The organism is Pseudomonas sp. LARHCG127 (genome assembly GCF_052871455.1).
In genome coordinates this window covers 56,253-98,294 of the sequence record NZ_JBIXJT010000019.1, presented here as the reverse complement: position 1 = coordinate 98,294, position 42,042 = coordinate 56,253, and the positions used below count along the sequence as shown (strand labels likewise).

The 42,042-nt window shown below is 60.5% G+C and carries 42 protein-coding genes and 1 pseudogene; 23 read left to right on the top strand and 20 right to left on the bottom strand.

Annotated elements, in window-relative coordinates; genetic code table 11:
• Nucleotides 1-541 precede the first annotated feature (541 nt).
• Nucleotides 542-1,762, bottom strand: a complete 1,221-nt coding sequence (locus tag ACIPQ1_RS25775) for a CaiB/BaiF CoA transferase family protein (RefSeq protein ID WP_446535013.1) — start codon at nucleotides 1,760-1,762, stop codon at nucleotides 542-544.
• Between the two features lie 13 nt (nucleotides 1,763-1,775).
• The gene (locus ACIPQ1_RS25770) at nucleotides 1,776-2,957 is read right to left on the bottom strand and encodes an acyl-CoA dehydrogenase (RefSeq protein WP_014335919.1); all 1,182 of its coding nucleotides are present in this window, start codon (nucleotides 2,955-2,957) and stop codon (nucleotides 1,776-1,778) included.
• Nucleotides 2,958-3,113: 156 nt separating this feature from the next.
• On the opposite strand from ACIPQ1_RS25770, the gene ACIPQ1_RS25765 reads away from it, so the two are divergent.
• The 10 genes from ACIPQ1_RS25765 to ACIPQ1_RS25720 all read left to right on the top strand — a co-directional run bounded on the left by ACIPQ1_RS25765 (nucleotide 3,114) and on the right by ACIPQ1_RS25720 (nucleotide 12,951).
• On the top strand, nucleotides 3,114-4,010 hold the full coding sequence (locus ACIPQ1_RS25765; RefSeq protein ID WP_446535012.1) for a LysR family transcriptional regulator: 897 nt from the start codon (nucleotides 3,114-3,116) through the stop codon (nucleotides 4,008-4,010).
• A gap of 434 nt (nucleotides 4,011-4,444) precedes the next feature.
• The gene (locus ACIPQ1_RS25760) at nucleotides 4,445-5,566 is read left to right on the top strand and encodes a Re/Si-specific NAD(P)(+) transhydrogenase subunit alpha (RefSeq protein ID WP_250963847.1); all 1,122 of its coding nucleotides are present in this window, start codon (nucleotides 4,445-4,447) and stop codon (nucleotides 5,564-5,566) included.
• Nucleotides 5,567-5,581: 15 nt separating this feature from the next.
• Entirely contained in the window at nucleotides 5,582-5,905 is a 324-nt protein-coding gene (locus tag ACIPQ1_RS25755) for an NAD(P) transhydrogenase subunit alpha (protein ID WP_003187010.1), read from the top strand.
• Nucleotides 5,905-7,341 carry an NAD(P)(+) transhydrogenase (Re/Si-specific) subunit beta gene (locus tag ACIPQ1_RS25750; protein ID WP_186708190.1) on the top strand — a complete coding sequence of 479 codons (1,437 nt, stop codon included), beginning with the start codon at nucleotides 5,905-5,907 and terminating at the stop codon, nucleotides 7,339-7,341. The genes ACIPQ1_RS25755 and ACIPQ1_RS25750 overlap by 1 nt, the downstream gene beginning before the upstream one ends.
• A 201-nt stretch (nucleotides 7,342-7,542) precedes the next feature.
• Entirely contained in the window at nucleotides 7,543-9,036 is a 1,494-nt protein-coding gene (locus ACIPQ1_RS25745) for an acetyl-CoA hydrolase/transferase family protein (protein WP_250963850.1), read from the top strand.
• Between the two features lie 320 nt (nucleotides 9,037-9,356).
• Entirely contained in the window at nucleotides 9,357-9,572 is a 216-nt protein-coding gene (locus ACIPQ1_RS25740; protein ID WP_003187014.1) for a DUF1127 domain-containing protein, read from the top strand.
• Nucleotides 9,573-9,912: 340 nt separating this feature from the next.
• Nucleotides 9,913-10,230, top strand: a complete 318-nt coding sequence (locus tag ACIPQ1_RS25735; RefSeq protein WP_186708194.1) for a DUF2388 domain-containing protein — start codon at nucleotides 9,913-9,915, stop codon at nucleotides 10,228-10,230.
• A gap of 106 nt (nucleotides 10,231-10,336) precedes the next feature.
• Nucleotides 10,337-10,645 (top strand): DUF2388 domain-containing protein, encoded by a 309-nt coding sequence (locus ACIPQ1_RS25730; RefSeq protein ID WP_446535011.1) that lies wholly within the window; start codon nucleotides 10,337-10,339, stop codon nucleotides 10,643-10,645.
• Between the two features lie 27 nt (nucleotides 10,646-10,672).
• The gene (locus tag ACIPQ1_RS25725) at nucleotides 10,673-10,993 is read left to right on the top strand and encodes a DUF2388 domain-containing protein (protein ID WP_186708198.1); all 321 of its coding nucleotides are present in this window, start codon (nucleotides 10,673-10,675) and stop codon (nucleotides 10,991-10,993) included.
• A gap of 17 nt (nucleotides 10,994-11,010) precedes the next feature.
• A complete protein-coding gene (locus tag ACIPQ1_RS25720) occupies nucleotides 11,011-12,951 on the top strand; it encodes a DUF7844 domain-containing protein (protein WP_446535010.1) in 1,941 nt (646 codons plus the stop codon).
• Between the two features lie 225 nt (nucleotides 12,952-13,176).
• Here ACIPQ1_RS25720 and trpA read toward each other — a convergent pair whose 3' ends face one another.
• Together trpA and trpB are read right to left on the bottom strand one after the other, a co-directional pair.
• Nucleotides 13,177-13,989, bottom strand: a complete 813-nt coding sequence (gene trpA / locus ACIPQ1_RS25715; RefSeq protein WP_186708202.1) for a tryptophan synthase subunit alpha — start codon at nucleotides 13,987-13,989, stop codon at nucleotides 13,177-13,179.
• Nucleotides 13,989-15,221, bottom strand: a complete 1,233-nt coding sequence (gene trpB, locus ACIPQ1_RS25710) for a tryptophan synthase subunit beta (protein ID WP_446535009.1) — start codon at nucleotides 15,219-15,221, stop codon at nucleotides 13,989-13,991. Before trpB ends, trpA begins: the two co-directional genes overlap by 1 nt.
• 112 nt (nucleotides 15,222-15,333) lie before the next feature.
• Between trpB and ACIPQ1_RS25705 the strand changes: the two genes are divergently transcribed.
• The gene (locus tag ACIPQ1_RS25705) at nucleotides 15,334-16,251 is read left to right on the top strand and encodes a LysR family transcriptional regulator (RefSeq protein WP_250963855.1); all 918 of its coding nucleotides are present in this window, start codon (nucleotides 15,334-15,336) and stop codon (nucleotides 16,249-16,251) included.
• Here the strand turns inward: ACIPQ1_RS25705 and ACIPQ1_RS25700 are convergent.
• Nucleotides 16,224-16,550, bottom strand: coding sequence for a DUF883 family protein (locus ACIPQ1_RS25700; protein ID WP_053127069.1), 327 nt, complete (start codon nucleotides 16,548-16,550; stop codon nucleotides 16,224-16,226). The two genes, ACIPQ1_RS25705 and ACIPQ1_RS25700, sit on opposite strands and share 28 nt — an antisense overlap.
• 153 nt (nucleotides 16,551-16,703) lie before the next feature.
• Here ACIPQ1_RS25700 and ACIPQ1_RS25695 point away from each other — a divergent pair, with 153 nt between their 5' ends.
• Both ACIPQ1_RS25695 and ACIPQ1_RS25690 read left to right on the top strand, forming a co-directional pair.
• Entirely contained in the window at nucleotides 16,704-16,919 is a 216-nt protein-coding gene (locus ACIPQ1_RS25695) for a dodecin (RefSeq protein WP_003177209.1), read from the top strand.
• A 114-nt stretch (nucleotides 16,920-17,033) separates the two neighbouring features.
• Entirely contained in the window at nucleotides 17,034-17,261 is a 228-nt protein-coding gene (locus tag ACIPQ1_RS25690) for a DUF1161 domain-containing protein (RefSeq protein ID WP_250963857.1), read from the top strand.
• A gap of 54 nt (nucleotides 17,262-17,315) precedes the next feature.
• On the opposite strand, the gene ACIPQ1_RS25685 is transcribed toward ACIPQ1_RS25690, so the two are convergent.
• Nucleotides 17,316-18,317 carry an LLM class flavin-dependent oxidoreductase gene (locus ACIPQ1_RS25685; RefSeq protein ID WP_446535008.1) on the bottom strand — a complete coding sequence of 334 codons (1,002 nt, stop codon included), beginning with the start codon at nucleotides 18,315-18,317 and terminating at the stop codon, nucleotides 17,316-17,318.
• Between the two features lie 239 nt (nucleotides 18,318-18,556).
• Between ACIPQ1_RS25685 and ACIPQ1_RS25680 the strand changes: the two genes are divergently transcribed.
• Both ACIPQ1_RS25680 and ACIPQ1_RS25675 read left to right on the top strand, forming a co-directional pair.
• On the top strand, nucleotides 18,557-18,988 hold the full coding sequence (locus ACIPQ1_RS25680; protein WP_207967110.1) for an OsmC family protein: 432 nt from the start codon (nucleotides 18,557-18,559) through the stop codon (nucleotides 18,986-18,988).
• A 149-nt stretch (nucleotides 18,989-19,137) separates the two neighbouring features.
• Complete coding sequence (locus ACIPQ1_RS25675) at nucleotides 19,138-19,371, top strand: DUF1161 domain-containing protein (RefSeq protein WP_250963860.1); 234 nt, start codon at nucleotides 19,138-19,140, stop codon at nucleotides 19,369-19,371.
• Nucleotides 19,372-19,377: 6 nt separating this feature from the next.
• On the opposite strand, the gene ACIPQ1_RS25670 is transcribed toward ACIPQ1_RS25675, so the two are convergent.
• Both ACIPQ1_RS25670 and ACIPQ1_RS25665 read right to left on the bottom strand, forming a co-directional pair.
• Nucleotides 19,378-19,803: a PA0061/PA0062 family lipoprotein gene (locus ACIPQ1_RS25670; protein WP_411386115.1), complete on the bottom strand. Its 426-nt coding sequence runs from the start codon at nucleotides 19,801-19,803 to the stop codon at nucleotides 19,378-19,380.
• A gap of 40 nt (nucleotides 19,804-19,843) precedes the next feature.
• Nucleotides 19,844-20,257: a PA0061/PA0062 family lipoprotein gene (locus ACIPQ1_RS25665; RefSeq protein WP_186708216.1), complete on the bottom strand. Its 414-nt coding sequence runs from the start codon at nucleotides 20,255-20,257 to the stop codon at nucleotides 19,844-19,846.
• A 58-nt stretch (nucleotides 20,258-20,315) separates the two neighbouring features.
• Between ACIPQ1_RS25665 and ACIPQ1_RS25660 the strand changes: the two genes are divergently transcribed.
• A complete protein-coding gene (locus tag ACIPQ1_RS25660) occupies nucleotides 20,316-21,407 on the top strand; it encodes an aminopeptidase (protein WP_446535007.1) in 1,092 nt (363 codons plus the stop codon).
• A 278-nt stretch (nucleotides 21,408-21,685) separates the two neighbouring features.
• Here ACIPQ1_RS25660 and ACIPQ1_RS25655 read toward each other — a convergent pair whose 3' ends face one another.
• The 3 genes from ACIPQ1_RS25655 to ACIPQ1_RS25645 form a co-directional block, all read right to left on the bottom strand.
• Nucleotides 21,686-21,961: an HU family DNA-binding protein gene (locus tag ACIPQ1_RS25655; protein WP_003177201.1), complete on the bottom strand. Its 276-nt coding sequence runs from the start codon at nucleotides 21,959-21,961 to the stop codon at nucleotides 21,686-21,688.
• 192 nt (nucleotides 21,962-22,153) lie between these two features.
• Nucleotides 22,154-23,302 carry an NAD(P)/FAD-dependent oxidoreductase gene (locus ACIPQ1_RS25650; protein ID WP_446535006.1) on the bottom strand — a complete coding sequence of 383 codons (1,149 nt, stop codon included), beginning with the start codon at nucleotides 23,300-23,302 and terminating at the stop codon, nucleotides 22,154-22,156.
• Between the two features lie 25 nt (nucleotides 23,303-23,327).
• Entirely contained in the window at nucleotides 23,328-23,495 is a 168-nt protein-coding gene (locus ACIPQ1_RS25645; RefSeq protein WP_003177199.1) for a rubredoxin, read from the bottom strand.
• Between the two features lie 175 nt (nucleotides 23,496-23,670).
• Between ACIPQ1_RS25645 and ACIPQ1_RS25640 the strand changes: the two genes are divergently transcribed.
• Both ACIPQ1_RS25640 and ubiA read left to right on the top strand, forming a co-directional pair.
• Nucleotides 23,671-24,234 (top strand): chorismate--pyruvate lyase family protein, encoded by a 564-nt coding sequence (locus tag ACIPQ1_RS25640; RefSeq protein WP_446535005.1) that lies wholly within the window; start codon nucleotides 23,671-23,673, stop codon nucleotides 24,232-24,234.
• The gene (gene ubiA, locus ACIPQ1_RS25635) at nucleotides 24,234-25,124 is read left to right on the top strand and encodes a 4-hydroxybenzoate octaprenyltransferase (RefSeq protein WP_411386112.1); all 891 of its coding nucleotides are present in this window, start codon (nucleotides 24,234-24,236) and stop codon (nucleotides 25,122-25,124) included. Before ACIPQ1_RS25640 ends, ubiA begins: the two co-directional genes overlap by 1 nt.
• 190 nt (nucleotides 25,125-25,314) lie before the next feature.
• Here the strand turns inward: ubiA and ACIPQ1_RS25630 are convergent.
• Nucleotides 25,315-25,689, bottom strand: a pseudogene (locus tag ACIPQ1_RS25630) (COG4315 family predicted lipoprotein); the annotation flags it as partial.
• Nucleotides 25,690-25,841: 152 nt separating this feature from the next.
• On the opposite strand from ACIPQ1_RS25630, the gene phoB reads away from it, so the two are divergent.
• The 3 genes from phoB to ACIPQ1_RS25615 all read left to right on the top strand — a co-directional run bounded on the left by phoB (nucleotide 25,842) and on the right by ACIPQ1_RS25615 (nucleotide 29,352).
• The gene (gene phoB, locus ACIPQ1_RS25625) at nucleotides 25,842-26,531 is read left to right on the top strand and encodes a phosphate regulon transcriptional regulator PhoB (RefSeq protein ID WP_003177195.1); all 690 of its coding nucleotides are present in this window, start codon (nucleotides 25,842-25,844) and stop codon (nucleotides 26,529-26,531) included.
• A gap of 80 nt (nucleotides 26,532-26,611) precedes the next feature.
• The gene (phoR, locus tag ACIPQ1_RS25620) at nucleotides 26,612-27,898 is read left to right on the top strand and encodes a phosphate regulon sensor histidine kinase PhoR (protein WP_411387573.1); all 1,287 of its coding nucleotides are present in this window, start codon (nucleotides 26,612-26,614) and stop codon (nucleotides 27,896-27,898) included.
• A gap of 113 nt (nucleotides 27,899-28,011) precedes the next feature.
• Nucleotides 28,012-29,352, top strand: coding sequence for a hemolysin family protein (locus ACIPQ1_RS25615; protein ID WP_186708230.1), 1,341 nt, complete (start codon nucleotides 28,012-28,014; stop codon nucleotides 29,350-29,352).
• Nucleotides 29,353-29,505: 153 nt separating this feature from the next.
• Here the strand turns inward: ACIPQ1_RS25615 and ACIPQ1_RS25610 are convergent, their stop codons facing one another.
• From ACIPQ1_RS25610 to ACIPQ1_RS25575, 8 genes are all read right to left on the bottom strand, one after another.
• Nucleotides 29,506-30,402, bottom strand: a complete 897-nt coding sequence (locus ACIPQ1_RS25610; protein WP_250963867.1) for a peptidoglycan DD-metalloendopeptidase family protein — start codon at nucleotides 30,400-30,402, stop codon at nucleotides 29,506-29,508.
• Nucleotides 30,403-30,637: 235 nt separating this feature from the next.
• Entirely contained in the window at nucleotides 30,638-31,555 is a 918-nt protein-coding gene (locus ACIPQ1_RS25605; RefSeq protein WP_411386110.1) for a response regulator, read from the bottom strand.
• Nucleotides 31,556-31,723: 168 nt separating this feature from the next.
• Nucleotides 31,724-32,485 (bottom strand): phosphate signaling complex protein PhoU, encoded by a 762-nt coding sequence (gene phoU, locus ACIPQ1_RS25600; RefSeq protein ID WP_186708236.1) that lies wholly within the window; start codon nucleotides 32,483-32,485, stop codon nucleotides 31,724-31,726.
• 97 nt (nucleotides 32,486-32,582) lie between these two features.
• Nucleotides 32,583-33,416, bottom strand: coding sequence for a phosphate ABC transporter ATP-binding protein PstB (gene pstB / locus ACIPQ1_RS25595; RefSeq protein ID WP_053127038.1), 834 nt, complete (start codon nucleotides 33,414-33,416; stop codon nucleotides 32,583-32,585).
• Nucleotides 33,417-33,558: 142 nt separating this feature from the next.
• Nucleotides 33,559-35,229, bottom strand: a complete 1,671-nt coding sequence (gene pstA, locus ACIPQ1_RS25590) for a phosphate ABC transporter permease PstA (protein ID WP_411386109.1) — start codon at nucleotides 35,227-35,229, stop codon at nucleotides 33,559-33,561.
• Nucleotides 35,230-35,244: 15 nt separating this feature from the next.
• Complete coding sequence (locus ACIPQ1_RS25585; RefSeq protein WP_446535014.1) at nucleotides 35,245-37,278, bottom strand: ABC transporter permease subunit; 2,034 nt, start codon at nucleotides 37,276-37,278, stop codon at nucleotides 35,245-35,247.
• A 405-nt stretch (nucleotides 37,279-37,683) separates the two neighbouring features.
• Complete coding sequence (locus ACIPQ1_RS25580; protein ID WP_250963871.1) at nucleotides 37,684-38,682, bottom strand: phosphate ABC transporter substrate-binding protein PstS; 999 nt, start codon at nucleotides 38,680-38,682, stop codon at nucleotides 37,684-37,686.
• A 233-nt stretch (nucleotides 38,683-38,915) separates the two neighbouring features.
• Nucleotides 38,916-40,214: an MFS transporter gene (locus ACIPQ1_RS25575; RefSeq protein WP_411386108.1), complete on the bottom strand. Its 1,299-nt coding sequence runs from the start codon at nucleotides 40,212-40,214 to the stop codon at nucleotides 38,916-38,918.
• A 375-nt stretch (nucleotides 40,215-40,589) separates the two neighbouring features.
• Here ACIPQ1_RS25575 and ACIPQ1_RS25570 point away from each other — a divergent pair, with 375 nt between their 5' ends.
• Nucleotides 40,590-40,994, top strand: a complete 405-nt coding sequence (locus tag ACIPQ1_RS25570) for an acyl-CoA thioesterase (protein WP_003177184.1) — start codon at nucleotides 40,590-40,592, stop codon at nucleotides 40,992-40,994.
• Nucleotides 40,995-41,051: 57 nt separating this feature from the next.
• Nucleotides 41,052-41,951, top strand: coding sequence for a D-hexose-6-phosphate mutarotase (locus tag ACIPQ1_RS25565; RefSeq protein ID WP_446535004.1), 900 nt, complete (start codon nucleotides 41,052-41,054; stop codon nucleotides 41,949-41,951).
• The last annotated feature ends 91 nt before the right edge of the window (nucleotides 41,952-42,042 follow it).

Below are 42,042 nucleotides of genomic sequence, written 5' to 3'. Positions count from 1 at the left end.
GCTGATAATCTGTTGACTAGCAGTCTGACTCCACAAGCACCCACACGAATTGCTTGATTCAGTTGTTAAAGAGCGGTTGGCTGAGTCTTTCGTCTCAACCGAGGCGCGCATTCTACAGCGCCCCGTGCATCTGTCAAGCGGTTATTTTAAGAAGTTTTCAAAGTTTCGCTTCGGAAACATCAACAACTTCAACCACTTGCGCTTCCGATCTCTCGTTAGCGGGAGGCGAATTCTACAGCGTTACTCGCTGCTGTCAACACCTCTTTTTCACCGCTTTCGACCGATAAGATCGAACCGCCGATAGAGCCAAACATCACCGCTCTATCTGCTCCTTCCGGGCTTCGATGAACTGAAGCCCAACACTCTCGAAACCTACTTAACTCATTGAAACTCAAGGAGTTTTCCGTTTCGACTGCGCCGGAAGTGGGGCGAATTATAGACTTCCAGAATCTGCCGTCAACCCTTAATTTCGCTTTTCTATCAATAAGTTGCGCAGCACCGGAAATCGCCCTTTAAAAACCCTCTATATAGAAGAGAACGCTCAAAGAACCCCTGCCTCCCTGAACGCCGCCACCGCCGCTTCATCCAACCCCAACACTCGCTGCAACACCTCCCGCGTATGCTCCCCTAATAAAGGGGGCGCATTGCGATACTCCACCGGCGTCTCGGACAGTCGAATCGGGCTGGCCACCTGCGGCACGCTACCAGCCAATAGATGAGGCAATTCCATTGCCAATCCACGCGCTTGCACCTGAGGGTCGGCAAACACTTGGGCAAGGTCGTTGATTGGCCCGCACGGCACACCTGCCTGCTCCAACTGAACCACCCACTCAGCGGTGGTCTTGAACACCGTGGCCTGGCGGATCAACGGAATCAACACCGCACGGTTTGCCACCCGCAGCTTGTTCGTGGCAAAACGCGGATCATCAGCCCACTGCGGCTGCCCGGCCACCTCAGCGAACTTGCGGAACTGGCCGTCATTACCCACAGTAAGGATGAAGTCGCCGTCAGCCGTAGGAAAATCCTGATAAGGCACGATGTTCGGATGAGCATTGCCCAGCCGCTTCGGCGCATTGCCTGTAGTCAGGTAGTTCATCGCCTGGTTGGCCAGGCAAGCCACCTGGACATCCAGCAAGGCCATGTCGATGTGCTGCCCTCCGCCGACATGATCCCGATGAGCCAGCGCTGCCAAAATGGCAGCCGTCGAGTACAACCCCGTGAGGATATCCGTCAGCGCAACCCCCACCTTCACCGGCCCCGCGCCCTCATCCCCCTCTGGGCGGCCGGTCAAGCTCATCAAGCCCCCCAGCCCCTGGATCATGAAGTCATACCCGGCGCGCTTGGCGTAAGGGCCGGTCTGTCCGAACCCGGTGATCGAGCAGTAGATCAACTGCGGATTGATCGCCTTCAGCGAGTCATAGTCCAGGCCATACGCGGCCAGGCCGCCCACCTTGAAATTCTCGATCAGGATATCGGACTTGGCCGCCAGCTCCCGCACCAGCCGCTGACCCTCTGGCCGCGTAAAGTCGATGGTCACCGACTGCTTGTTGCGATTGGCCGACAGATAATAGGCAGCTTCGGTCGTGTTCTCGCCTCTGGCATCCTTCAGGAAGGGCGGCCCCCAGGCGCGCGTATCGTCACCATTGCCGGGACGCTCGACCTTGATGACGTCAGCCCCCAGGTCCGCCAGGATCTGCCCAGCCCAAGGCCCGGCCAAGACCCTCGATAAATCCAATACCCGCAGATGCGAAAGCGCGCCCATGACCGTTCTCCTATTAATAGAACGCCTGGATACCGGTTTGCGCACGCCCCAGGATCAGCGCATGAACGTCGTGCGTGCCTTCGTAGGTGTTCACGACTTCCAGGTTTACGAGATGACGAGCGATACCGAACTCATCGGAAATACCGTTGCCGCCCAGCATGTCCCGCGCCATCCGAGCAATATCCAACGACTTGCCGCAGGAGTTGCGCTTCATGATCGAGGTAATCTCGACTGCCGCCGTGCCCTCATCTTTCATACGCCCCAAACGCAGGCACCCCTGCAGCGCAAGCGTGATTTCAGTCTGCATGTCGGCCAGTTTCTTCTGGATCAACTGATTGGCCGCGAGCGGACGACCGAACTGCTGGCGATCCAGCGTGTATTGGCGAGCGGTGTGCCAGCAGAATTCAGCGGCTCCCAAAGCGCCCCAGGAGATCCCGTAGCGCGCTGAGTTCAGGCAAGTAAACGGGCCTTTAAGACCACGGACATCGGGGAAAATGTTCTCTTCCGGGACGAATACATTGTCCATGACGATTTCGCCGGTGATCGAAGCGCGCAGCCCGACCTTGCCATGGATAGCCGGCGCGCTCAGCCCCTTCCAGCCTTTTTCAAGAACGAAACCGCGAATATCGCCAGCATCGTCCTTGCCCCAGACGACAAAGACATCAGCGATCGGACTGTTGGTGATCCACATCTTGCTGCCCGTCAGGCTGTAGCCACCTTCCACTTTGCGCGCACGAGTAATCATCGCGCCTGGGTCGGAACCATGGTTCGGCTCGGTCAGACCAAAGCAGCCGATCCACTCGCCAGACGCCAGCTTCGGCAAATACTTCTGCTTTTGTGCTTCAGTCCCGAATTCATTGATCGGCACCATGACCAGCGAGGACTGCACGCTCATCATCGAGCGATAGCCGGAATCGACGCGCTCCACTTCACGCGCGATCAGGCCGTAGCTGACGTAGTTCAGCCCGCTGCCGCCGTACTGCTCAGGAATGGTTGCCCCCAGCAAGCCCACTTCACCCATCTCGCGGAAAATCGCCGGGTCGGTTTTCTCATGGCGGAACGCCTCCAGCACTCGCGGTGCCAGTTTCTGCTGGGCGAACTGCTCGGCAGTGTCGCGAATCATGCGTTCTTCTTCGGTGAGCTGCTGATCCAGCAACAATGGATCGATCCAGTTGAAGCTCGCTTTGCCGGCCATGAAAGAGTCCTCGCCAATTAAATGAAAATCGTGGGTTGATCCTAGGCGCGGTTTCCTACAAGGGCAAACGAGGATTACGCACTATGCTGTGCTAATTTCTCACTCCGTAAACGCCATAAACCCTGTTTAAGCAGTTATTGAGTGAGACTTACGTACATGCGCCGCAAAATTCCCAGCACAGCCGCCCTGGTCAGTTTCGAGGCTGCCGCACGCCATGAAAGCTTCACCAAGGCGGCACAGGAGCTTTCTCTCACGCAAGGCGCTATCTGCCGACAGATCGCCAGCCTGGAGGATTTCCTCAGCGTCGAGCTTTTCCGACGCTCGCGCCGAGGGGTCAAACTGACCGAAGCGGGTCTTTCCTACAGCCGCCGGGTTGCCACCCAACTGGATGCCGTCGAGCGCGACACACTTTCCGTGATGGGGCACACCGGCGCGAACGTGATTGAACTGGCCGTGGTTCCGACCTTCGGCACCCAATGGCTGCTGCCACGCCTCAAGGACTTCCAGCAGCAACATCCGGAAGTCACCGTCAACTTGACCAACCGCACACGCCCTTTTCTCTTCGCGGACACTGAGTTTGATGCCGCCATTTATTTTGGTGACGCGGACTGGTCCGGTACCGAATCCCACAAACTGATGGGTGAAAATCCGATGCCGGTATGCAGCCCTGCGTTACTGGATGGTCGGAATGGCCTGACACCCGAGGCGATCGCCGAACTCCCCCTGCTCCAGCAGACCACTCGCCCGTACGCGTGGCGCCAGTGGTTCAACGCTCAGAACCTGAACATTGCACGAGACCTGACAGGCCCTCGTTATGAACTATTCTCCATGCTCGCCCAAGCGGCCATGCACGACATGGGCGTTGCGCTGATTCCGCCCTTTTTGATTCAGCGCGAGCTTGCAGAGCAACGTTTGGTCGTGGCCAACCGTAACGCGCTATCGAGCATCAAGGCCTACTACCTGATGATTCCGGAGCGAAAGGTCGAATCCGCCTCTCTTCGAGCTTTTCGTGATTGGTTGGTGAAACAAGCTACGGGCTATCACCTTGATTAATAAGGGAAAGCAAAAGTCCTACTTAGGTAGTCAACTAACAAAAGACGCTACAGATATAAGTTTATGTCGCATTCAGTCAATCTGTTATGAAACCCGTGAAGTAGTCTCCAAAGCGTCTAAATACATGGCTTAGAGCCATATCGCGCAGCGCATCAGCGCTTATTCATCTGGCCGATGGGAAAAATTGTCAATTTGAACCTAAATCCTTGGAAAGCACGGCCCACAAGGGCTGTCGATCGATAATTGCGACATTCGGTCACAGGGTGACTTGTAGTTAATTTTCCGTCACCCGTCATAATCCCTTGAAGGGCTGAATTTTCGCCTGCAAAATGCCGCGCCCCGCCTGGTTTGGCGGGATCGTGCTGATCGGCCGCCCCAGCCGCACCATCCGAAGTGCCTGGGTTTACTCAATAAGATCACGCAGGAGATTTGACGTGCACATTGGTGTTCCCCTCGAAACCCAAACGGGTGAAACACGGGTTGCTGCTACCCCGGAAACCATCAAGAAGTTGATCGGCCAAGGCCATAAAGTCACTGTCCAAAGCGGCGCCGGTATCAAGGCCAGCGTTATCGACAGTGCCTATGAGGCAGCGGGCGCAACCATTGGCAGCGCCAGTGATGCATTCGGGGCCGAACTGATCCTCAAGGTGGTCGCTCCCAGCGACAGCGAACTGATGCTGATCAAGAGCGGCACCGTTGTGGTGGGCATGCTCAATCCGTTCAACAACGAAACCATCGCCAAGCTGGCCGAACGCGGCATTACCGCTTTCGCCCTTGAGGCCGCGCCACGTACGTCCCGCGCCCAGAGCCTGGATGTGCTGTCGTCTCAAGCGAACATTGCCGGCTACAAAGCGGTGCTGCTGGCCGCTCATTACTATCCGCGCTTCATGCCGATGCTGATGACGGCAGCGGGCACCGTAAAGGCGGCGCGCGTACTGATTCTCGGCGCCGGCGTAGCCGGGTTGCAGGCGATTGCCACGGCCAAGCGCCTGGGCGCCGTGATCGAGGCATCGGATGTGCGCCCTGCGGTGAAGGAGCAAATCGAATCCCTCGGCGCCAAGTTCGTCGACGTGCCTTACGAGACCGACGAAGAGCGTGAATGCGCCGTCGGCGTCGGTGGTTACGCCCGGCCCATGCCAGCCAGCTGGATGCAGCGCCAGGCCCAAGCCGTGCACGAGCGCGCCAAGCAGGCGGACATTGTCATCACCACCGCATTGATTCCGGGCCGCAAGGCACCGACTTTGCTGAGCGCCGAAACCGTCGCGCAGATGAAACCCGGTTCGGTGGTCATCGACCTCGCGGCCGCCCAGGGCGGTAACTGTCCGCTGACCGTGGCTGATCAGGTAGTGGTCGAAAACGGCGTGACCATTTGCGGCCCGACCAACCTGGCCGGTGAAGTCGCGGCCGACGCTTCGGCGCTGTACGCCCGTAACCTGCTGGACTTCCTGAAGCTGGTCTTCACCAAGGAAGGTCAGTTCGACGTGAACCTGGAAGACGACATCGTCGCCGCGTGCCTGATGTGCCGCGACGGCCAAGTCATCCGCAAAAACGCCTAAGCAGGGATTCAGACAATGGAAGAGCTTATCTCCCCCGGTATCTACAACCTGATCATCTTTGTGCTGGCCATTTATGTCGGTTATCACGTGGTCTGGAACGTAACGCCCGCGCTGCACACGCCATTGATGGCGGTGACCAACGCCATTTCGGCGATCGTGATCGTCGGCGCCATGCTCGCTGCAGCGCTGACCGTAACACCTCTGGGCAAGACCATGGGCACCCTCGCCGTGGCCCTGGCCGCCGTGAACGTGTTCGGTGGCTTCCTGGTGACGCGCCGCATGCTTGAGATGTTCAAGAAAAAAGCCCCGAAAGCCGTAAAAGAAGAGGCGCCCAAGTAATGAGCATGAACCTGGTAACGACGCTCTACCTGATCGCGTCCATCTGCTTCATCCAGGCCCTCAAAGGCCTGTCGCACCCCACCACCTCCCGCCGCGGCAACCTGTTCGGCATGCTCGGGATGGCGTTGGCGGTGCTCACCACTGTGGGCCTTATCTATAAGCTCGGTGCTGAGCTGGCCACTGCCGGCATTGGCTACGTCATCGTCGGCCTGTTGGTTGGCGGTACTGCTGGCTCGATCATGGCCAAGCGCGTCGAGATGACCAAGATGCCGGAGCTGGTCGCCTTCATGCACAGCATGATCGGCCTGGCGGCGGTGTTCATTGCCATCGCGGCGGTCGTCGAACCGCAGTCCCTGGGCATTGTCAAGCAACTGGGGGATTCGATTCCGGCGGGTAACCGTCTGGAGCTGTTCCTCGGCGCCGCCATCGGTGCAATCACCTTCTCCGGCTCGGTGATCGCGTTCGGCAAGCTCTCGGGCAAGTACAAGTTCCGCCTGTTCCAAGGCGCACCGGTACAGTTTGGTGGCCAGCACAAGCTCAACCTGATCCTGGGCCTGGCAACGCTGGGCCTGGGCCTGACCTTCATGTTTACCGGCAACCTCGGCGCGTTTGCCCTGATGCTGGCCCTGGCGTTTGTCCTGGGTGTACTGATCATCATCCCGATCGGCGGCGCGGACATGCCGGTGGTGGTCTCGATGCTCAACAGCTACTCCGGTTGGGCAGCGGCGGGTATCGGCTTCTCGCTGAACAACTCGATGCTGATCATTGCCGGTTCGTTGGTGGGTTCGAGCGGTGCGATTCTCTCGTACATCATGTGCAAGGCGATGAACCGTTCGTTCTTCAACGTGTTGCTCGGTGGCTTCGGCAACACCGCCGATGCGGCTGGCCCGGCAGGCTCGAAAGAAGCCCGTCCGGTGAAATCCGGTTCGGCTGACGACGCAACCTTCCTGCTGACCAACGCCGACACGGTGATCATCGTTCCAGGCTACGGCCTGGCAGTGGCGCGGGCGCAACACGCGCTGAAAGAACTGACCGAGAAGCTGACCCACCACGGCGTAACCGTCAAATACGCGATCCACCCGGTGGCCGGTCGCATGCCCGGGCACATGAACGTCCTGCTGGCCGAGGCCGAAGTGCCTTACGACCAGGTGTTCGAGATGGAAGACATCAACTCCGAGTTCGGCCAGGCCGACGTGGTGCTGGTACTGGGCGCCAACGACGTGGTCAACCCGGCGGCGAAGAACGATCCGAAGTCGCCGATTGCCGGCATGCCGATCCTCGAGGCTTTCAAAGCCAAGACCATCATCGTCAACAAGCGCTCGATGGCCAGCGGCTATGCCGGTCTGGACAACGAGCTGTTCTACCTCGACAAGACCATGATGGTGTTCGGTGACGCCAAGAAGGTCATCGAGGACATGGTCAAAGCCGTGGAATAACCCCATCGCTGTTTCACCCAAAAACGCCCCGACTTGTCGGGGCGTTTTGATTTGTATCAAGGCAAAATATTACCGTTCCGGTAATGATGTTTTGCCTGAAACGCCCGTAATAGACGCCTAAAATGCGACCTTTGTAGCGGGTCGGGCACAGCGCTAATTCACTAGACTGCGCATCTTGCTTTCCAGCCCGAGATAATCCCTATGTACCGTGATCGCATCCGCCTGCCTTCGTTATTGAACAAAGTGATGAGCGCTGCCGAAGCAGCCTTGTTGATTCAGGACGGCATGACCGTTGGCATGAGCGGTTTTACCCGCGCTGGAGAAGCGAAAGCAGTGCCCCACGCCCTGGCTGAGCGCGCCAAGGTGACGCCGTTGAAAATCAGCCTGATGACCGGCGCGAGCCTGGGCAACGACCTCGACAAAGAGCTCACCGAAGCCGGTGTACTGGCGCGACGCATGCCGTTCCAGGTCGACAGCACGCTGCGCAAGGCGATCAATGCGGGCGAGGTGATGTTCATCGACCAGCACCTCTCGGAAACCGTCGAACAACTGCGCAACGGCCAGCTCAAGCTGCCCGATATTGCCGTGATCGAAGCAGTAGCCATCACCGAGCAAGGGCATATCGTACCGACCACGTCGGTGGGTAACTCGGCCAGTTTTGCCATCTTCGCCCGGCAAGTGATCATCGAGATCAACCTGGCCCACAACCCGAACCTGGAAGGGCTGCACGACATTTATATCCCGACCTATCGCCCTACCCGCACGCCGATTCCCCTGGTGAAAGTCGACGACCGCATTGGCAGTCCCGCGATCCCGATCCCGCCGGAAAAAATTGCTGCCATTGTCATTACCAACCAGCGGGACTCGCCTTCGACCGTCGCGACACCCGACAGCGACACCCAGGCCATTGCCGATCACCTGATCGACTTCTTCAAGCAGGAAGTCGCGGCTGGACGCATGACCAATAAGCTCGGGCCGTTGCAGGCCGGAATTGGCAACATCGCCAACGCCGTGATGTGCGGACTGATCGATTCCCCGTTCGAAGACCTGACCATGTATTCCGAGGTCCTGCAGGATTCGACATTTGACTTGATCGACGCCGGCAAGCTGAGTTTCGCCTCCGGCAGCTCGATCACCCTGTCGGGTCGACGCAATGCCGACGTCTTCGGAAACCTGGAGAAGTACAAGGACAAACTGGTCCTGCGCCCCCAGGAAATTTCCAACCATCCCGAAGTGGTGCGCCGCCTGGGCATCATTGGTATCAACACCGCGCTGGAGTTCGACCTGTACGGCAACGTCAACTCCACCCATGTCTGCGGCACGCGGATGATGAATGGCATCGGCGGTTCGGGGGATTTCGCCCGTAACGCCCACCTGGCGATCTTCGTTACCAAGTCGATTGCCAAGGGCGGCGCCATTTCCAGTGTCGTGCCGATGGTCAGCCATGTGGACCATACCGAACATGACGTTGACATCCTGGTGACCGAGATCGGCCTGGCCGACCTGCGGGGCCTGGCGCCGAGGGAGCGGGCACGCGTGATCATCGACAATTGCGTGCACCCTTCCTATCGCCAGGCCTTGAATGACTATTTCGTCGCCGCGTGCGCCTTGGGCGGGCATACCCCGCATATCCTTCGCGATGCACTGAGTTGGCACCTGAACCTGGAAGAAACCGGGCGCATGCTGGCTGTCTGATACAGCTGGATCACCGTTTATCGCAATTACAGTTTTGGTTGCTGCCTGCCATTCGCTTCCCTCGCACCAAAAACTGTACTGCTGTACCGGTGTTTTCCTACAGTCTTTTCCCTCAAAACTGCCAGCAGCGTATAAAATTGCACCAATAACGTGCGGATAGGTACAGTTGCTTCAATATCGACCAGTACACCGCCCTTTAACAGTTAACTGGTCTCTCACAATACAGGTGAACTGTATCTAGAGAGACTGGCCAAACGAGAGGATCATGGGCACCAGTTAAACCACTACCTAATCCCGCCACAAGCGGAAGGATGTCAACCATGGAACGTACACTCAGTTCCGAGCTGTTTTTCGAAGACAAAGCTGAAAAAAACCAGGCTTCCCTGCCTCTTCGCGTTATCGCCAACCTGATGTTGTGGCAGCGCCGCATCGCCAGCCGTCACCAACTGGCTCGTCTGGATTCGCGCCTGCTGGCTGATGCCGGTATCAGCGAAGCACAACGCTACGAAGAGCTGAGCAAGCCGTTCTGGCGCTAACTCAGCGTCGCTGGCCCTGACCCACCGGGTCCACTGCCAGCACCGAATTGAACAAACAAGACCCGTCGCGGGTAACCGCGACGGGTCTTGTCGTTTCCGGGCCCCGATTTTTAGGGATGTGTGGAGAACATAACAGTTTTCATAAAAGTAAAAACTTACCAGTACAGTTATGCTTGAACCGTAACGACCCCATGCAAGCGCCCTACAGTGACGCTCGCAAGGGCTGTCAGCCAACGCGTTCCTGTCCTAATATCGAGGCGAACGTGGCGAAGCGAGTCGAACATGCGTCTCCTCTTCCAGCTACACGCACCGGCATCACCCTCATTCAAGGAGTTTCATCATGATCCGTCTTCGCCTGCTCAGCGCAGCTGCTCTCCTGGCCGTAGCCGCCCATTCCAACGCCAGCAGCTTCATTGTGACCACTGACTCCCTCGTCGGAGCGCTCAAAGCCACGTCCGACGTGACTTCCGATGCAACCTCGTCGTTGCGTGACAACAAAATCGTTCAAGCCGCCCGTGACGACGCTGCCAGCTTCGTCGCCAGCGAAGGCGCCATCCGTGGTGTGAAACTGGAAAGTGCCCTGGATTACATCCGCCAACAGGCTCCACAACTCAACGCCACCGACGCGCAGCTGGCCCAGGCCATCCTGGTGATCTGATGCAACATGAAACATCGGGCGCCAATTGGTGTTCCGATGTTTCAACACTGGCTCTGGCCCGCAGGTTTGCGCTAGCCTTCAGGCTCGCCATCAACCGTCGAGTCCCATGCGTTTTTACTCAGATCTGTTCATCGCGTCTTTCTTCGTCATTTTTTGCTGGTCCGTGCCGGCCCATGCCTTCGATGTGTCTACCCAGCAAGTGGTGGTCAGCGGCTATGCCACGAGCATGGTGACCTCCGCGCCCTTCGACCATAAACTGATCGTCGCCGCTCGTGATGACGCTGCGGCCTTCATTGCCAGCGACGGGCAGTTGCGAGGAGCACAACTGGAATCGGCCCTGGACTACCTGCGCCGGACCCAGCCAAAACTTCATGCCAGCGACCTTGAACTGGCACAAGCAATTCTCGTCCAATAGTTATCCTTATTTTTCCGGAGTCGTTCCATGCGTAGCCCGCTGATTGCTGCCGCCCTCGGCCTGTTGGTTTTGGCCGATGTGGCCCAGGCACAAACCCTGGTAGCCACCAGTAACATCATCGTTCGCGCCTCCCAGCGCACGATCGATTTCACCTCCGACACCACCACGTCCATCCGTGATTCGAAAATCGTCCGCGAAGCCCATGACGATGCGGCCAGTTTTGTCGCCAGCAATGGTGAAATTCGTGGTGCTCATCTCGAGGCAGCCTTCGACACCTTGCGCACCCGCGTGCCGGAAGCCCGGGATGCCAGTGACCAGGTTCTCGCCGAAGCCATCCTCGCATTGTGAGGCGGTTCGCCGCCTGGATGGCGGCCGGGGTCTTGCTGCTCACCGGCAGCATGGCCCAGGCCGGCCTGCAACTGCACCTCAACGTCGAAGGACTGAGCCCGGCGCAACAGCAGGCCAGCCAGGCGCTGCTCGATGAAGCCATGCAGGCCCTGCCGCCGCGCTTCATCGAGCGACTGGACCGACGCATCAATGTCGGCTGGACCGACCAGATGCCCGCCAATGCCTACGGCCAGGCCTCGTTGGTGTCGCAACTGGACCTCAACAGCAACCTGCTCGACAGCCTTGTCGACGGCAGCGCCGCGACGCAAAAGACCCAGCGCCCCCACGGCACCGTCCGCCGGGAAATGCTCGCCACGGTCTTGCATGAACTGACCCATATCTACGACCGCTCGCGCCTATGGCCAGAAGCCGAACGCACGCTGATCCAGCGTTGCACTCGACGCAACGGCAGCGCCGGGCTGATCGGCCTCCCCGATGAATGCCGGGGCCAGAATGACCGCCGCTTCACCCTCAGCGATGATCCACGCTTGCTGGACCTCGCCGGCTGGCCGCAATACGTCGGCCGTCGCGGCGCGCGGGAACAGCACAACCGCCAAGTCGCCCGCAGCCCGGACCTCTATGAAACGAGCAGCCCCAAGGAGTTCGTCGCGGTCAACATGGAGTACTTTCTCCTGGACCCGAGCTACGCCTGCCGACGCCCGGCCCTGTATCGCTATTACCGGGAACATTTCGGCTGGGCGCCCGCCGCCAAGAATACCTGCGCCCAATCGTTCGCCTTCCTCAACGCCGGAAACGACTTCGCCAAGACGCCCCTGGGCAAGGTCGATCCAGAGCGGGTCTATGCCATTGATTACCTGCTGGCCGAGGCCAATCAGAACTGGGTGAGCCGTTGGGGCCACAGCATGCTCCGGCTGGTGATCTGCGCACCGGGCCGGCCACGCGGTCCAGACTGCCGGCTGGATCTGGACCAACACTTGGTGCTGTCCTACCGCGCCTTCGTGGGCGATGTGCAGTTGTCGAGTTGGGACGGGCTGGTCGGCAAATACCCCTCGCGCCTGTTCGTATTGCCGTTGGCCCAGGTCATCGATGAATACACCAAGACCGAGCTACGCAGCCTGGCATCGGTGCCGCTGAACCTGTCGCGCACCGAAATCGAGGAAACGGTCGAGCATGCCGCCGAAATGCACTGGAGCTATGACGGCAACTATTACTTCCTGTCCAATAACTGCGCCGTGGAGAGCCTGAAACTGCTGCGCAGCGGCAGCAACAACAAGCAACTCAACGGCCTGGATAGCATCATGCCCAACGGCCTGCTGGAAGTGCTCAAGGGTCGGGGCCTGGCAGATACCAGCGTGCTGGATGACCCCAAGGAAGCCTTGCGCCTGGGCTACCACTTCGACTCATTCCGCGAGCGCTACCAGGCCATGTTCGATGTGCTGAAGAAATATCTGCCGATCAAGCAACAGACGGTGGAAGACTGGCTGGCCCTGGACGCCGCCGAACGCCGCGTCTGGTTCGACCAGGCGGACCTGCGCACCAGCGCGGCGTTGTTGCTGCTGGAGCAGGCCAGTTATCGTCGGCAGTTGTTGTTGGCGCAGGATGAAGTCAAACAGCGCTACCTCGGAGCCCGTGAGTTGCAGAACGGTGGCATGGAAAGGGCTAACGCGACGCTGCAGCAGATCCTCGCCAACAGCGGTTTCCTCAGCCGCCCGGCCGAACTGCTGGGCAGCAGCGGCTACGGCTTGCCGCAACCCAGCGAGTGGCAACGCCTGGAATCGGAAAGCAGTTTGCGGCAAAAACAACTGCAAACACTGACAGGCGATCTGGACAAGGAAGTCCGGGCCTTGCTCGAACCGAGCCGCGCGGCTGAAATTGCTGCAAGCGAGGCCAATGTGAAGGAGATCGGCGAGCATTTGCGCGAGTTGCACAAGGCCGGGGGCGGGTTGGAGTTGCCCTGACGAACAGGGTCGTCATTGTGGCGAGGGAGCTTGCTCCCGCTCGGCTGCGAAGCAGTCGTAAACCAGCCAATGCGCCCTCTCTGAAAGAATTGCATGAACCTGTTTGGGGCCGCTCGCGACCCAGCGGGAGCAAGCTCCCTCGCCACAAGAGCAATCCCGGCGCAATAAAAAAGGGTTCAGAACCTAGTTCTGAACCCTTTTTTTGGCTCAGCGCCGAACCAGGAATCAGCCGAGACGCGCCTTGCGCACACCATCAGCCAGCGCCGCACACAAGCTCAACACGCCATCGATCGCCTGTTCCGATGTGTCGGCGCTGGCGATATGGTCGATCAGCGCCGAGCCGACCACCACCCCGTCGGCCAGCCGTGCGATGGCCGCCGCCTGCTCCGGTGTACGAATACCGAAACCAATGCTGATGGGCAGATCGGTATGGCGGCGCAGGCGCGCCACGGCTTCTTCCACATGCTCCAGCGTCGCGGCGCCGGCACCGGTCACGCCCGCGACCGACACGTAGTACACAAAGCCCGAACTGCCGTTGAGGACCGTCGGCAAACGCACATCGTCAGTGGTCGGCGTGGTCAGGCGGATGAAATCCAGGCCAGCAGCCTGGGCCGGTTCGCACAGTTCGCTGTTGTGCTCGGGCGGCATGTCCACGACGATCAGGCCATCCACGCCAGCGTCCAGCGCCTCGCCAATGAAACGCTGCACGCCATAACGGTGGATCGGGTTGAAGTAGCCCATCAACACCAGCGGTGTCTCAGTGTTGTCTTTGCGGAACTCACGAACCATCTGCAGGGTTTTCGCAAGATTCTGCTGGGCCCCCAGGGCGCGAATGTTCGCCAACTGGATCGCCGGGCCGTCAGCCATCGGGTCTGTGAACGGCATGCCCAACTCGATCACGTCGGCACCCGCCGCCGGCAGGCCCTTGAGGATCGCCAGCGACGTGTCGTAGTCCGGGTCGCCCGCCGTGACGAAAGTCACCAGGGCGGCGCGGTTCTGTTCCTTGAGTTCAGCAAAACGGGTTTGCAGGCGGCTCATCAGTGTTTCTCCTGCTGGGACTGTTCCATGTGGTGCATCACGGTTTGCATGTCTTTGTCGCCACGACCGGACAGGTTGACCACCATCAGGTGATCTTTCGGCAGGTTGGGTGCGCGTTTGAACACTTCGGCCAGGGCATGGGCGCTTTCCAGTGCAGGAATGATCCCTTCCAGGCGACAGCATTTGTGGAAGGCTTCGAGGGCTTCGGCGTCAGTGACCGAGGTGTACTGGACGCGGCCAATGTCGTGCAACCAGGCATGTTCCGGGCCGATACCGGGGTAGTCGAGCCCCGCGGAAATCGAATGGGCGTCGATGATCTGGCCGTCGTCGTCCTGCAACAGGAAGGTGCGGTTGCCGTGCAGTACGCCGGGGACGCCGCCGTTCAGGCTCGCCGCGTGCTTACCGGTCTCGATGCCATAGCCTGCGGCTTCGACGCCGATGATTTCGACACTCTTGTCGTCCAGGAACGGGTGGAACAGGCCCATGGCGTTGGAGCCGCCACCGATGCACGCCACCAGGCTATCCGGCAGGCGACCTTCCTGGGCTTGCAGCTGATCGCGGGTTTCCTTGCCGATCACCGCTTGGAAGTCACGCACCATCGCAGGATAAGGATGCGGGCCCGCCACGGTGCCGATCAGGTAGAACGTGCTGTCGACGTTGGTGACCCAGTCGCGCAGAGCCTCGTTCATGGCGTCCTTCAGGGTGCCGGTGCCGGCGACCACCGGAATGACTTCCGCCCCGAGCAGCTTCATGCGGAACACGTTGGCCTGCTGGCGCTCGATGTCGGTGGTGCCCATGTAGATCACGCAATCCAGGCCGAAACGCGCGGCCACGGTGGCGGTGGCCACGCCGTGCATACCCGCGCCGGTCTCGGCGATGATGCGTTTCTTGCCCATGCGCCGCGCCAGCAGGATCTGGCCGATGCAGTTGTTGATCTTGTGCGCGCCGGTGTGGTTCAGCTCTTCACGCTTGAGGTAGATCTTGGCGCCACCGCAATATTCGGTCAGGCGCTCGGCGAAGTAGAGCGGGCTCGGACGACCGACATAGTCACGCTGGAAGTAGGCCAATTCCTCAATGAAGGCCGGATCTTCCTTCGCCACTTCGTACTCACGGGCCAGATCAAGGATCAGCGGCATCAAGGTCTCGGCCACATAACGGCCGCCGAATGCGCCGAACAGGCCGTTGGCATCAGGGCCGCTGCGCAGGTTGAAAGAGATCGTAGGCTGGGTCATCGGGCGCTCCAGGCAAATGCGTTGAAAGACAATGAGGTTCACTCTACCCCTGACATCCCTCAGTGAAAACCGATAAGATCGCCGCAACCTGTCAGGAAAACTCACAAATAAAATGAGCCACGACCTGCCCCCCCTCAACGCCTTGCGCGCCTTCGAGGCCACCGCCCGCCTGAACAGCGTAAGCCAGGCGGCCGAACAGCTGCACGTCACTCATGGCGCTGTAAGTCGACAGTTGAAGGTGTTGGAAGAGCATCTGGGCATCAGCTTGTTCATCAAGGACGGGCGCGGCCTTAAACTCACAGATGCCGGCGTGCGCCTGCGGGACGCCAGCACCGATGCGTTCGAGCGTTTACGCGGTGTTTGCGCGGAGCTGACACAACGTACGGCAGACGCCCCGTTTGTACTGGGCTGCTCGGGAAGCCTGCTGGCGCGTTGGTTTATTCCTCGCCTGGGCAGGCTCAATGCTGACCTGCCGGATTTGCGCTTGCACCTGTCCGCCGGCGAAGGCGACCTGGACCCCAGGCGACCGGGATTAGACGCCTTGTTGGTATTCGCCGAGCCACCCTGGCCGGCCGACATGCAGGTGTACGAACTGGTGAGCGAACGGATCGGTCCCGTGATGAGCCCGCACTACGCCGGATTCGCTCGATTGCAGGGTGCACCAGCGAGCGCGCTGCTCGACGAACCGTTGCTGCACACCACCTCGCGTCCACAGGCTTGGCCGGCCTGGGCACGGCAAAACGACCTTGAACCCCAGGCATTGAAGTTCGGGCAAGGATTCGAGCATTTATATTATTTGCTGGAAGCCGCCGTAGCGGGGTTAGGCGTGGCGATAGCGCCCGAACCGCTGGTGGCCGAGGACGTGCGCGCCGGTCGCCTGGTCGCGCCGTGGGGCTTCGATGAAACCGCGGCGAGACTGGTGTTGTGGCTACCCAAGCGCGCCGCAGACGGGCGCGCTCGGCAATTGGCCCAATGGCTCAGGCATGAGCTGGGCCAACCGGTTCAGTCACCGCGTTTGCACAGCAGGTAAGCAGCCAGCAAACCCAGCGCACCGACCGCGACACCGGCCGTGGTCCATGGGTGTTCCTGCGCGTAATCTCGCGTGGCGATCCCGGTTTCACGGGTTTTCACCTTGACCTCTTCATAGGCGTCGCTGAGCAGATGGCGAGAATGTTTCAGCGCGTTTTCGGCATTGGCCTTGAGCGACTTGAGGGTTTTACGCGACTCGTCCGAAGCGTCATCCTTCAGACTTTCCAACGACTTGAGCAGACTTTCGATCTCCGCTTCCATGCTTTGCAACGAGGCTTTGCGTAACGAAGTGCTGGCCATGGTGGCTCTCCTGCAGTGGTTGAGTTCGTGTGTGAATTGGGACTCCGACGGTTTGGGAAAGTGCAGTAAATCTGAACTTTCACCGCTTGAGCGGCCACACATGTAAGGCGAAAAATCGCTGCTAGGCTGTTAAAGACAACCAAGGAGAACGTTATGAGTGATCACCATACGTACAAAAAGGTCGAACTGGTCGGTTCCTCTCCCACCAGTATTGAAGACGCCATCAACAACGCCCTGGCCGAAGCCAGCAAGAGCCTCAAGCACTTGGAATGGTTCGAAGTCACGGAAACCCGCGGACACATCGAAAATGGCCGGGCCGCGCACTTTCAGGTAACGATCAAGGTCGGTTTCCGGATTGCCAATAGCTGAGGTTCGTTGAACTTGCACGCTGGCGGAGTGCCATAGGGAGTGGCGATGCGCTATGGTCTGCGCATTACGTTTTCCAATACCTGCCCTATTTGATCCGACCAAGGAGTGCGAGCGATGAACAAGTTGATGGTGGCCCTGGGTTTGCTGAGCCTTGCCGGTGGTGCGTTTGCGGCCGGCAAGCCCTGCGAAGAGCTGAAAAGCGAAATCGCAGCGAAGCTGGACGCCAAGGGCGTGTCAGGTTATTCGCTGGAAATTGTCGATAAAGGCGCAGCGGCTGAAGGACAACAAGTCGTCGGCACCTGTGAGAGCGGTACGAAGGAAATCGTCTACAAGCGCGGCTGATAGCGCGTTCAGTTCAAAGCCGACGCACAGCGTCGGCTTTTTATTGGCCGCGATTCAGCCCTTCATGACCTGCGCCAGCAACTCGTAGGAGTGCAAGCGATCGGCGTGTTCATACAGATCACTGGTGAAAATCAGCTCATCGGCCTGGGTTTGCTCGATCAGCACTTGCAGCTTGGCGCGAATTTTCTGCGGACCGCCGACCATGGCCAGCCCCAGGAAATCGCCGACCGCCTCCTTCTCATGGGGCAACCAAAGACCGTTCATGGACTCGACCGGCGGACGCTGCACCAGGCTCTGGCTGCGCATCAACGCCAGGATCCGCTGGTACACCGACGTCGCCAGGTAATCGGCCTGTTCATCGGTATCCGCAGCCACCAGCGGCACGCCGAGCATCACATAGGGCTTGTCGAGCACCGCCGACGGCTTGAAGTGGTTGCGGTAGACGCGAATCGCCTCGTGCATATATCGCGGTGCGAAATGGGAGGCGAATGCGTAGGGCAAACCGCGTTCACCGGCCAATTGCGCACTGAACAGACTCGAACCCAGCAGCCAGACCGGCACGTTGGTGCCGGTGCCGGGCATGGCGATGATGCGTTGATCCGGGGTACGCGGGCCCAGGTAGCGCATCAGCTCGGCCACATCCTCGGGAAAATCGTCCGCGCTGCCGGAGCGCTCGCGACGCAGCGCCCGGGCGGTCATCTGGTCGGAACCTGGTGCGCGCCCCAGCCCCAGATCGATTCGACCCGGATAGAGGCTTTCCAACGTGCCGAACTGTTCGGCGATGATCAACGGTGCGTGATTGGGCAGCATGACGCCACCGGAGCCGACGCGAATGGTCGAAGTGCCCCCCGCCAGATAACCCAGCAGCACCGCCGTTGCCGAACTGGCGATACCGTCCATATTGTGGTGTTCGGCCACCCAGAAGCGGGTGTAGCCGTACTTTTCCACGTGCTGCGCCAAGTCCAGCGAGTTGTGCAAGGATTGAGCGGCATTGCCATCGGCGCGCACAGGCACCAGGTCGAGGGTAGAGAATTTCACGTCTGACAGCTGTTTCATGGGCCGGGATCTCCAACGGCGTTCCGGGCTTTTCCTACGGGTAAAAGCCTGCCGTTTCTAAAGGTGTGTGCCATTGCAATGTGGGCATATACCCGAGTTTCAATAGTTGCGACGAAATTTCCTACTAAATTCGTCGGCTAATCGACAAGGTGAACTTTTCCAGGCGGTCTATCCTCACAACCCAGACAGTGAAAAAACACCCAGGCGCGGCGTTCGCGCCGAATCTTCAGGAGGCAGACATGGCTATCATCAAGAAAGCATCGGCTCATTGGGAAGGTGACCTGAAAACCGGAATCGGCTCGATTTCCACGGAAACCGGCGTGTTGCGCGAGGCGCCCTATGGCTTCAAGGCGCGATTCGAAGGCGGCAAGGGCACCAACCCCGAGGAATTGATCGGCGCGGCCCACGCCGGCTGCTTTTCCATGGCCTTTTCGATGATCCTCGGCGACGCCGGGCTCAAGGCCGACAGCATCGACACCAACGCTGAAGTGACCCTGGACCAGGTCGAGGGCGGTTTCGCGATCACGGCGGTCAAGCTGATACTCAAGGCGAAAATCCCCGGCGCGAGCCAGGCGCAATTCGACGAATTGAGCAAGAAAGCCAAGGAGGGGTGCCCGGTTTCCAAAGTGCTGAACGCCCAGATTACCCTGGATGCGACGTTGGTGAACTGACCCATGAAAGGGTCGCAGCCTTCGCAGGCATTGTCGAAGGCTGCGATTTCTTGAATACGGTCGAGCTGTTTACCCTGGCGCAATTATGATCGAATGAAGCTCGCAGTTTCAGCGCACAGGCAGTGCGTGCTGCCATGAGGAATTCGAACATGAAACGATCAGCCCTGGTGGTCATCGGCTGCGCATTCGCTGCATCAGCCCTTGCGGCTCCCAAATCCTGTGAAGAGCTGAAAGGGGAAATCGAAGCGAAGATCCAGGCGAACAACGTGTCGTCCTACACGCTGGAAATCGTCACCAATGACGAAGTCCACGACGAGAACATGGTGGTGGGCAGTTGCGATAACGGCACGAAGAAAATCATCTACCAGAAGAACGACCGCTAGGGAGTCCTACGGAACGCAGTTGATCTGCCGTTCCTCGGCAACGATTTGACGCTTGCCGTCATAGAGCCGGGCGCTCGGCGTGAATGCCAGGTTGCGAGCCTCCAGACGATAGCGCTGGCCGGCCTCGAAATGGTCGTAACGCACGAGCATGTAGCACATCCGCTCTTGGGGTTCGGCCTGCATGCCCAACCCACCCCCACTGAATACTTCGAAGTCGAAGCGCACTTTCAGTTCGTGGCTGCCCGGCGAAACCTGGAAGAACCGTCCGTCGCGCAAGCGCTGGCCGTCCAGGCTTTCAGCCATCAGCATTTTGCCGCCCGGCATGGGCGTAGCAAAATCAACCCACGCCATGTTCGGGTCGACCTGGGGCAGCGGGCTCGTTGCGCAACCGCTCATGGAGACCAGGGCCAGTAACAGCAAGGATAAGCGCATGATGAGTTTCCTTAAAACCAGGCCCTGAGCATAGCGCCAATCACGTTTGTTGGCAGCCCGCCGGCGTACCTTGCCCCACCACCTTGCGTTGCTGATCGTAAAGCTTGGCCCAAGGCCGGAAACCAATGCTGCCGGCCTGCAGCTGGTAACGTTGGCCGGCGTTGAAATCCTTGAATTTCAGGTTCAACCGGCAATCGCGCCACAGCGGCTCCGCGTCCGGGCCGATGTTGCCGGGTTCGACGGCAAACTGGTAACGCACCGTCAACTCGTGGCTGCCGGGTTGCACTTCGAAATAACGTCGGTCGACGGACATCTTGTCATCGACTTCCAGCGCCTGTAGCGCGGTGTCCTGCTGGTTGCCCAGATCGATCCACGCTTGGGATGGATCGGGGTCAGGCAAGCCGGCACAACCGGTGAGCAACAACAGGCCACTCGTCAGCATCAACACGCGCATAGCGAAGCTCCAGGCAAGCGAGATAGTCTTGTGGGCAGACTTCCCAAGGTGATTCCAATTGATCAGGCCGCGTTCAAGCCATCGGTTACTCGACCGTGTTTTCCAGATTTTGTTTCCAGGCCTCTTGCTTTTGTTACTGAACGGTTGCGCTAGCGCTGGTTACTACAGCCAACTCGTCGGCGGGCAGCTGCGGTTGTTGCAGGCCCGCGAGCCTATCGATCAGGTCATTGCCGACCCCGCCCGCGATGCCCAACTCAAGGCGCACCTGGCCCAGGCGCGCGAGGCACGGACGTTCGCCAGTAATCACCTGCATCTACCGAACAATCGAAGCTATCGCCTGTATGCGGATATTGGCCGGCCGTTCGTAGTCTGGAATGTCTTCGCCACGCCAGAGTTTTCCCTGGCACCGCACAACCATTGTTTTCCCATTGCCGGTTGCGTGGCTTATCGCGGCTATTACAGCCAGGGCGCCGCCCGCGGCGAGGCCGCGTTGCAGCGCTTGCAGGGCATGGACGTCACGATTGGTGGGGTAGAAGCCTATTCGACGCTGGGCTGGTTCGACGATCCGATCCTGAGTTCCATGATGCATTGGGGCGACGAACGCCTGGCGACGCTGATCTTTCATGAACTGGCGCACCAACGGTTTTATGTACAGGACGACACTGAATTCAATGAGTCCTTCGCCACCTTCGTCGAACAGGAAGGCACCCGACAATGGCGCGCCAGTCGTGGGCTGGCGCCGGACAATGGCAAGCAGGTGCGCCAGCGCGACCAGTTCATCCAACTGATCCTCGATACCCGCCAGCGCCTGGAAAAGCTCTACGCCCAACCCTTGCTGGCCGAGGGAATGCGCCAACGCAAAGCGGCGGAGTTCGAACGCCTGCGCACCGACTATGAGCAACTGCGCGATACCCAATGGGCAGGCGACAAACGCTACGACGCCTGGGTCTATGCGCCCTTGAACAATGCGCGATTGCTGCCGTTCGGGCTGTATGACCAGTGGGTGCCGGCGTTTGCGGCGCTGTTCAAGAAGAAGGATGGGGACTGGGTTGGGTTTTACACGGCGGTGGAACAGCTGGGCAAGTTGCCGATCGACGAGCGCAAGGCGGCCTTGAAGGTGTTGGCGGAGCCGAAGACTTCCGCGGACTAGGCGGGCGCCATCGCGAGCAAGCTCGCTCCCACATTTGTTCGTCGTTGTTCATGCCATCCAGGCTCGACGCCGTTTCAGTGTGGGAGCGAGCTTGCTCGCGATAGCGGTGGGTCAGCTTGCTTCAATGGTGACGGTACTATCGCCATCGCGAGCAAGCTCGCTCCCACATTGGATGCCTCGCCACGGCCAGCAACGGCACATAAAAAAGGGCATACCGATTCATCGGTATGCCCTTTCGATTGCTGCTTTCTTCCCCCTGGCCGAGGTACTCGTCGCAATTATGGGTTAACGCTGTCTTTCAAGAACTTGCCTGGTTTGAAGGCAACGGTGTTGCTGGCCTTGATCTTTACTGGCTCACCGGTTTGTGGATTCTTGCCAGTGCGGGCGCCGCGGTGGCGTTGCAGGAAAGTGCCGAAGCCCACCAGGGTAACGCTGTCCTTGCGGTGCAGGGCGCCGGTGATTTCTTCGAGGACGGCGTTGAGGACGCGGTTGGCTTGTTCTTTGGTGAGGTCTGCTTTTTCCGCGATAGCGGCGGCGAGTTCTGGTTTACGCATGAAATGAAGCCCCTTTGACGGTTTTTTTGTTGTTATGTCCGTGCTGTTCTCTTTGGAACAGCCCCTAAGGCGCCGCAGGCTCTACTCTGCGGCAGACGGGAGTGAGGATGGCACGGTGCCGAACACCGCGCCAGTGTCCGGAAGACCTTTGTGGGACCAAAAGTAGGGTTTTTGCGACAGAACGACCAGTATTTACGCCAGCAGGGCTGGAAGCTCCTTGTTCAGCGCCAGTTTCTCCATCACTGCCGTGCCCGTCAGCGCGTAGCCCAACAGATTGCCTTGAGCGTCTCGGCACAGTGCCTTGATGTCCGCGCCCATCCCTTCGACGCTCCACACGCCTTCGCTGCCTCGCGGTGGCGGCGACACGACCAATGGGCACACCGGGGTTTTTACGGTAATCGGCATGGCACCGTAACTGACGGCAGTCGGGTTGCCGGCCAGGGTTTGGGCCAAGGCCCGGGCGCAGCTCATCAGCGGCATGACATACAGCAGGTTCAAGCCGTCGACCTCGGCGCAATCGCCCAGGGCGTAGATATTGGCGTGGGAGGTTTTCAGGTGGCGATCGACCACGACGCCGCGGTTGGCCATCAGCCCGGCGGCCGCCGCCAGGTCGATGCGTGGACGCAGGCCGACGGCCGAGACCACCAGGTCGCAGGCGATCACCTGGCCGTCGGACAGGTGCGCCTCCAGCCCATCGGCGACCTTCTGCAAGCGGTTGAGCACAGGGCCCAGGTGGAAGCGCGCGCCGAGGCTTTCCAGCCCGGCCTGGACCGCTGCCGCAGCGGCCGGATGCAGCAGCGTCGGCATGACTTGCTCGCACGGCGCCACCAACTCGACTTCGTAGCCCCCCAGGCTCAGGTCGTTGGCGAACTCGCAGCCAATCAGACCGGCACCCAGCAGCAACACCCGGCGCTTGCCGACGGCCGCAGCCCTGAAGCGCGCGTAGTCTTCCAGGTCGTTGATGGGAAAGATCAGGTCCGCCGCGTCGCCCTGTACCGGCACGCGCACGGTTTCGGCGCCCCAGGCCAGGATCAGGTCGCGGTAGTTCACCGCCTCCTCGCCTATCCACAGCCGTTTGTGGCCCGGATCGATGCCGCTGATGCGGGTGTGGGTGCGCACCTCGGCCTTGAGTTGTTCGGCCATGGCCCCCGGTTCAGCCATGCTCAAACCGTCGGCATCCTTGTTCTTGCCAAAGCCCGTGGAAAGCATCGGCTTGGAGTATGAGCGACCGTCATCCGCGGTGATCAGCAGCAGCGGGGTCTCGCTGTCGAGCTTGCGAAACTCCCGGGCCAGGTTATAACCGGCCAGCCCAGTACCGACGATGACGACAGGTGCACTCATGTTGCTCTCCATTTAAATGAAACGATCAGTTGATTTCGATCATTTCGAAATCCATTTTGCCGACACCGCAGTCCGGGCACAGCCAGTCCGCCGGCACGTCCTCCCAGCGAGTGCCGGGCGCGATGCCATCGTCAGGCCAGCCGTCAGCTTCGTTGTAGATCAGGCCGCAGACGATACATTGCCACTTCTTCATTCCAGTACTTCCTCGAGATGTCAGGCCTTGGCCGGTATTTTCCGGCTCAGGGCCGTTTTGTACTGATCGGTCGCGCCAGATGCAAGCACGATCGGCAGGCCGCAGGCCGGGCCGGTCAAAACCCGTGACCGACATGGTAAGCTCGCGGCCTCATTTGCTGCCATTCAAGACCTCTGTGCCGCATACAAATTCGATTTTTCCTACACTCCAATGGCTGCCCCAGCACCTGCTGTCGCCCCGCCCCGATGCCGGTGTACTCGATTGGTTGTTCGACGAAGGTTCCCTGACCCGGCGCCTCACGCGCCTGTCGGACGGCCACTTCAGCGTGACCCCATTGTTCGAAGGCTGGCAGCCATTGCGCGCCGACGAATGTGCCGCGCTCGACCTGGCCGAGGGCAGCGAGGGCTGGGTACGCGAGGTGTATCTGCGCGGTCGCGACCAGCCTTGGGTGTTCGCCCGCAGCGTGGCGGCGCGCAGCGCCTTGCAGGGTGACGGGTTGCAGATGGACGAGTTGGGCAGCCGCTCCCTGGGCGAATTGCTGTTTTGCGACCAGGCGTTCCAGCGCCGGGCCATCGAGGTTTGCCATTACCCCGAGGCCGGCTTGCCGGAAGACGTACGCGCCGGTGGCCTGTGGGGGCGCCGTTCACGTTTCGACCGCGGTGCGTTGAGCGTGCTGGTGGCGGAAATCTTCCTGCCCCGCTTGTGGACCGTCGCCCGCGCCTATTCGGAGAATTGCTGATGTATGTGCAACTGCTCAAATCCTTGAATCGCCTGAACCCACGGGCATGGGACTTCGTGCAACTGACTCGCATGGACAAGCCCATCGGCATCTACCTGCTGTTGTGGCCGACGTTGTGGGCACTGTGGATTGCCGGTGAAGGCTCGCCGTCCATCGCCAACGTGGTGATTTTCATCCTCGGTGTGGTGCTGACCCGTGCCGGTGGCTGTGTGATCAATGACTGGGCCGACCGCAAGGTGGACGGCCACGTCAAACGCACCGAACAACGCCCGTTGGTGAGCGGCAAGATCAGTTCGAAGGAGGCGCTGGTGTTCTTCGCCGTGCTGATGAGCGTGAGTTTCCTGCTGGTGTTGTGCACCAACGCACCGACCATCCTGCTGTCCCTCGGCGGCCTGGCCCTGGCGTTCAGTTACCCGTTCATGAAGCGTTATACCTACTACCCGCAAGTGGTGCTGGGGGCGGCGTTCTCCTGGGGCATGCCGATGGCGTTCACCGCCGAAACCGGGCATCTGCCGGCGGCCGCCTGGTTGCTGTACATCGCCAATCTACTGTGGACAGTGGGCTACGACACCTATTACGCCATGACCGACCGGGACGACGACCTGCGCATCGGCGTGAAGTCCACGGCGATCCTGTTTGGCGATGCCGACCGGGTGATCATCCTGACGCTGCAAGGCCTGGCCTTGGGTTGCCTGCTGTTGGCCGGGTCTAAATTCCAACTGGGTGGCTGGTTCCACCTGGGGTTGGTGGCCGCGGCCGCGTGCTTCGCCTGGGAATTCTGGTACACCCGAGGCAGGGACCGGATGCGCTGCTTCAAGGCTTTCTTGCACAACCATTGGGCCGGCTTGGCGATTTTCGTGGGGATTGTGTTGGATTACGCGTTGCGCTGAAGCCGAGCCCGAGCACTGAACGTTAGCTCATGCCAGCATGAACCTTGGCTTATGAAAGCCTTTTGTGGCGAGGGAGCTTGCTCCCGCTGGGCTGCGGAGCGGCCCCAAGATTTTTGCGGTCGCTACGCAACCGAGCGGGAGCACGCGCCCGCGCCCCCAAAAAGTGTCGCAGCCGGACGCGGGACTTGGCCTTGGCCACTTTCCAGGCGCCGTCCATTTTGCCGTCGCCGGTCATGTCCCCGGCCTTCTTGTCCATCACGAAGGTGTACAGCGGCATGCCCTGATAAGCCCACTGCATTGAGCCATCATCGCGCTTGATCACGGTCCAGTCGCCCATGGATTTATCACCCGCCGCAGCCATCAGCGGTGGCCAGTTAGCCGCACACTTGTCATTGCATTCCGACTTACCAGCCGAGTCTTTGGCAAAGGTGTAAAGGGTCATGCCCTTATGGTCGGTGAACATGCCATCCTTCTCCATTGCAGGATCGGCAGCCATCGCAACCCCAGGCAGGGCCAGAGCAGCTGCCACCAGCAGGGCTTTGAAAGAAACAGTCATTTGTTTCATGGAAACCTTCTCTTGTGGTTGTCAGGATTCGGACTGAAAAGCTTAGTCCAGGATCCCCCTCGCTGCCGCCTGAGGAAATAACTGTCACACGACTGCAATAATTCCGTTATCTAATGCGGCGCAAGACAGTTAAATGACAAGAGGATTACCCCATGGTTGGCAGGAGCATTCTGATCGTCGACGACGAGGCGCCCATCCGCGAGATGATCGCCGTTGCGTTGGAGATGGCCGGCTATGACTGCATGGAAGCAGAAAACTCTCAACAGGCCCATGCCATCATCGTCGACCGCAAGCCCGACCTGATCCTGCTGGACTGGATGCTGCCCGGCACGTCAGGCATCGAACTGGCGCGACGGCTCAAGCGCGACGAGCTGACCGGTGATATTCCGATCATCATGCTCACCGCCAAGGGCGAAGAGGACAACAAGATCCAAGGCCTGGAAGTCGGCGCCGACGACTACATCACCAAGCCGTTCTCCCCACGGGAGCTGGTGGCGCGCCTGAAGGCCGTGCTGCGACGCGCCGGGCCGACCGATGGCGAAGCGCCGATTGAAGTCGGTGGCCTGCTGCTCGACCCGATCAGCCACCGCGTGACCATCGACGGCAAACCCGCCGAGATGGGCCCGACCGAATATCGTCTGCTGCAATTCTTCATGACTCACCAGGAACGTGCCTACACCCGCGGCCAACTGTTGGACCAGGTCTGGGGCGGCAACGTCTACGTCGAGGAACGCACCGTGGACGTGCACATCCGACGCCTGCGCAAGGCCCTCGGCGATGCCTATGAAAATCTGGTACAAACCGTGCGCGGCACCGGTTATCGTTTTTCGACAAAGGCCTGATCCGAGCCCTTACCGCCCGACAAGCTGACAAGGACGCGCGTCACGTGAATCAAAACTGGCATGGCACCCTGATTCGCCACATGTTGTTGCTGGTGACTGGCTGTTTGCTGATCGGCCTGATCAGCGGTTATTACGGCTGGAGCCTGGCCGCGGGCCTGGGGCTTTACCTGGCCTGGACACTCAAGCAACTGCTGCGCCTGCATGAATGGCTGCGCCTGCATCAACCCGACGAAGCCCCGCCCGACGGCTATGGCTTATGGGGTGAGGTGTTCGACAGCATCTACCACCTGCAACGGCGCGACCAGCGCGTCCGCGGGCGCCTGCAGGCGGTAATCGACCGGGTCCAGGAATCCACCGCCGCGCTGAAAGACGCGGTGATCATGCTCGACAGCGAAGGTAACCTGGAATGGTGGAACCGCGCTGCCGAGACCCTGTTGGGCCTCAAGACGCCCCAGGACAGCGGCCAACCAGTGACCAACCTGGTGCGCCATCCGCGCTTCAAGGAATATTTCGAGCAAGCCAACTACGCCGAGCCGCTGGAGATCCCTTCGCCCACCAATGACCGGTTGCGTATCCAGCTGTACATCACCCGCTACGGCAACAACGAGCACTTGATGCTGGTGCGCGACGTCACGCGCATCCATCAGCTGGAACAGATGCGCAAGGATTTCATCGCCAACGTTTCCCACGAATTGCGCACGCCGTTGACGGTGATCTGCGGCTACCTGGAGACCCTGCTCGACAACGTCGAGGAGGTGAACCCGCGCTGGAGCCGGGCCTTGCAGCAGATGCACCAGCAGAGCGGACGCATGCAGACCCTGCTCAACGACTTGTTGTTGCTGGCGAAGCTGGAAGCCACCGATTACCCGTCGGACAACCAGCCGGTGCCGATCGACGACCTGCTGCAAACCATTGTCGAAGATGCCCAGGAGCTGTCCGGTTCCAAGCAGCAGACCATCACCCTGGAAGCCGACCCGGCGGTGCAGCTCAAGGGCAGCGAGGCGGAACTGCGCAGTGCGTTTTCCAACCTGGTATTCAACGCGGTCAAGTACACGCCGGAGCAGGGCCGCATCCATGTGCGCTGGTGGGGCGACGAGCAAGGCGCGCACCTGAGCGTGCGCGATTCGGGCATCGGCATCGACAGCAAGCACCTGCCGCGCCTGACCGAACGTTTCTACCGCGTCGACTCCAGCCGCAACTCCAATACCGGTGGCACCGGGCTGGGCCTGGCCATTGTCAAACACGTCCTGCTGCGCCATCGCGCCCGCATGGAGATCAGCAGCGTGCCCGGCCATGGCAGCACGTTTACCTGTCATTTCGCCCCGGCCCAAGTGGTTCGCACACGCCTCGCTCGCCCCGCTGATTGAAAGCGCCCACTAGGCAATCGCCGAGTCAGCCGCTACATTGACTGACTTGCGCCTGCCTTTTCAGGCGCTCATTTTCAATTCCTACGACTATTCGGAACCCGCAAAACCCCATCATGGACCCTTCCCCTGGCTTGTCCCTCGTCACACTCTTCGCCGAATTCGGCATGATTCTTTTTGCTCTGATCCTGGTTCTGCTCAACGGATTTTTCGTTGCGGCCGAATTCGCCATGGTCAAGCTGCGTTCGACCCGGGTCGAGGCCATCGCCGAGCAGAACGGCTGGCGCGGGCATATCCTGCGCACCGTCCACAGCCAGCTCGACGCTTACCTGTCGGCATGCCAGCTGGGTATCACCCTGGCGTCCCTGGGCCTGGGCTGGGTCGGTGAGCCAGCGTTTGCCCACATCCTCGAACCGTTGCTGGGCGCGATTGGCGTGCAATCGCCGGAAGTGATCAAAGGCGTGTCGTTCTTCACCGCGTTCTTCATCATTTCGTACCTGCACATCGTGGTCGGTGAACTGGCGCCCAAATCCTGGGCCATCCGCAAACCCGAGCTGCTGTCGTTGTGGACCGCCGTGCCGCTGTACCTGTTCTACTGGGCCATGTATCCGGCGATCTACCTGCTCAACGCTAGCGCCAACGCCATCTTGCGCATCGCCGGCCAAGGCGAGCCCGGGCCCCATCACGAACACCATTACAGCCGCGAAGAACTGAAGCTGATCCTGCACTCCAGCCGGGGCCAGGACCCGAGCGACCAAGGCATGCGCGTGCTGGCCTCGGCCGTGGAAATGGGCGAGCTGGAAGTGGTGGACTGGGCCAATTCCCGGGAAGACCTGGTGACGCTGGAGTTCAACGCGCCCCTCAAGGAAATCCTGGCGATGTTCCGTCGCCACAAGTTCAGCCGTTATCCGGTGTACGACAGCGAGCGCCAGGAGTTCGTCGGCCTGCTGCACATCAAGGACCTGCTGCTGGAACTGGCGGCCCTGGACCACATCCCCGAATCGTTCAACCTGGCCGAACTGACCCGGCCGCTGGAGCGCGTGTCGCGGCACATGCCGCTGTCGCAGTTGCTGGAGCAGTTCCGCAAGGGCGGCTCGCACTTCGCCGTGGTCGAGGAAGCCGACGGCAACATCATCGGCTACCTGACCATGGAAGACGTGTTGGAAGTGCTGGTAGGCGACATCCAGGACGAACACCGCAAGGCCGAACGCGGGATCCTGGCCTACCAGCCGGGCAAGCTGCTGGTACGTGGCGACACGCCGCTGTTCAAGGTCGAGCGCCTGCTGGGGATCGACCTGGACCACATCGAAGCCGAAACCCTGGCCGGGCTGGTCTATGAAACCCTCAAGCGCGTGCCGGAAGAGGAAGAAGTGCTGGAAGTCGAAGGCCTGCGGATCATCATCAAGAAGATGAAAGGGCCGAAGATCATCCTGGCGAAGGTGTTGATGCTCGATTGAGCATCAAACTTCCCGCAAGTTGAAGGCATAACCCGCTGTGGCGAGGGAGCTTGCTCCCGCTGGGTCGCGAAGCGGCCCCAAAAGCGACGACTGCTTCGCAGCCGAGCGGGAGCAAGCTCCCTCGCCACAAAAAAGCCTCCCGAATCTACAGTGCTACTGCTTGCCCAACGCAAAGTTGGGCAAGTCGCCCACCGGTTGATTGAACTGATAGGGAATCGACACCAGCCCCAACCCGGTATTGCGCTGCACCACGAAATGCAGGTGCGGGCCTGAGCTGTTGCCGGTATTGCCCGACAACGCCAACGGCGTGCCCACCGCGACCCGCTGCCCTTCCCGTACGCTCACCGAGCCTTTCTGCAGGTGCAGGTAGACGCCCATGGTGCCGTCGTCGTGCAGCACCCGCACGAAGTTGCCCGCAGGATCATCCCCGCGGCCGGTCTGTTCGTTTTCGGTCTTGATCACCACGCCTCCTCGCGCGGCGATGATCGGCGTGCCTACGGGCATGGCGATGTCCATGGCGTAGCGGTTCTTCGGGCCGTAATGGCTATATTGGCCGTTGGCGCCTTGGCTCAGCCGGAACGGCCCGCCGCGCCAAGGCAGCGGGTATCGATAGGCCTCGGCGGCGCCTGCCGGGTCGCCCAGGGAATATTCGAACCTTGGGGTATACACCAGCGGCCGACCGGGCCGGGTAGCCGTCAGCAGCGCCAGGCGCAGGTTGCTGCGTGCCGGCAGCACCCGACGAATCGGCCGGCTCGGCGCCCCGCTGACATTGCGCAGCCCGGCGAAACTCAACTCGATCTCCACCGGCGCGTACAAATCGTTGCGCACGAACACCGCGTCCGCACCATTCTGCTTCTTGATATCGAGAAACACCTGGCGCTCCAGGCGTTCGACCATGCGGTCGCGAAACACGAACACCTGGGCGCCCTTGCTGGGACGGTCGCTATAGGACACCACGCCGTTGGCATCGGTGGATTTGTAGATGGTCATGGCCATGGCCGGGGTGGCGGCCAGGACGAGACCACAGGCGAACAGCAACGGCACGAGCATGGGCAAGAATTCTGTCGATAAATGAAGGCCTGTACAGCAGCCTAGCAGCTGGGATGGACCAGCGTAGTCGACGGATGTTTCAAAATTGGATCAACGATTGTTGTTGAGGCTGATGGCCCCATCGCGAGCAAGCTCGCTCCCACAGGGGATTTGCGTCAGGCACGCACCTGTGGCCTGCACGCATCACTGTGGGAGCGAGCTTGCTCGCGATAGCGGGCTGAAGGGCGCCGCCGAATCAGGCGCCCGGTACGAAGTGCTTCTGCGCCGTGCCGCGGGCGATTAGGCGGGAGATGTAGTCGAGCTTCTGGGGGTCTTTGTCGACGAAGCGGAACGTCAGTTGCAACCATTCGCTGTCGGGCGTCTGCTCATGGGCGACGATGGCGTGCAAATAGCCGTTGAGACGCGCGGTTTCGGCGTTGTCGCCCTGTTCCATGTCCAGCACCGCGCCTTCGAGTACTTGCGGCAGGGTGTCGGAGCGTTTGACCACCAGCAGCGCTTCCTTGAGGCTCAGGGCCTTGATCACGCATTGCTGGGTGCCACTGGACAGACGCAACTGGCCTTGGCCGCGATTGGCCGTCGAAGCGGCGGCTACCGGTGCCTTGACCGGTGGGCTGTTGAGCAGGCCACGAGCCGGGGCGGCAGCAGCAGGGACGGCCGGGGCCGACGCAACCGCCGCCACCGGCGCCTTGCCGCCCGTCAGGGCGCTGAGGGAATCATTGCCGAACGCCGAGTTCATCTTGGTCGGGGCACTGTTCATCAGCGTGTCGAGCTTGCCGACCTTGTGCAGGGCCTGCTTGACCTTGGTCAGCAGCTGTTCGTTGGTGAACGGCTTGCTGACGTAGCCGGAAACGCCGGCCTGGATCGCCTGGACCACGTTTTCCTTGTCGCCGCGGCTGGTGACCATCACGAACGGCATGCCCTTGAGACTGTCCTGCTGGCGGCACCAGGTCAGCAGTTCCAGGCCGGACATTTCCGGCATTTCCCAATCGCACAGCACCAGGTCGAACGCCTCGCGAGCCAGCAGGGCCTGGGCTTTCTTGCCGTTCACCGCGTCTTCGATACGCACGCCCGGGAAGTAGTTGCGCAGGCACTTCTTCACCAGGTCACGAATGAACGAAGCATCGTCCACGACCAACACACTGACCTTACTCATCCAGATACACCTCTAAAAAATCCCGGCAAGCATACCGCTTTTACTGATGGCACATTGCCAAAAAACCTTCAGTCACGCCGGGACTTTTCGTTCGCGGGGTGCTGCTTTCGATGAAAAAAAATCCAAAAAAAAGCCCGACCAGAAGGCCGGGCGCTTTTCTTGGCAATCTTACTTATCGTCAGTTGCGCCCGGAACATTAGCGGTTTCGGACAGGGTGCCCTCAACTTCTTCCTTCATGCGCTTGAGCCCCATATGGCGTACATCGGTGCCGCGCACCAGGTAGATGACAAGTTCCGAGATGTTGCGCGCATGATCGCCGATACGCTCCAAGGAACGCAGCACCCAGATAATGCTCAACACCCGGGAGATGGAACGCGGGTCTTCCATCATGTAGGTCGCCAGCTCGCGCAGGGCGGTCTTGTATTCGCGATCGATGATCTTGTCGTACTGGGCCACCGACAACGCCAGGTCGGCGTCGAAGCGGGCAAAGGCATCCAGCGCGTCGCGAACCATGTTGCGCACCTGGTCGCCAATGTGGCGAACCTCGACGTAACCACGCGGCGCTTCGCCTTCTTCGCACAACTGGATGGCGCGACGAGCGATCTTGGTGGCTTCGTCGCCGATCCGCTCAAGGTCGATCACTGACTTGGAGATGCTGATGATCAGCCGCAGGTCGGACGCAGCCGGCTGGCGACGGGCCAGGATACGCAGGCACTCTTCGTCGATGTTGCGTTCCATCTGGTTGATCTGGTCATCGATTTCGCGCACCTGCTGGGCCAGGCCGGAGTCGGCCTCGATCAGCGCGGTCACCGCGTCGTTGACCTGCTTTTCCACCAGCCCGCCCATGGCCAGCAAGTGACTGCGCACTTCCTCAAGCTCGGCATTGAACTGTGCGGAAATGTGGTGAGTAAGGCCTTCCTTCGAAATCATCTTGTTCGCTCCGCGAAAGTTGCAAGCTTCAAGCTGCAAGCTTCAAGCAGTTAAATGTTGATCCTGATAGCGCAGTGCGGCTATGCAGTTGCCTCGACTAGCCGTAGCGACCGGTGATGTAGTCTTCGGTCTGTTTCTTGGCCGGATTGGTGAACAGCGTATCGGTATCGCCAAATTCCACCAGTTTGCCCATGTACATGAACGCGGTGTAGTCGGACACCCGCGCCGCCTGCTGCATGTTGTGGGTCACGATGACGATGGTGAACTTGGACTTGAGCTCGTAGATCAGCTCTTCGACTTTCAGCGTCGAGATCGGGTCCAGGGCCGAGCAAGGTTCGTCGAGCAGCAGCACTTCCGGCTCCACCGCGATGGTACGGGCGATCACCAGGCGCTGCTGCTGACCACCGGACAGGCCCAGGGCCGACTCATGCAGACGATCCTTGACTTCATCCCACAATGCCGCGCCCTTGAGGGCCCATTCCACGGCTTCGTCGAGGACGCGCTTTTTGTTGATGCCCTGGATGCGCAGGCCGTAGACCACGTTCTCGTAGATGGTTTTCGGAAACGGGTTAGGCTTCTGGAACACCATGCCGACGCGACGACGCAGCTCGGCCACGTCTTCGCCCTTGCGGTAGATGTTGTTGCCGTAGAGGTTGATTTCACCTTCGACGCGGCAGCCGTCCACCAGATCGTTCATGCGGTTGAAGGTGCGCAGCAAGGTCGACTTGCCGCAACCCGACGGGCCGATGAACGCGGTGACGCGTTGTTTCGGGATATTCAGGCTGACGTCGTACAGCGCCTGTTTCTCGCCGTAGAACAGGTTCAGGCCGGGCACTTCGATAGCCACAGTTTCCTGGGCCAGGTCCAGGCTCTGCTTGTCGCGGCCCAGGGCCGACATGTTGATGCCGTGTGTATGTGCTTCGTGTTGCATGGGAGGCTCCCTGTGCTAACAAATTCGGTTCGGAACGCCTTTTCTGGCGGCCCCATGAAATTCCAGTGTGGGAGCGAGCCTGCTCGCGAAGGGCCTTTGAGGCCGCCAAAAGCTTCGCGAGCAGGCTCGCTCCCACAGATCATCAACTATCCAGTGCTTTGTATTTTTCGCGCAGGTGGTTACGGATCCACACCGCCGACAGGTTGAGGGTGGCGATCACCAGCACCAGCAGCAGTGCCGTGGCGTAGACCAACGGCCGGGCTGCCTCGACGTTCGGGCTCTGGAAGCCGACGTCATAGATATGGAAGCCAAGGTGCATGATCTTCTGGTCCAGGTGCAGGTACGGGTAGTTGCCGTCCAGCGGCAGCGACGGGGCCAGCTTCACCACGCCCACCAGCATCAACGGTGCCACTTCACCGGCGGCACGGGCCACGGCGAGGATCATCCCGGTCATCATCGCCGGGCTCGCCATCGGCAGGACGATTTTCCACAAGGTCTCGGCCTTGGTCGCGCCGAGGGCCAGGGAGCCTTCGCGCACGGTGCGCGGGATCCGCGCCAGGCCTTCTTCCGTGGCCACGATCACCACCGGCACCGCCAGCAACGCCAGGGTCAGGGACGCCCAGAGCAGGCCCGGGGTGCCGAAGGTCGGCGCCGGCAAGGCTTCGGGGAAGAACAGGCGGTCGACCGAACCACCCAGCACGTAGACAAAGAAGCCCAGGCCGAACACACCGTAGACAATGGCCGGAACGCCGGCGAGGTTGTTCACCGCGATGCGGATCAAGCGGGTCATCGTGCCTTGGCGGGCATATTCACGCAGGTAGACCGCTGCCAGCACACCAAACGGCGTGACGATCATCGCCATGATCAGGGTCATCATCACGGTGCCGAAAATCGCCGGGAAGATGCCGCCTTCGGTGTTGGCCTCACGAGGGTCGTCGCTGAGGAATTCCCAGACCTTGCTGAAGTAGAAACCCATCTTGGTGAACGTGCCCATGCCGTTTGGCTGGTAGGCGTGCACCACTTTGCCGATTTCGATTTCCACTTCCTTGCCGTTGGCATCGCGGGCCGTCAGGCTGTCGCGGTTGAACTGCGCGTGCAGGTCGGCCAGGCGCGCTTCGATGTCCTTGTAGCGGGCGTTGAGTTCGGCGCGTTCGCTTTCCAGGTCGGCCTGGGCGGCGGCGTCGAGCTTGCCGTCCAGTTCCAGTTTGCGACCGTGCAGGCGGATACGCTCCAGGCCAGCGTTGATGGCGCCGATGTCGACTTTTTCCAGGGTCTTGAGCTCGGCGGCCAACTGGTTGACGCGCTGTACCCGAGCCTGCAGTTGCGGCCAGGCGGCCTCGCCTTCGGCGATGACCTTGCCGCCTTCCTTGACGTTGACCAGGTAGCCGTAGAAATTGCCCCACTCACGACGCTCGATGGCCATCAGTTCCGGCGGCGTCGTCTGGTTGCTCAGCCAATCGCCGACGATCCAGGTGAAGTCGGTGCCGTTCAGGTCGCGGTTGCCGACCTTGATCAGTTCGCGGGTCATGAACTCGGGGCCTTCGTCCGGCACCGGCAGGCCGGCGCTTTTCAGGCGCTCACGAGGCACTTCTTCTTTCTGTACGACTTCGCCGACCACCAGGTGCGCAGGCATGCCCGGTACGTTGTAGCTGGCGTGGATCAGGTCCGCCGGCCAGAAGTGGCCCAGGCCGCGCACGGCGATCACCGCCAGCAGGCCAATGGTCATGATGACCGCGATGGACACCGCGCCACCGCTGATCCAGACGCCGGGGGCGCCGCTCTTGAACCATCCTTTCAGGGAGTTCTGTTTCACAGACTTCTACCTTTCTTAAAGCGACGAATATTTCTTGCGCAGACGCTGACGGATCAGCTCGGCGAGGGTGTTCATGACGAAGGTGAACAACAGCAGCACCAGGGCCGACAGGAACAGCACGCGGTAATGGCTGCCGCCGACTTCGGATTCCGGCATCTCCACCGCCACGTTGGCCGCCAGGGTGCGCAGGCCTTCGAACAGGTTCATTTCCATGACCGGCGTGTTACCGGTGGCCATCAACACGATCATGGTCTCGCCCACTGCACGGCCCATGCCGATCATCAGCGCCGAGAAAATGCCCGGGCTGGCGGTGAGGATCACCACGCGAGTCATGGTCTGCCATGGCGTGGCACCGAGGGCCAGGGAGCCCAGGGTCAGGCCGCGCGGCACGCTGAACACGGCGTCTTCGGCGATGGAATAGATGTTCGGGATCACCGCGAAGCCCATCGCCAGGCCAACCACCAAGGCGTTGCGCTGGTCGTAGGTGATGCCCAGGTCATGGGAGATCCACATGCGCATGTCGCCGCCGAAGAACCAGGTTTCCATGTACGGGCTCATGTACAGCGAGAGCCAGCCCACGAACAGGATCACCGGGATCAACAGGGCGCTTTCCCAACCGTCCGGCACTCGCAGGCGAATGGATTCCGGCAGGCGACTGAAGGTGAAACCGGCGACCAGGATGCCGATGGGCAGCAACATCAGCAGACTGAAGATGCCCGGCAGGTGCCCTTCGACGTACGGCGCCAGGAACAGGCCGGCGAAGAAACCGAGGATCACCGTCGGCATCGCTTCCATCAGCTCGATCACCGGCTTGACCTTGCGCCGCATGCCCGGGGCCATGAAGTAGGCGGTGTAGATCGCCGCGGCCACCGCCAGCGGCGCCGCCAGCAGCATCGCGTAGAACGCCGCTTTCAGGGTACCGAAGGTCAGCGGCGAGAGGCTCAGCTTGGGTTCGAAGTCGGTGTTGGCGGCGGTCGATTGCCAGACGTATTTAGGTTCGTCGTAGTTTTCGTACCAGACCTTGCTCCACAACGCGCTCCAGGACACTTCCGGGTGCGGGTTGTCCAGCGTCAACGGTTGCAGCTTGCCACCCTGTTCGACGATCAGGCGGTTGGCCCGTGGCGACAGGCCGAACAAGCCTTGGCCGTCGACCACTTGGTCCACCAGCAGGGTGCGGTGGGCGGTGCTGTGGAACACGCCCAGCTTGCCGGCGATGTCGAGTGCCACGAAACCTTTGCGACGTTCTTCGGCGCTGATCTCAATGATGGGCGCGCTGCCCATCTGGAAGGTACGAATCTGTTTGAAGCGCAGCTCGCCGTCCGGGTCGCGGGCCATGAACCACTGGGCCAGGCCGCCCTTGGAGTCGCCGATGATCAGCGAGATCCCGCCGACCAACTGGGCGGCGGCGGTGACTTGGGCGTCGCCGTTCTCCAGCAGTTTGTAACGGCCATTGAGGCTCTTGTCCCGCAGGCTGAACACATCGGCCTGGGCGCGACCGTTGACCACGTACAACCATTGCTGGCGCGGGTCGACGAAAATGTTCTTCACTGGCTCGGTCATCTGCGGCAGGTCGATACGCGTCTGCTCGCTGGTGACTTCACCGGTCATCATGTTTTCTTCGCTGGTAAGCGACAGTACATACAGCTGGGCGCCGCTGGAGCCGGCCAGCAACAGGGTCGAATCGGTGGCGTTGAGGCTGACGTGCTCCAAAGGCGCGCCCTGCTCGTTCAACGCTATCGGCGCCTCGCCGTAAGGGTATTCGATGGCGGGCGAAATGGTTTTCTTGCCGTCAGGATAGCTGACTTTATAGGTGTGGCGGAACACCAGGGCCTGGCCGTTGGACAGACCGATCGCCACCAGCGGGCTGCCGGGCTGGTCTTCCGCAATGGAGACCACAGTGGCACCGGCAGGAACCGGCAGGTCGACACGGCGCAGTTCGGCGCCGCTGTCGAGTTCGTAGAACAGTGCCTGGCCCTTGTCGGAAACGCGCATGGCCACCTGGTTCTGTTCTTCGATGGCGATCATCAGCGGTTTGCCGGCGTCTTGCATCCAGGCCGGGGTGATCGAATCCTTGGCGGTCAGGTCCGCGCCCTGGAACAGGGGCAGCACCACGTAGGCCAGGAAAAAGAAAATCAGCGTGATGGCAGCCAGGACGGCGAGACCGCCGACCAGCACGTACCAGCGGGTCAGGCGATCCTTGAGCGCGCGGATGCGGCGCTTGCGTTGCAGCTCAGGCGTATTGAAGTCAATGCGCTTGGGAGGGGAAGTCGTAGTCATTGTGGAGTTGGCCAGATCATTCATGCGCACACCCTAGCGATCCTGTATGACAGAAAGATGACAGTGAAGTGACGCAACAAATCCGCCGCCAGCTAGAAGCGGCAGCGGACAGAAAATTTGGCTGTGGGAGTGGCATCCACTCCCACAGCAGCCCGGGCGTTGGCCCGGGCTCAGGTGTTACTGCTTGGCGACGTTGCCGCCTTCTTGCAGACCCAGGTCAGCCAGTGCCTTGGCGGCGACTTTGGCAGGTACCGGGATGTAACCGTCCTTGACTACGACTTCCTGGCCTTGCTTGGACAGGATCAGCTTCACGAACTCAGCTTCCAGCGGGGCCAGAGGCTTGTTCGGCGCCTTGTTGACGTACACGTAGAGGAAACGCGACAGCGGATACTTGCCGTTCAGGGCGTTTTCTTCGGTGTCCTCGACGAACTCGCCGCCTTCTTTCTTGGCCAGGGCAACGGTTTTCACGCTGGCGGTCTTGTAGCCGATACCCGAGTAGCCGATGCCGTTAAGCGAGCTGCTGATCGACTGCACGACCGAAGCCGAACCTGGCTGTTCGTTGACGTTTGGCTTGTAGTCGCCTTTGCACAAGGCTTCTTCCTTGAAGTAGCCGTAGGTGCCGGATACCGAGTTACGACCGAACAGCTGGACCGGCTTGTTGGCCAGGTCGCCGGTCACGCCCAGGTCGCCCCAGGTCTTGACGTCAGCCTTGGCGCCGCACAGGCGAGTCGAGGAGAAGATCGCATCGACCTGAGCCATGGTCAGGTGCTTGATCGGGTTGTCTTTGTGCACGAATACGGCCAGGGCGTCCACGGCTACCGGGATAGCGGTTGGCTTGTAGCCGTATTTGGTTTCGAAGGCCTGCAGCTCGTTGTCCTTCATCTTGCGGCTCATCGGGCCCAGGTTGGCGGTGCCTTCGGTGAGTGCGGGCGGCGCGGTGGAGGAACCGGCGGCCTGAATCTGGATGTTTACGTTCGGGTATTCTTTCTTGTAGTTCTCGGCCCACAAGGTCATCAGGTTGGCCAGGGTATCGGAGCCGACGCTGGAGAGGTTGCCCGATACACCAGTGGTCTTGGTGTAGCTCGGGATCGCAGGGTCAACAGCGGCAACCGCGTTGGCAGTCGCAACGCCAGCAGCGACAAACGTCATTGCCGCCATCAAACGCTTCAGTTTCATGCCTTACTCCTAGCAGATAGGGTGTATTAAGTCGGCAAAGTATCGGTAAGCCGTATGAACACTCTATGGCTGAAATATGACAATTGGATGAAAGGCCAGCATTGAGTTTTGCAGGATGATCCATGGTGCTTCCCATCGCGAGCAAGCTCGCTCCCACAGAGGATTCGCAGTGCCCCCCTGTGGGAGCGAGCTTGCTCGCGATGAGGCCAGTACAGTCACTGAAAGACCAGGACCTAGCGCCCCTTCTTCCAGAGATACCCGCCCACCACAATCCCGATCCCACAGATGGCCGCCACATAATATGCCGGCCCCATCGAGCTCTCTTTCAGCAACAGGGTCACGATCATCGGCGTCAACCCGCCAAAAATCGCGTAGGCCAAGTTGTAGGAAAACGACAGGCCGCTGAAGCGCACCACGGCCGGGAAGGCGTTGACCATGACATAAGGCACCGCGCCGATGGTGCCTACCAGCAAGCCACTCAGGGCATACAGCGGGAACAGCCACTCGGGGTGGTCGAACAGGCAGTGGTAGAACGTCCAGAAGGTGATCAACAGCAAACCACTGCCGAAGACAAACACCCGCCCGGCACCAAAACGGTCGGCCAGCACACCCGCACCAATGCAACCCAAGCTCAGGAACACGATCGCCAGGCTGTTGGCCTGCAGCGCGACGGTCGGGCTGAAGTGGTACACCGTCTGCAGCACGGTCGGTGTCATCAGGATGACCACGATGACGCCGGCCGACAGCAGCCAGGTCAGCAGCATGGAAATGGCGATGGCACCGCGATGATCACGCAGCACGGCCCGCAGCGGCACTTCCTCGGCCAGGGCCTTGCGCAGTTGCAGTTCGGCGAATACCGGGGTTTCATGCAGCCAGCGGCGCAGGTACACCGAAAACAACCCGAACACGCCACCCAGCAGGAACGGGATCCGCCAGGCGTAATCGGCCACTTCCACCGGCGTATAAATGCTGTTGATCGCCGTTGCCACCAGCGACCCCAACAGGATCCCCGCCGTCAGGCCGCAGGTCAGCGTGCCGCAGGCATAGCCGATGTGGCGCGCCGGAACGTGTTCGGAAACGAAGACCCAGGCGCCCGGCACTTCCCCGCCGATGGCCGCGCCTTGGATCACCCGCATCAGCAACAGCAGGATCGGTGCCCACATGCCGATCTGTGCATAAGTCGGCAACAGCCCCATGATCAGGGTCGGAACGGCCATCATGAAAATGCTCAGGGTGAACATTTTCTTGCGCCCCAGCAGGTCGCCGAAGTGGGCCATGATGATCCCGCCCAGCGGCCGGGCCAGGTAACCGGCGGCAAAAATGCCGAACGTCTGCATCAGGCGCAGCCACTCGGGCATTTCGGCCGGGAAAAACAATTTGCCGACCACGGTGGCAAAGAACACGAAAATGATGAAATCGTAGAACTCCAGCGCACCGCCCAGGGCTGAAAGCGACAGGGTCTTGTAATCGTTGCGGGTCAGCGGACGTGCCGGTTGTGCGGGCGTCGCCGTGCTCGAAGGCGCAGTGGTCATGGCAAGGGCTTCTCTTATAGTCGGTTCTGCAACCCTGGCAACTCGGGTTGGGGCCTGGGCAGGTTCGGCACGATAGCAAATTGTTCGAAAAAGCACATAGAGGCGCGTATTTGACAGTCGAAATCAGAACCGAGTGGTCGTCTCGACGTCTATCGCCCGATATACTCGCAACCTTGCAGTACTCTGTAAGGGGTTGCTGTGCGAAAACGTCGTTGGTGATGTAGTACAAGATCAGCCGGTTTCGCAGAGTTTCCCTTTGGCACGCCTTTACGAAAAACGTGACGAACGCAGTATGTTCGGGCTGAATCGTTTTTTACGAAGACGGCTATTCACCTGAAGTACCAGACAGCGTTACGGGTCAGAGGCACCCCCGGCATGATAGAGCTCGAACAAGAAGATCCCATCCCGCAAGGCGACCTGGCCCTGCAAATCACCGCACTCCCACGGGAGACCAACGGCTTCGGCGATATTTTCGGCGGCTGGCTGGTGTCCCAGATGGACTTGGCCGGCACCGCCATGGCCAGCAAAGTGGCCGGCGGACGCGTGGCCACCGTGGCGATCGATCGCATGGCGTTCCTGGTGCCGGTGGCGGTGGGCGCGCAGTTGTCCTTCTATACCCAGGCGCTGGAAATCGGCCGCAGCTCGATCCAGATGATGGTCGAGGTCTGGAGCGACGATCCGCTGTCCAGTGAATGGCGCAAGGTGACCGAGGCGGTATTCGTCTTCGTCGCCATCGACGGCAGCGGTCGTACCCGCTCGGTTCCGCCGCGCGCCCGTTAAACACGGCGACCGTTTTGCGGTCCATTGCAGTCCCTGTCACCGAACGAGATTTGCAACATGCCTACGCCCAACGTCGACGCGGTCAAACTGGATGAACTGAACGCCTGGCGCATCCGCCACGGTCAGGCCGAGTTGCTGGTGGCCCAGCAAGGCGCGCACATCCTCAGTTATCAAGTGGACGGCCAGCCGCCACTGATCTGGCTCAACGACCAGGCCACATTCAAGGCCGGCAAGAGCATCCGCGCGGGCGTGCCGGTGTGCTGGCCGTGGTTCGGCAACCTGACGCGCAACCCCGACAGCGTGCAGGCCATGCGCGTGAGCAACGACCCGGCCACCGCCCACGGCCTGGTGCGGGCGATGGATTGGGAATTGAAGGGCATCGAGGCCGAAGGCGAAAGCCTGAAGATCGAATTCGTGCTGCCTTATCCCGAAAACGGCCTTGCGGGCTGGCCTCATCAGGTCGACCTGACGCTGGCCATCGTGATGGACGCGCAACTGCACATCCGCCTCACCAGCCATAACTGTGGCAGCGAAACCGTCAGCCTCAGCCAGGCGCTGCACAGCTACTTCGCCGTGAGCGACGTGCGCAACGTGCAGGTCGAAGGCGTCGATGGCTTGAACTACATCGAGACCCTCGACGACTGGAACACCCACACCCAGGCCGGCGACCTGCATTTCACCGGCGAGACCGACCGTATCTACCTCGACACCCCGCCGACGCTGAGCATCGTTGATCCGCAGTGGCAGCGACGGATCGAGCTGACCAGCAGCGGTTCGCGCTCGGCGGTGATCTGGAATCCCTGGACCGAACGCGCCAAGGCCTTCAGCGACATGGCCGACGATGGCTGGCAGCGCATGCTGTGCATCGAGACGGCGAATGTGATGGATGATGTGGTGACGTTGTTGCCGGACGCCAGCCATACCCTGGGTGTGAGCATCCGCAGCAAACCGCTCTAAGCCACACTGAAAAATCCCCATGTGGGAGCGAGCCAGCTCGCGATAGCGGACTGACAGTCAATATTTTCATTGACTGATACACCGATATCGC

Bases quoted from the DNA above. Each gene is read 5' to 3' on its own strand.
- ACIPQ1_RS25775 (WP_446535013.1), bottom strand. From the start codon at position 1,762: ATGGGCGCGCTTTCGCATCTGCGGGTATTGGATTTATCGAGGGTCTTG.
- ACIPQ1_RS25770 (WP_014335919.1), bottom strand. From the start codon at position 2,957: ATGGCCGGCAAAGCGAGCTTCAACTGGATCGATCCATTGTTGCTGGAT.
- ACIPQ1_RS25765 (WP_446535012.1), top strand. From the start codon at position 3,114: ATGCGCCGCAAAATTCCCAGCACAGCCGCCCTGGTCAGTTTCGAGGCT.
- ACIPQ1_RS25755 (WP_003187010.1), top strand. From the start codon at position 5,582: ATGGAAGAGCTTATCTCCCCCGGTATCTACAACCTGATCATCTTTGTG.
- ACIPQ1_RS25750 (WP_186708190.1), top strand. From the start codon at position 5,905: ATGAGCATGAACCTGGTAACGACGCTCTACCTGATCGCGTCCATCTGC.
- ACIPQ1_RS25745 (WP_250963850.1), top strand. From the start codon at position 7,543: ATGTACCGTGATCGCATCCGCCTGCCTTCGTTATTGAACAAAGTGATG.
- ACIPQ1_RS25740 (WP_003187014.1), top strand. From the start codon at position 9,357: ATGGAACGTACACTCAGTTCCGAGCTGTTTTTCGAAGACAAAGCTGAA.
- ACIPQ1_RS25735 (WP_186708194.1), top strand. From the start codon at position 9,913: ATGATCCGTCTTCGCCTGCTCAGCGCAGCTGCTCTCCTGGCCGTAGCC.
- ACIPQ1_RS25730 (WP_446535011.1), top strand. From the start codon at position 10,337: ATGCGTTTTTACTCAGATCTGTTCATCGCGTCTTTCTTCGTCATTTTT.
- ACIPQ1_RS25725 (WP_186708198.1), top strand. From the start codon at position 10,673: ATGCGTAGCCCGCTGATTGCTGCCGCCCTCGGCCTGTTGGTTTTGGCC.
- ACIPQ1_RS25720 (WP_446535010.1), top strand. From the start codon at position 11,011: ATGGCGGCCGGGGTCTTGCTGCTCACCGGCAGCATGGCCCAGGCCGGC.
- trpA (WP_186708202.1), bottom strand. From the start codon at position 13,989: ATGAGCCGCCTGCAAACCCGTTTTGCTGAACTCAAGGAACAGAACCGC.
- trpB (WP_446535009.1), bottom strand. From the start codon at position 15,221: ATGACCCAGCCTACGATCTCTTTCAACCTGCGCAGCGGCCCTGATGCC.
- ACIPQ1_RS25705 (WP_250963855.1), top strand. From the start codon at position 15,334: ATGAGCCACGACCTGCCCCCCCTCAACGCCTTGCGCGCCTTCGAGGCC.
- ACIPQ1_RS25700 (WP_053127069.1), bottom strand. From the start codon at position 16,550: ATGGCCAGCACTTCGTTACGCAAAGCCTCGTTGCAAAGCATGGAAGCG.
- ACIPQ1_RS25695 (WP_003177209.1), top strand. From the start codon at position 16,704: ATGAGTGATCACCATACGTACAAAAAGGTCGAACTGGTCGGTTCCTCT.
- ACIPQ1_RS25690 (WP_250963857.1), top strand. From the start codon at position 17,034: ATGAACAAGTTGATGGTGGCCCTGGGTTTGCTGAGCCTTGCCGGTGGT.
- ACIPQ1_RS25685 (WP_446535008.1), bottom strand. From the start codon at position 18,317: ATGAAACAGCTGTCAGACGTGAAATTCTCTACCCTCGACCTGGTGCCT.
- ACIPQ1_RS25680 (WP_207967110.1), top strand. From the start codon at position 18,557: ATGGCTATCATCAAGAAAGCATCGGCTCATTGGGAAGGTGACCTGAAA.
- ACIPQ1_RS25675 (WP_250963860.1), top strand. From the start codon at position 19,138: ATGAAACGATCAGCCCTGGTGGTCATCGGCTGCGCATTCGCTGCATCA.
- ACIPQ1_RS25670 (WP_411386115.1), bottom strand. From the start codon at position 19,803: ATGCGCTTATCCTTGCTGTTACTGGCCCTGGTCTCCATGAGCGGTTGC.
- ACIPQ1_RS25665 (WP_186708216.1), bottom strand. From the start codon at position 20,257: ATGCGCGTGTTGATGCTGACGAGTGGCCTGTTGTTGCTCACCGGTTGT.
- ACIPQ1_RS25655 (WP_003177201.1), bottom strand. From the start codon at position 21,961: ATGCGTAAACCAGAACTCGCCGCCGCTATCGCGGAAAAAGCAGACCTC.
- ACIPQ1_RS25650 (WP_446535006.1), bottom strand. From the start codon at position 23,302: ATGAGTGCACCTGTCGTCATCGTCGGTACTGGGCTGGCCGGTTATAAC.
- ACIPQ1_RS25645 (WP_003177199.1), bottom strand. From the start codon at position 23,495: ATGAAGAAGTGGCAATGTATCGTCTGCGGCCTGATCTACAACGAAGCT.
- ubiA (WP_411386112.1), top strand. From the start codon at position 24,234: ATGTATGTGCAACTGCTCAAATCCTTGAATCGCCTGAACCCACGGGCA.
- phoB (WP_003177195.1), top strand. From the start codon at position 25,842: ATGGTTGGCAGGAGCATTCTGATCGTCGACGACGAGGCGCCCATCCGC.
- phoR (WP_411387573.1), top strand. From the start codon at position 26,612: ATGTTGTTGCTGGTGACTGGCTGTTTGCTGATCGGCCTGATCAGCGGT.
- ACIPQ1_RS25615 (WP_186708230.1), top strand. From the start codon at position 28,012: ATGGACCCTTCCCCTGGCTTGTCCCTCGTCACACTCTTCGCCGAATTC.
- ACIPQ1_RS25610 (WP_250963867.1), bottom strand. From the start codon at position 30,402: ATGCTCGTGCCGTTGCTGTTCGCCTGTGGTCTCGTCCTGGCCGCCACC.
- ACIPQ1_RS25605 (WP_411386110.1), bottom strand. From the start codon at position 31,555: ATGAGTAAGGTCAGTGTGTTGGTCGTGGACGATGCTTCGTTCATTCGT.
- phoU (WP_186708236.1), bottom strand. From the start codon at position 32,485: ATGATTTCGAAGGAAGGCCTTACTCACCACATTTCCGCACAGTTCAAT.
- pstB (WP_053127038.1), bottom strand. From the start codon at position 33,416: ATGCAACACGAAGCACATACACACGGCATCAACATGTCGGCCCTGGGC.
- ACIPQ1_RS25585 (WP_446535014.1), bottom strand. From the start codon at position 37,278: ATGCAAGACGCCGGCAAACCGCTGATGATCGCCATCGAAGAACAGAAC.
- ACIPQ1_RS25580 (WP_250963871.1), bottom strand. From the start codon at position 38,682: ATGAAACTGAAGCGTTTGATGGCGGCAATGACGTTTGTCGCTGCTGGC.
- ACIPQ1_RS25575 (WP_411386108.1), bottom strand. From the start codon at position 40,214: ATGACCACTGCGCCTTCGAGCACGGCGACGCCCGCACAACCGGCACGT.
- ACIPQ1_RS25570 (WP_003177184.1), top strand. From the start codon at position 40,590: ATGATAGAGCTCGAACAAGAAGATCCCATCCCGCAAGGCGACCTGGCC.
- ACIPQ1_RS25565 (WP_446535004.1), top strand. From the start codon at position 41,052: ATGCCTACGCCCAACGTCGACGCGGTCAAACTGGATGAACTGAACGCC.